The sequence below is a fragment of the Roseiconus lacunae genome, assembly GCF_008312935.1.
Taxonomy (GTDB): Bacteria; Planctomycetota; Planctomycetia; order Pirellulales; family Pirellulaceae; genus Stieleria; species Stieleria lacunae.
Window position 1 is genome coordinate 1 of sequence record NZ_VSZO01000003.1, and the last position, 57,671, is coordinate 57,671.

At 53.1% G+C, this 57,671-nt stretch carries 42 protein-coding genes and 1 pseudogene; 25 read left to right on the plus strand and 18 right to left on the minus strand.

What is annotated here, in order from left to right; translation table 11 throughout:
* Positions 1 to 83 precede the first annotated feature (83 nt).
* A complete protein-coding gene (locus FYC48_RS07800) occupies positions 84 to 587 on the plus strand; it encodes a hypothetical protein (RefSeq protein ID WP_149496150.1) in 504 nt (167 codons plus the stop codon).
* Positions 588 to 947: 360 nt separating this feature from the next.
* Here the strand turns inward: FYC48_RS07800 and FYC48_RS07805 are convergent.
* Together FYC48_RS07805 and FYC48_RS27630 are read right to left on the minus strand one after the other, a co-directional pair.
* Positions 948 to 1,796, minus strand: a pseudogene (locus tag FYC48_RS07805) (IS91 family transposase); the annotation flags it as partial.
* Entirely contained in the window at positions 1,786 to 2,046 is a 261-nt protein-coding gene (locus FYC48_RS27630) for a hypothetical protein (protein WP_160149384.1), read from the minus strand. The pseudogene FYC48_RS07805 and the gene FYC48_RS27630, both read right to left, overlap by 11 nt.
* Before the next feature lie 254 nt (positions 2,047 to 2,300).
* Here FYC48_RS27630 and FYC48_RS07810 point away from each other — a divergent pair, with 254 nt between their 5' ends.
* Positions 2,301 to 2,834: a hypothetical protein gene (locus FYC48_RS07810; protein WP_149496152.1), complete on the plus strand. Its 534-nt coding sequence runs from the start codon at positions 2,301 to 2,303 to the stop codon at positions 2,832 to 2,834.
* A gap of 1,089 nt (positions 2,835 to 3,923) precedes the next feature.
* Here the strand turns inward: FYC48_RS07810 and FYC48_RS07815 are convergent.
* A complete protein-coding gene (locus FYC48_RS07815; RefSeq protein WP_149496153.1) occupies positions 3,924 to 4,232 on the minus strand; it encodes an IS110 family transposase in 309 nt (102 codons plus the stop codon).
* Positions 4,233 to 4,399: 167 nt separating this feature from the next.
* On the opposite strand from FYC48_RS07815, the gene FYC48_RS07820 reads away from it, so the two are divergent.
* Positions 4,400 to 4,990 carry a hypothetical protein gene (locus FYC48_RS07820; protein ID WP_149496154.1) on the plus strand — a complete coding sequence of 197 codons (591 nt, stop codon included), beginning with the start codon at positions 4,400 to 4,402 and terminating at the stop codon, positions 4,988 to 4,990.
* Positions 4,991 to 5,232: 242 nt separating this feature from the next.
* Here the strand turns inward: FYC48_RS07820 and FYC48_RS07825 are convergent, their stop codons facing one another.
* Positions 5,233 to 5,682 (minus strand): phage integrase N-terminal SAM-like domain-containing protein, encoded by a 450-nt coding sequence (locus tag FYC48_RS07825; protein ID WP_149496155.1) that lies wholly within the window; start codon positions 5,680 to 5,682, stop codon positions 5,233 to 5,235.
* A 369-nt stretch (positions 5,683 to 6,051) separates the two neighbouring features.
* Here FYC48_RS07825 and FYC48_RS07830 point away from each other — a divergent pair, with 369 nt between their 5' ends.
* From FYC48_RS07830 to FYC48_RS07910, 18 genes are all read left to right on the plus strand, one after another.
* A complete protein-coding gene (locus tag FYC48_RS07830; protein WP_149496156.1) occupies positions 6,052 to 6,396 on the plus strand; it encodes a hypothetical protein in 345 nt (114 codons plus the stop codon).
* 121 nt (positions 6,397 to 6,517) lie between these two features.
* A complete protein-coding gene (locus FYC48_RS27635) occupies positions 6,518 to 7,060 on the plus strand; it encodes a hypothetical protein (protein WP_160149385.1) in 543 nt (180 codons plus the stop codon).
* Positions 7,061 to 7,760: 700 nt separating this feature from the next.
* A complete protein-coding gene (locus tag FYC48_RS07835) occupies positions 7,761 to 8,345 on the plus strand; it encodes a hypothetical protein (RefSeq protein ID WP_149496157.1) in 585 nt (194 codons plus the stop codon).
* A 546-nt stretch (positions 8,346 to 8,891) separates the two neighbouring features.
* Positions 8,892 to 9,299, plus strand: a complete 408-nt coding sequence (locus FYC48_RS07840; protein ID WP_149496158.1) for a hypothetical protein — start codon at positions 8,892 to 8,894, stop codon at positions 9,297 to 9,299.
* A gap of 824 nt (positions 9,300 to 10,123) precedes the next feature.
* Complete coding sequence (locus tag FYC48_RS07845) at positions 10,124 to 10,615, plus strand: hypothetical protein (protein ID WP_149496159.1); 492 nt, start codon at positions 10,124 to 10,126, stop codon at positions 10,613 to 10,615.
* 83 nt (positions 10,616 to 10,698) lie between these two features.
* A complete protein-coding gene (locus tag FYC48_RS07850; RefSeq protein WP_149496160.1) occupies positions 10,699 to 11,208 on the plus strand; it encodes a GNAT family N-acetyltransferase in 510 nt (169 codons plus the stop codon).
* 441 nt (positions 11,209 to 11,649) lie between these two features.
* Positions 11,650 to 12,036: a hypothetical protein gene (locus FYC48_RS07855; RefSeq protein WP_149496161.1), complete on the plus strand. Its 387-nt coding sequence runs from the start codon at positions 11,650 to 11,652 to the stop codon at positions 12,034 to 12,036.
* Between the two features lie 393 nt (positions 12,037 to 12,429).
* Positions 12,430 to 12,780 (plus strand): hypothetical protein, encoded by a 351-nt coding sequence (locus FYC48_RS27640; RefSeq protein ID WP_160149386.1) that lies wholly within the window; start codon positions 12,430 to 12,432, stop codon positions 12,778 to 12,780.
* Positions 12,781 to 13,914: 1,134 nt separating this feature from the next.
* On the plus strand, positions 13,915 to 14,367 hold the full coding sequence (locus FYC48_RS07865) for a hypothetical protein (RefSeq protein WP_149496163.1): 453 nt from the start codon (positions 13,915 to 13,917) through the stop codon (positions 14,365 to 14,367).
* A gap of 426 nt (positions 14,368 to 14,793) precedes the next feature.
* Positions 14,794 to 15,327: a hypothetical protein gene (locus FYC48_RS07870; RefSeq protein ID WP_149496164.1), complete on the plus strand. Its 534-nt coding sequence runs from the start codon at positions 14,794 to 14,796 to the stop codon at positions 15,325 to 15,327.
* A gap of 369 nt (positions 15,328 to 15,696) precedes the next feature.
* On the plus strand, positions 15,697 to 16,173 hold the full coding sequence (locus FYC48_RS07875; protein WP_149496165.1) for a hypothetical protein: 477 nt from the start codon (positions 15,697 to 15,699) through the stop codon (positions 16,171 to 16,173).
* A gap of 554 nt (positions 16,174 to 16,727) precedes the next feature.
* Entirely contained in the window at positions 16,728 to 20,543 is a 3,816-nt protein-coding gene (locus tag FYC48_RS07880) for an AsmA-like C-terminal region-containing protein (RefSeq protein WP_149496166.1), read from the plus strand.
* A 14-nt stretch (positions 20,544 to 20,557) separates the two neighbouring features.
* Positions 20,558 to 21,445, plus strand: coding sequence for a polysaccharide biosynthesis/export family protein (locus FYC48_RS07885; RefSeq protein ID WP_149496167.1), 888 nt, complete (start codon positions 20,558 to 20,560; stop codon positions 21,443 to 21,445).
* 571 nt (positions 21,446 to 22,016) lie between these two features.
* Positions 22,017 to 23,381 carry an outer membrane protein assembly factor BamB family protein gene (locus FYC48_RS07890; RefSeq protein WP_149496168.1) on the plus strand — a complete coding sequence of 455 codons (1,365 nt, stop codon included), beginning with the start codon at positions 22,017 to 22,019 and terminating at the stop codon, positions 23,379 to 23,381.
* Between the two features lie 392 nt (positions 23,382 to 23,773).
* Entirely contained in the window at positions 23,774 to 24,586 is an 813-nt protein-coding gene (locus FYC48_RS07895; RefSeq protein WP_160149387.1) for a tetratricopeptide repeat protein, read from the plus strand.
* 221 nt (positions 24,587 to 24,807) lie between these two features.
* Positions 24,808 to 24,999 (plus strand): hemin uptake protein HemP, encoded by a 192-nt coding sequence (hemP, locus tag FYC48_RS27645; protein WP_160149388.1) that lies wholly within the window; start codon positions 24,808 to 24,810, stop codon positions 24,997 to 24,999.
* An 8-nt stretch (positions 25,000 to 25,007) separates the two neighbouring features.
* On the plus strand, positions 25,008 to 25,745 hold the full coding sequence (locus FYC48_RS07905; protein ID WP_149496171.1) for a tetratricopeptide repeat protein: 738 nt from the start codon (positions 25,008 to 25,010) through the stop codon (positions 25,743 to 25,745).
* Between the two features lie 268 nt (positions 25,746 to 26,013).
* Positions 26,014 to 27,525 (plus strand): mechanosensitive ion channel family protein, encoded by a 1,512-nt coding sequence (locus FYC48_RS07910; protein WP_149496172.1) that lies wholly within the window; start codon positions 26,014 to 26,016, stop codon positions 27,523 to 27,525.
* A gap of 216 nt (positions 27,526 to 27,741) precedes the next feature.
* Here the strand turns inward: FYC48_RS07910 and FYC48_RS07915 are convergent, their stop codons facing one another.
* The 8 genes from FYC48_RS07915 to FYC48_RS07950 all read right to left on the minus strand — a co-directional run bounded on the left by FYC48_RS07915 (position 27,742) and on the right by FYC48_RS07950 (position 42,274).
* On the minus strand, positions 27,742 to 31,200 hold the full coding sequence (locus FYC48_RS07915) for an efflux RND transporter permease subunit (protein WP_149496173.1): 3,459 nt from the start codon (positions 31,198 to 31,200) through the stop codon (positions 27,742 to 27,744).
* A complete protein-coding gene (locus FYC48_RS07920; protein ID WP_149496174.1) occupies positions 31,197 to 33,266 on the minus strand; it encodes an efflux RND transporter periplasmic adaptor subunit in 2,070 nt (689 codons plus the stop codon). Before FYC48_RS07920 ends, FYC48_RS07915 begins: the two co-directional genes overlap by 4 nt.
* A gap of 163 nt (positions 33,267 to 33,429) precedes the next feature.
* Complete coding sequence (locus FYC48_RS07925) at positions 33,430 to 33,756, minus strand: hypothetical protein (protein WP_149496175.1); 327 nt, start codon at positions 33,754 to 33,756, stop codon at positions 33,430 to 33,432.
* Positions 33,757 to 34,596: 840 nt separating this feature from the next.
* Entirely contained in the window at positions 34,597 to 35,691 is a 1,095-nt protein-coding gene (locus tag FYC48_RS07930; RefSeq protein ID WP_149496176.1) for a sensor histidine kinase, read from the minus strand.
* Positions 35,692 to 36,085: 394 nt separating this feature from the next.
* Complete coding sequence (locus FYC48_RS07935; RefSeq protein WP_149496177.1) at positions 36,086 to 37,657, minus strand: TolC family protein; 1,572 nt, start codon at positions 37,655 to 37,657, stop codon at positions 36,086 to 36,088.
* A gap of 410 nt (positions 37,658 to 38,067) precedes the next feature.
* On the minus strand, positions 38,068 to 39,516 hold the full coding sequence (locus FYC48_RS07940) for a tetratricopeptide repeat protein (protein ID WP_160149389.1): 1,449 nt from the start codon (positions 39,514 to 39,516) through the stop codon (positions 38,068 to 38,070).
* Positions 39,517 to 39,580: 64 nt separating this feature from the next.
* Entirely contained in the window at positions 39,581 to 40,768 is a 1,188-nt protein-coding gene (locus tag FYC48_RS07945; protein ID WP_160149390.1) for a cytochrome c3 family protein, read from the minus strand.
* A gap of 222 nt (positions 40,769 to 40,990) precedes the next feature.
* Positions 40,991 to 42,274 (minus strand): DUF1559 domain-containing protein, encoded by a 1,284-nt coding sequence (locus FYC48_RS07950; protein WP_149496180.1) that lies wholly within the window; start codon positions 42,272 to 42,274, stop codon positions 40,991 to 40,993.
* A gap of 351 nt (positions 42,275 to 42,625) precedes the next feature.
* Between FYC48_RS07950 and FYC48_RS07955 the strand changes: the two genes are divergently transcribed.
* From FYC48_RS07955 to FYC48_RS07970, 4 genes are all read left to right on the plus strand, one after another.
* Positions 42,626 to 45,472: an FG-GAP-like repeat-containing protein gene (locus tag FYC48_RS07955; RefSeq protein ID WP_149496181.1), complete on the plus strand. Its 2,847-nt coding sequence runs from the start codon at positions 42,626 to 42,628 to the stop codon at positions 45,470 to 45,472.
* Positions 45,473 to 45,501: 29 nt separating this feature from the next.
* Positions 45,502 to 45,951, plus strand: coding sequence for a hypothetical protein (locus FYC48_RS07960; RefSeq protein ID WP_149496182.1), 450 nt, complete (start codon positions 45,502 to 45,504; stop codon positions 45,949 to 45,951).
* 194 nt (positions 45,952 to 46,145) lie between these two features.
* Positions 46,146 to 46,886: a DUF2071 domain-containing protein gene (locus FYC48_RS07965; protein ID WP_149496183.1), complete on the plus strand. Its 741-nt coding sequence runs from the start codon at positions 46,146 to 46,148 to the stop codon at positions 46,884 to 46,886.
* 644 nt (positions 46,887 to 47,530) lie between these two features.
* On the plus strand, positions 47,531 to 48,439 hold the full coding sequence (locus tag FYC48_RS07970) for a tyrosine-type recombinase/integrase (RefSeq protein ID WP_149496184.1): 909 nt from the start codon (positions 47,531 to 47,533) through the stop codon (positions 48,437 to 48,439).
* A 236-nt stretch (positions 48,440 to 48,675) separates the two neighbouring features.
* On the opposite strand, the gene FYC48_RS07975 is transcribed toward FYC48_RS07970, so the two are convergent.
* The 6 genes from FYC48_RS07975 to FYC48_RS08000 form a co-directional block, all read right to left on the minus strand.
* Positions 48,676 to 51,606 (minus strand): pentapeptide repeat-containing protein, encoded by a 2,931-nt coding sequence (locus FYC48_RS07975; protein WP_149496185.1) that lies wholly within the window; start codon positions 51,604 to 51,606, stop codon positions 48,676 to 48,678.
* Between the two features lie 84 nt (positions 51,607 to 51,690).
* Positions 51,691 to 52,863: a hypothetical protein gene (locus FYC48_RS07980; protein ID WP_149496186.1), complete on the minus strand. Its 1,173-nt coding sequence runs from the start codon at positions 52,861 to 52,863 to the stop codon at positions 51,691 to 51,693.
* Positions 52,863 to 53,591 carry a hypothetical protein gene (locus tag FYC48_RS07985; RefSeq protein WP_149496187.1) on the minus strand — a complete coding sequence of 243 codons (729 nt, stop codon included), beginning with the start codon at positions 53,589 to 53,591 and terminating at the stop codon, positions 52,863 to 52,865. Before FYC48_RS07985 ends, FYC48_RS07980 begins: the two co-directional genes overlap by 1 nt.
* Positions 53,592 to 53,594: 3 nt before the next feature.
* Positions 53,595 to 54,476 carry a hypothetical protein gene (locus tag FYC48_RS07990; protein ID WP_149496188.1) on the minus strand — a complete coding sequence of 294 codons (882 nt, stop codon included), beginning with the start codon at positions 54,474 to 54,476 and terminating at the stop codon, positions 53,595 to 53,597.
* Between the two features lie 55 nt (positions 54,477 to 54,531).
* Positions 54,532 to 57,090, minus strand: coding sequence for a hypothetical protein (locus tag FYC48_RS07995; RefSeq protein WP_149496189.1), 2,559 nt, complete (start codon positions 57,088 to 57,090; stop codon positions 54,532 to 54,534).
* Between the two features lie 32 nt (positions 57,091 to 57,122).
* On the minus strand, positions 57,123 to 57,569 hold the full coding sequence (locus FYC48_RS08000) for a hypothetical protein (RefSeq protein WP_149496190.1): 447 nt from the start codon (positions 57,567 to 57,569) through the stop codon (positions 57,123 to 57,125).
* Between the last annotated feature and the right edge of the window lie 102 nt (positions 57,570 to 57,671).

Below are 57,671 nucleotides of genomic sequence, written 5' to 3' on the forward strand. Positions count from 1 at the left end.
GGCAGTTCCAAGCTGCCTGCATCACGGGTCCGAGTCGCCAGTTTAACGACGAATGACTCCCACCCATCAAACCTCGGACTTACATGGATTCTTTACCCGATGGACACATGGAAATGCTCATGACATTTCGTTTAAGTTTACTACTTTTTGCGGTGACCGCGACCTTCGTCGCACGGGCAGAAGAGATTGAGGTGACGCCGAAATGGATAGACGACAATCCTGGCGTTTTCTCGATCGTATATGGATCGGGGTTTGGCCACCACGACACATTTACTGTTACGTTTCAGCCATCAAAGAAGGATGTATACGAAATTCGAACCGAGCTGAGATTAGACCCAGGCAAGGAAAAGTCCAACGATTGGCCATATACAGCCCCATTCGTTCTACACCGTTTCCGTTCAGATTCGGGCACGCGCAGAATTGAGTTCCAAACCACATACCAGCACAGCCATGCACCTGATGTGCGTACGAAACTTCGGGTGTTGCAGGCGCTACCATATCAGTATAAGGGCGAAGATAAATTGACATGGGGCTTTGAACCGCTCTACATAATCGATCTCGAAAAGTTTTGGCATCTCGCCCGCTAAGTTCCGGACCTGCCGAACGGCTCACGTTCCAGCTGCCGATCTAAATCGCGGGTAACCAGTAAGGATTTGACTTCGCGAGCATGCGAGCCGAAGCTCAAGTCCTCTGTTCAAGAAGCCCGTTGATCTTCTTTGGGCCGTCGCTTCATGCTTGAGATTCGCTTTTATTGGTTACTTCCTGCGGATCCCTTTTTGCCGTCTCGATTAGCGTGCTGTGCTGCGAGAATTGGAAGCGTCTCATCGCTGGTCGCTTTAGGGCGGCGATCAACTTATCTGACCAACTTGATTCTTGGCGGTTCCGGTGCGTATGACTCGTGTGTGCGCGAACCGATCCTGTTCGCCTCCCCGATGACGTTTGCTTTTTCACAGTCGTAGGCATTCTGTCGATCGACCGTTGCCCTTTTTGAAGTCGATTTGCGGTGGTCCGCGCGGCAGCAGCATCGGGTCGAAGGTGACTGCGACCACGCGCAGTCGGCTTCCACAGTGCTTGCAGTGCGGATGACTCGTCAACGGTTCAGGCTGCTTCGCATGACCGCTCGCCAACCAGTACACCCAGCCCAACTGCATCCAGATCAACAACTGGATCTCGTCGAGACGGATCGACGAATTGGCACTCATCCAGCCATAGTGCCGAACCTTTTGGAAGCGGCTCGGCAAGATGTGCTGGGCGAATCCCGCAACGAACTTCACCCCCGCAACACTACGCACCTCCGTCTGCTTCGTTTTCGTTGGGGTGACTTTGTAGGAGACCGATTTGTCGTTGACCGACACGATCCGTTTGTCACTGATCGCGACACGATGGATGTAGGGAGCGAGGTAACGAAGTGAACTCCAGCCATTGCCCACCGTTTCGATGTGCACGACGAAGTCTTTCTTCCACGCATCACTTGGCACCGCATGATAAAGCCCACAACCGCGAAGCTCGTCAGCAAGCTTCGCTTTGTAAACTCGGATCAGTGTCTTGTGATGGAACAAGAAGCCCGCCGGTGTGTTTTGCCACGCGATCGCATTGCCTTGCTCATCAACTTTCACTCCACCACCGGGGATGATGTAGTGCACGTGCGGATGATAGACCATCGGATCGCGTCCCCAAGTATGCAAGACACCGAAGTACCCGAGCTTGCATCCTTTAAGCGACTTGGTTGACGCGCCAACATCGCGTATGGACTGTGATGACGCGTCGAATAGGCAGCGATAGCCTTCACGCTGGTGTAGCCACGCGGACTCGCTGGTGCCCATCATCGGCCGCTTGCTGAGCGATGGCGTTCAAGGCCTCGCGGATCTCGCTGCTGGAGTTGGTACACTGACCGGTAGCCATTCGGGAGGAAAGCTCCATGGCCCAGTCAAGCGAGTTGCTGCTGACGTCGAAGGCGATGTTGACGATTGACGAAGCAGTAGAGGCTGCCTGAGTTGAGGCAACCGATTTTGTTGCTTTCAGGTCGTTGGGTTGGTTAGAATTCATGTGACTTCTCTCGCATGTATTGTCGCATGGTGATCTCCGGATCTCCCATGACGACCCAAAACAGCGGTGAGCAAATCGTCATGATTTCGCTCGTGTTCTACATCGGGAGAAGTCATTTTCCACTCTTTTTGATTCACTTGCACCTAAGAGTATGTGCACTCGAGTCGGCGAATCGGGCGGACTGACAATGGAGAATCGTTCACGGCGACCGCGTGATCCGTGCCGTTATCCGAATCGAGTAAAGGAATACACAAATGGCCGAAGTAATATTTGTGGCTGGCGTCGGTTTACTGGCGTTCGCCATTGCGATGCCTTGCTACGCGGTTGATCCGCAGATTGCTGTCGAGCGGATGAAGAAGGAAGTTCGCGGTGAGTGGTCCATCGTCTCAATCTCAAGCGGTGAAACCATGTTGGATTCAGAGCATGTCACGGGGGCCAAATGGGTCATTGGGAATGGAACGCTAGAGACGTTTCCAGGTTCAAAGCCGACTGAGAATATTATTGGTGGCACGCGTATGAAATTTGGTTTTCATCTCCGTGATCGTACCGACCCTTTCAAGGATACGCCGAATTGGCGGTACGCATGGAAATGGTCAGATGATGATCCATTTTCCGTAGAACTTACGTTTAAGTTGAACGGATCAGCCGGTCGGGTATTTTGCAACTTGGCACTCACGAACGACACACTGGTGCTGAGCCAGGGATCATCTCGTCACTGGACAAGCAGCACCACGAAATCGACAGACATTGTTTACACGCTCGAACGGATTAACACGGTCAGTGATTGACCAGGCCACCGGGATTTCGACGGCGGATAACAATCGCGTGAACCGGAGCACGCGAGCCAGCGTTTTTGGAATTGAGAATCTTTCGCGCGCGCCCGGTTACGCGTAGCGTTCTGCCATTGCGAGTTTTAAGCCAGTCCTTGCATGCCAAATCCTTACTCGTCACCGGTCACCGTCCCGAATGACGCGCTATCGGAGCGCGAACGTAAGGCGATGGAATTGCTTGCACGCCCCGCCGCCGCGCTGCTAGTGTTGTCGCTCGTCAACGCAGCATTTGCGCCTGCGCTACTCGCGTGGTCCTTTGTTCTCGGAAGGTCGTTAGCATTGTCGCCGCTAGAAATACTGATTGTCACAATTCAGTTCCCATGTCTCATCGCGATCGTGCTTGGTGCAAGGTCAATGCGTTCGCTGCGCGGCCGTCGGCTAGCGTACACTGGGGCTTTGCTCGCTTGCATACCGGTCTTGAGCCCTTTCGTCATACTTGGGATTCCTTTTGGTGTGTGGTCCGCGAGTGTGCTCAGCATGCCTGGCGTGCGTGTCGCATTCGACGCGAAAACCTTATGACGGGGGATTTCACAATCGACAGGAAAGGCAGAACCATGTGATGCAACAGAGGACGGGAGCCGTGGTTTCTCGTCTGCTTGCAAGTCGACTATGAAGTCCGAGTTGTGCAAGTGGCGGGGCCGCCGTTTTGTTGGTTTTGTTATTGCATGATCGATTGTTAGTTTGCGGTGTCTTCGTGAGTGAGCTTGTTCGGTAAGTGCTTAACGTTGCTCTGTCGTGACAGTGCGACAAGGATGATGGTTAAGCGACTATTCGAGGTGTCAACGCATTTGAACTTCGTTGAGATCCACGCGCGGCGGACTGCGTTTCCTCAGTGGTCCTTGCACGGTTCAACGATCCAAGTTGGGTCATCTTGCCGTGTTGGATAGTGCTTGCCTGGAGGCTTCTTTGACGATGGACGTCAGTGAGCAGCAAGCTGACTTCCGGCGGTGTGGTGCATTCTTTAGGGCGACGTGTCCGAACCAGCTTGCCGTCAGGTGTGACTGACGGTTCCTTGATCGATGGTTCGGTGTCAACTTGTTTCGGCACTCACACACTCGGGTTGAGGGCGTCATCCTTGTCAGTTTTTCGTTTAACGTTCGCCCATCGCCAAGCCTCTTCGTTGGTCGAGCAGACCAGGGTGCTGAGTCCCAGTGAGACGGCGAGATCATTGATCCAGCCTGATGGCCCGCAGGATTCCATGACGACGAGTTCGGTGAGCTTGCCTTCGTTTTCGAAGATGCTCTGTAGCTGCTCGCGTTTGGTGGGGGTGGTGAGAAATTTGGTGTTTCGAGTATTTGAGTCGTAAAGACAACAAACGGAGTTGAATTTTCCGAGGTCAAGGGCGAGAATTTTCATTGTCAAAGAGTCCTTGGTTTTGGTGGGTGGAGCGAATGTGACAGGCAGTTCCAAGCTGCCTGCATCACGGGTCCGAGTCGCCAGTTTAACGACGAATGACTCCCACCCATCAAACCTCGGACTTACATGGATTCTTTATCGGACTAACCTTGAGCGCACGGGAAATTATGCACGAATTTGACAGAGAGAAAGCAACGAACTCAATCGAAAAACTGATGGGGAGTGCATTCCTGCAGTCCATGGGTAAGCCCGTTTGGACTGACGAGGTTGTGCAAGCCAAGACCGCGAAACAAGTTGTCAAGCGCAGCGACGCCCCGATGTATGGGCAAGTGTGCCTGGCGGCGAGCAATTTTCAAGCAAACTTAATGCGAGAGAAGCTTGGCAAAGATTGGTTTAATCGACGATGGAATGCGAACGTTCGAGCAGCCGACGCCATTGTTTCCAAGTTTAGACCCGCGAAGAAGATTCGTCAGCAGCTTGATGCATTCGACATCCCTGTTAAGTTTGAAATCGGCACCGACCTAGTGTTTCGACTCACTAAGGACTTGATGATGATCGCTCTGTCTCGTGGGTACGGTATTCCGCCGCGGAACTCGTTTGCAATCTCCAGATTTGAACGCTGCTTCAAGAAGGGGCATATTCCGTGCGGTTGGACAGGGAGGCTGCCGAGTCTCCCGAAGACGCCGCCTGGAGTGTCTTCCTACAGCGGGCTTTCCCTCGACGACGTGATTGGGGAAGGTAAACTGATCGTCTTTTAGCGATATTCCTCCAGCGTCTGGAAACGGATAACCAGTAAGGATTTGACTTCGCGAGCATGCGAGCCGAAGCTTAAGTCCTCTGTTCAAGAAGCCCGTTGATCTTCTTTGGGCCGTCGCTTCACGCTTGAGATTCGCTTTTATTGGTTGCTTCTTGCGGATCCCATTTTGTCATCTCGATTAGCTTGCTGTGCTGCGAGAATTGGAAGCGTCTCATCGCTGGTCGCTTTAGGGCGGCGATCAACTTATCTGACCAACTTGATTCTTGGCGGTTCCGGTGCGTATGACTCGTGTGTGCGCGAACCGATCCTGTTCGCCTCCCCGATGACGTTAGCTTTTTCACGGTCGTGGGCATTTTGTCGATCATCCATTGCCCTTTTTGAAGTCGACTTGCAGTGGTCCGCGTGGCAGCAGCATCGGATCGAAGGTGACAGCGACCACGCGTAGGCAAAGCCACGGTCATTCTTGAGGTGTAAGAAGAACTGTCGAAGTTGATGTTCAGTGATCTTGTCGGGGGACTTCTTAGCCAAGTCAGAGAGCTGCCGGATGGCGCGGATGTAGCCATGATGCGTCCGCTGGGACATTCCGGAAAGCTGGAGGTCTTCGCTGAGTTTCTGGCGTAGTTTTTCAGGAAAGTAGGCACCACGCTGAGGATCATTTTGCGAATGAGATCTGCGATTGTTAGACTTGGACATCGTAAGGTCCTGATCGAAGGAGTGTGCAGAGCGGTTCAACGTGAACCACTCCTTCCAACAGGATTGCTTACCAAAATCAACCGCCGCGTAGCGGCTTACTTGAATCAGCGGTTGCGCACTGAGTTGCCGAGTCGTGGTTTTTGAAGTGGAGGATTTCTCGCGGCGACCGCATGTTCGCCACCGTTCGTCCTAGTGAAAGCTGACTGAAGAGGATCGTCGAAATTGGATGCATTTGGACAGATTTGGGAGTCGTCAAGGAATAATTCATATTCTTGGATGTATCCATGTGCAATCTGGTGTGCGATCGGGTCTCTAATCGCTCTCACAGTTGTTCAGAATCCTTGGATTCGCAGGTCCTGCAAGGCCCTGGTGATTCTCGGCTTTACCCCGCTGACAATTCAGTTTTCATTTTTCGAGATACAAGAGAAATGGCGGATTCGGCGAGTGTGGGCAGATGCGAACCCTACCAAAATGACAAAAAATGGATTGCATGCTCTGACCGTTGACGGTGCAAATTTGACGCTCGGTCCATTGCTTTATGGATTGGGCGCGTTCCTCTTATTCGTTGTGATTGCAATTGCTCTTTTTATTTTTCGTATACTCGTACTAAGGCAGGCAAACCGTTCTAACGTTTCAGCATCTTTGCAAGATACGCCTGAAGCCAATCAACTGCATTTAGAAAATCCTTATCAGCCTCCGGGGGCGACTGGGTGAATGTAGGAAGAACCCTGCGTAGCACATCGAGTGGCATCGGGCAGTACTTTGCCAGCTACCCGGCACGATTGCCCGATAGCACCGGGAGAACGCCATCGTTCTGCCAATGGAGGAGTCGTGCATGGTAAATCTGTCCAAGCGTTTTCGTCTAGTTCTTGCTGCGTCATTATTCGTACTGTGGGTGGCTTGGGCATATTGGGCCAATATCCCGCATTACTACGATGCCCAGGCTATGGAACAAGAAACCGCGGAGTTATTTCCAGCGGGACCTATGCCGAAGATAGGGCCGGTCGTTGGGGGATTTCCGGTGAATCACATGCGCTACGATTTTTCTAGAGATGAGAAATTGACCTTTCACGATTACTCAAAAGACAAGCTTGGCCTGAATGTCCTGCTGTGTGCGTTGGCGACGATTGCGGTCACTTCTCTTGCACTGTGGACGGCGAATGTATCGCGTTCTAATTTGGTCATCTCGGCCTTCTTGCTTATGCCTGCGTGCCTCGCCTACGCCTTGTTCCGGCTCCATCCACTGGTGATTGCCTATGTCTACTTTCTGCCATTGATTATCTTAATCGTATGGTCCTTCGGAGGCTTGTTCAGAAACGAAGAACGGCAGACCCACACACGGATCCGAAGTCGCGGAGATACCGTTCTTGACAATTGAGAATCGATCGCCGCGACTCGGTTATCGCAAACGTTCAGCCATCTGATCATGGAGACTCCGAATCACGATGATTGCCGAATGAAAGATAGTCTCAATGCAGATGAGGAGTTCTCGCGAATCCTTCACCGATGGCACGACTGTCCGCATGGATCGTTCGATGAAGCCACGGGCAACCACGAGGCCTTACGCAGGGCGACGGAATTTCTGATCGGCGGGTTTTGAGACGCAGGCCGAACACTTCACATCATGAGTATTGGTGCGACGGCACTGATTTTGTTCAATCGCATTGCGGCGACCATCGATATTACTTTGGTGACGCGCGCGTTTTATTCCGATCAGCGTGCAAACGCCATGTGGCTTGCCCCTTTCGAACTGTCGCTCGCGTATTCACCAACCGACTTTGGAATACCCACTTCGGCGACGCTACGACTGGGACACGTCTGTCGTAAACACACGATTTCCCGTTGGTTTCCTGTTGGGCGAACGTACCGTCTTTACGCCATCGCCCACTCGTTTTTTGCCAATCGGCCATCTAGCGATGATGGGTGGGCAGCGAATGTTACACTCTGTCCGTACAATGAGGCGGAACAATGTCATGTACGGCGGAACGGCTGGCGGCGTTCTTCGCAATGGTTAGATCACTTTCCGTGCCCCGTGATGTTCGACGTTCTACCAATAACAAATATATAGTGAGATCCAAATGAACCGTCCTAGTTTCGTTTGTCATTTGGTCTTCAGTATGATTGTTGCGATCACTTCTGAGTTGCCCGCGCAGGACGCCATGCCGGACCCGACCGCGCGGCGACAGTTCAACCAAGTGTTCGTCAAGGTCGTCGTGCCTGTTACCTCTCGCACTCCTAAGCAGGGCGGTCCTGTCGTTGAATCCTGGGTTGTGGAACAGCTCAAACAACTCGGTGAGTCCGAGTACTTTGCCGTCACGGACTGGGTGCCTGTTCGTGATGGGCTGCTTGAGGACGATACAGTTGACAATCACGTATGGGATGGTCGTCTTAAAGGAGAGCACGGCTTTTGCCCTGTCGGAGGAGACATTCCGCATCGGAAAAACGGTCGCTTGCTGGTTCGTGTCGCTGGCTGGACGCCAGTCGGTGGCGAGGCGAATATCACGCTGTCGGATGAGCCTGGCAATCGGGCTGTTGGACCGGTGCGGTTGCTTGTTGGCAAAGAAACACGGGGTAAGATCGAAGAGGGGCTCCCGTACGTAGCAGTCCTCATTGCGCCTCCACCTCCGGAAGAGAATATCAGGTCACGCAGCGATGCCGAGTAGATAGGACATTCGCGTGCACCTTAGGACGCGACGTTGGGTGATGAGGATTTGTGGTAACGGAGCTGGCGGGTGCCCTCCTTCCTTCAAGCACCACCAACAAAGGAAGCTAATGCCATTCGTCTCTGCCAGCCATCATCCGCTCCATTTGAGGGTGGGAGCGACCGATAGACGGCTCCGACGAAGGCAGCAAGAGAACCGTGTTTCAAGTGTTTTCCTGAGCCCTCTTCGCCTCGCCGTCGCATTGGTCCAGCGTGCGCGTCCATTGGGCTGATGCGACAAAGGGGCGAAAGGGGCGGCCCCGCTTTGCTGAGCCCATGCTGCGATCTGGCTCTCCCGCTCACGGAAACCTCGGATGGGCCACAAGTTCGACGTCGCTCACACACCAAGGCGAGCTGGATCCCAAGATTTGCTGATAGAGTTCGTTGTCTTGCACGGTGGTTTGTCTTCGCAGAGAATTCTACCGAATCCACGAACTTCCCGGATGGACCATTAATTCCCCTTGGTGTGCAATTTTTGCAACCGACCACCTAGTATTTAGGACATCCCGTGTGGCCATTTTCGATCAATAAGAAAGCAAAGCCCGTTCCCGCAGTCCGTTGTGGAGACATCGATGTCACTTGGAATAGTGAGTTTCTGTGGTGGGAGTTTTCTAGTGGCGATATCGACTATTCCCTTACCGACAACCCCGTCTTTGACACTTCTCTATTGCCAGAACTGCCCAAGGTCGCGAAATGGCTTGTGGACTTAAGGTCTGAAATCGATGACGAGATCGAGAAGCATCTCGAAGGTTGGTGTGATTGGAACGGGAAAAAGGATCTGATGGGAATCGATGTTTCTTGGCTGGTTTCCAAGGGCGAAGTTGATGTATCATATGCTCACGAAGACTGGGCCGACCTCGGCGTTAATATTGTCATCACGGATGGAAAAATCACTCATTCCTATGCAGCGGATTAAGTTGAGTTCAATGCTCATCAAAAATTACTATACCGCAAAGGCGTGAGCCGGATCATTTGCCGCAACTGGAATCGAAGTTAGTCGCTCGTACCTGGTTTCGGCAGGATCACCAGGAAGCCACGCAGTTACGATCCATGCTTGAAATCGATAATCCTACCGAGTTGCGATGGAAGCGGAGGCTGGATGCCAGTGCGAGCCTACGTCGCAAATTCAAGGCCATCGCGAAATGGACGGTCGGGCTCGTGATTGTTGCTGTCGGTTCATTCACCGCCGCTTTTGTCGTTCGTATTGGTCTCGCGATTCCGAATCCACTGTCTCCGCATGTCGCGTATGTTTCAATCGCCGGCGCGTTTATCGGTGGTGTTGGTGGCTTCACCGGATACTACTGCATTGTGAATTCAATGGGTAAAAGTTTCCCTAAATTGGCGAAGAGAGATTGGACTGAATCGCTTGCACCAAAAATTTTGGCATACGCATTGGGGAATCCTTGCGCGGTGCATTGTTCACATTTGAGTTGGAATTTGTTTCGATTGTCTTTGTCGCATCGCTCATTGGGTCAACGGCTGTCTTCGCTGTCTACTGGTACCTTGTTCGTCCCCTTGTTCCACCGCGAGTCCCCGTAATTCACAACGGTGGGTAGCGTGTCGCATACCGAGGGGCCACACGCCGATTTTGGCTCACTATCCGAATCGCTTTAGGCTTAGTGATAGGATGTGCTAAAGACATGCATGGAGCGAAGTTGCGGAGCCGAGCTTTTAGAGGCGATTCGCCCATCGTCGTTGTTCCGTTCTGCGTCGCATTGCAAAGTTAATGGGTGATTGATCATGAGTCGCTGTAATCCGTACTCTCCATCAGCATTGGCACCGATCGCCTCGGAGCGGATTCGATTTCGGGACCAGCATTTACTCCTGCAGGCTCTCCTATTCTCAATGTTTTATTTCGTGGGTTTTTGCTTGCTCGTTGCCGTTGTTTCGGGCCTCACCGAGGTGCCTCAAGTGTTTGCCGGTGTTTTGGAGGACTTCGCTGGTATATGGCTGCCGCAATTGATCTTTGCTCTTATTCCGTATGTTACGGTACGCGCCCTAACCATCGGCCGTTTTGTTCGCCCATCATGTTGGTCGTTCTGTTTAGCTGGCGTCGTGACATTTCCTTTTTTTCATTTCTACGCGACCGCGTTGATTAGGGACTGGGATACTCCTTTGATCTACAATGTCATCGCCCATCTACTAAGTGTCATTTCCGCAATCGTGATCGAATTTTTGGTGCTTGCCTATTTCGGTAGACTGGTTAAGCAATGCCAAAACGCAGGGGCATAGATTGCAACGGAGGCTGTGAGTTGCTGTCGTTAAACAGTCGCTCGCTTGGTCCCGCTGATTCGCATCATTTCCAGACTGAATCGATGGTCGTCACTGAATCGGAACGATTAACGCTTCGGCATGCTCTACCCGACGATGTTGTTGCAATGCGAGCGGTTTTCGGTGATGCCGAAGTTATGCGATATGGTGATGGCCCAAAATCGGATAGATGGGTTGTTTCGTGGATCACGCAGATGAATCACAGCTACCGCGAACACGGGTACGGGCTCTGGGTCGTCACATTCAAGCCATCAGGGTTGCCAATCGGATACTGCGGGCTGACTTGGTTTCCCAGCATCAATGGTCAACCGGAAGTAGAGGTTGGGTACCGTTTCGCACGGAAGCATTGGGGTTTCGGGTATGCAACAGAATCCGCGATTGCGGTTCGGGACTATTCTTACATTGATCTCGGATTGAATCGCTTAATTGCAATCATTGACCCCGAAAACCGACGATCGATTCGCGTCGCAGAAAAGGTGGGGATGCAATATGAAGGTGGTGTGATGCTTCCTGGCTATTCGCATGCAGACTCTGTCTATGCATGCCATCGGTAGCAATGGGAATGCTTTTAGGGCAACAATACCTGGGCCCAAGATGGAAGCAGCGGAGTCCGAGGTATCTGAGAGATTGGGGTATAATGGTTGGCCGATGATCGAAATTGTTGCTCGCCAGAGACCGCTCCCTCATGATCAATGCCCGGTCGTCTGCCCTGCGGGGAACGGAGGCTTGCGTAGTTTTCGAAGTAGAGCATCAATCGTGCCTCGATGGTGCCGACTGTCAGTCTGCCTTAGTGAACGCTTTTCGGTGGAAACGGAGGATCGGTACTACGCATCGGCTTTGCTCGTCACGACAACGTTTGAGGCTTTGCTGGTTGTAGCGCACCAGCTTCCTCGGTCACTTTCGGCTGCTGCATATTTCGTTGTTTGTCAGGGTTGTTTCATGTGCGGATTGTACTTTTTACCCAGGAGACGCCCTTCGTGAATTCTCGACGTGTCATGACAAAAACGCTCGTTATCTTCGCTGTCTTTTTCGGTGGTGTTGTCATTTCGGGGGGCGTGTTGTATCGAGCATGGGTAACGGCGAACGGACTTGAGGCCGCACAAAAATGGGCGAGAATGTCCGCGCTTCCAGAGACTGCGGCTTGTTTGCATGTTGAAACAAGGGGTGGACCTTTCACTCGTGAATTCACTATTCAATTCAATGCACCGTCTGACGACCTGAATTCGTGGCTCAACCGTTTACCGGGAACGTCTAAACTGAATCCGGTCATCAAAGGGAGGTTTCGGGTTTACAATGTTGAACCAGGGAATGGCGCGATGCACGCTGAGGTGACTGTCGACGATGGTGCAAATTTGGTCGTGATTCACACCTTCTGGAGCTAAGTTGTTGGGGAGTAATTTCATCAGGCTGACAGCGATTGTAGGGCTTGCCATTGGCGACCTACACGAATCTTGTATGTCGAAGATGTAGCTGCTAACCGATCAAAACGTTGCCAAGCTACAGGACAAAGTCAAGTAATTGGTTCTTTGTGTGTTCCGTTTCCCGTATGTTTCGACTGTTTCTACCGACCGCCGAATGTCGTGTAGAATGTAGAGCGAAAGGATGTGGGGCGGGTGTCCAAGTCCAGTGTTGGGATGTGGGGCGTCACTTGTCGCCCGATCCTCACCGACGATTTTCGGTCTCGTGACTCATGAACATTGCGGCGTGTTTTGGGGCACGGACGCCGTCCAGTCGTTTAGGCCTTAGTTAGGTCAATCCTCTATCGGAGTAACAGAATGGTTTATCTGCTTTCGTTTTTTTCGCTACTTGCTGTGATGAGCGTCTGTGCGATTTTTCTGATACGACTGATCGAACGTCGGTTTACTGCGTACACAAGCTTTCAGGTAGCCTTTGCAGGATGCTTTTCTGCGGCAATCGGCTGGGAACTTTTTTTCTTGATCGATTCGCTCATGTTCGGAGGGATGTACAATCCCGAGGTGCATTCTTACGGTTCTGGGATTGCTCCTGCGGCAACACTTTTCTGCGTCCGAGTCGTATTCCACACCGTGGTGTTTTTGGGGGTTGCCACTCTGTTGCGTCGTTTGAAACCATGGTTTTATCAGGGTACGCAATCGCCGATTACTTAAACTTGAGTGACGGATTGCCATATTGGGACGGAGCTGCCATTTTGGTTTGTGATTATAAGTTCTTGGCGCCTGGGGGCTGCGTCATTCGCAGCCAAAGAATGGCTTTGGTAGACAAAACACCGCCCACTGCGCATCACTCTACTTGATTCGTTAGCGAATTGAGATACTTTGCGCGGTTACACTGAACCATATTATTAACGGTGGGTAGTGCGATGCTAGGGCGTTTACGATTGTCGATCGTTCCGCTGGCTTTGTTGGCAGTTTGGCTGGTATACGTTGCCATTGGATACGCCCAGTCGCGATTGGAGCACGAGGAAATTGCATCTGACTTGCACATGGAGAACCGAACGTTTTATACGCTTCCAAATGCGATTAGCTCTCCTTGCCGTGTGGATGGGGAGGAACGCCGTCTTGTCGTGGGCGTATCTGACGAGAACTACCTGGTTTGTAGTATCGTTCGCAACTTGCTCGTTTCAGATGCGCGTGCAGATTGGAGGGTTGATGTCTGCTTCCGTCCGGACCTTGAGCCCAATTCACCGCGGCTCCCCATATGGAAACCGTTAAAAAATTTTCCTGCGGAGGCGGACCTGAAGATTTTTCAGACGGAGGCACTTGCGCAGCCGTGGGTATGCTGGGATCGTCTAAATGGCACGGATCCAATTATGGATGAGTGACCGTGCCGAGCAAGTGAGCCGCGGCATTAAGTCTATTGGGTTAACTAAGCCCTCGCCCCGACCGCGTGACCTTCACCGAATCGCAATGGAATTGAGCACCGCTGGGGCTCGGAACCCACGGAGGATACGAAAAGTACGAAGGATGGAATTGAAGACTCGCCCTACCGTGAAAGAGAGTTCTGTATGAAATTGACCGCGGGTTGGGGCCCAGGCTTGTCGAATCGGTGGATGAATTTAGACTCACTTACGAGCTTGCTCACAACGAAATTCGAATTTAATTTCAACGTGCCGAATCTGTCGGATAAGTCAGGCGATCTGTTCTCTATTTGCTTCGTGGGTTCAACTGTCTCCACCGACTGCCGCGTGCATTGTAGAGCCACCGGGGTTACGACGGACCGCCCAGTCAAGTTGTGTGAAGCGTACGAGTGATCGTCGTCATCTTTCGCCACCGGAATTGGGGATGTCCAAGCAGGGAGCAATCCGAACCGTACTACTGATTGTGATCGTACTCGGTATTTCTTTTGCCGTGTACACAGCCATTCATACGTACCGAAGTCTTCCGGAGGCATACGCGGCGTGGGATACCGGGACATTACTCGTTGCTTACATGCAAGTGAACGGTGATCAGTGGCCGACAGATTGGGATGATTTGGTCAGCGTTCGCGATTCAAGCCGGCCGATGATCTTTTCGGGCGGCTACACTTCACGCGGTGAGTTTAGCGATAATGGTGAGGTGAAACGTCAGCTTTCCAAGTACGTATCGGTGGACTGGAGCTACGAACCGTTTTCAGGAAGTTTAGCGAATCCCGTCACTCGATTGGATGGTTCAAAGTTTGACGTTGTGTGGGTAAGTGGTGAGCCGAACGAGATGATCCGGACATACGTTCAACATGTTGTTGGCACAAGGCGATAAGCAGCGTTGATACGTTGTCGAGCTGCGATGACTACATGCTAGAGATTCAGCGGCAGAAGATTGGGCCTTTGCTAGATTCGTGTGCGCGTGCAGCGTGTTGCTTCGGGACTCGCTCAATAGCATTGGGAATCGTAGTGCCGCAACCGTCACTGATGTGGTCCGGAGGTAGGTTATTTCTTTGTTCCGAATTGAAGTACGGCGCTAGCCCACTTATCGAAAAGCGAACGTTTTTGGTATGGATTCTGGAGCGATTGTCTGTCTCTCATGCATGTTCAACACCGTTGTAAGTCACGGACTTGGTATGATGTATCCATCGCATTGATGAACTGCGTTTGTTCATCTCACGGAAATCGAGTCATTGTTGTGTCATTGGAATTGGACTCTGGAATGCATGCACCATGAACTTTGCAATTTTGGGGCGTTGTTTTGGCTGAACTTACGCGTATCGACCACAAGTCTAACAATCCGTACGAGCCGACCTGCACGGAAAGTGCTCCGGTGGAATCAGGGATCCACTATCTTCTACAGATCGTATTGTTCATTTTTGGTGCGGTTGCCGGTCTCGGGGTGTTCATTTGTTACTACCATGGTATCGATTCGGTCGTTGCTGATACGAAAAATGAGCCGATGCGTTTACTGGGACCAGTGATACTGTTCGCCTTGATCGCGGTTCCGGTGTCATCGATTTCGCTTTGGCTAGTCAAGATTCAGGCTTCACGGGAAGTGGTCGCTTGTAGAGCCATTGCTTCTGGAGGTTTGTTCGGATTGTTCGTGCTTCCAGTAGATCAATTACTGCATCACGTCGGGTTCTCACTGGGGACACCGCTGCAGGGCGTCACCCGTACACTGAGCTTCTTTGCAGCGACCGTGATCTGTGGAGTACAGACTATGTTTGCGCAGCGGATCTTTGACCGGTGGTGGGAGAATGTCATAAAGCGGCGGAGGAATAAAACGCGATAGACGCCGGTTTTTGCGTCCCATTGGGTAGTCGGTTCGTGATGCGTTGTTTTAGCTATCTTTCATCGGCAATGGGTGATTAGTCCGCAGTGATGCTTGTTTTTCGATTCATTTCACTCAGCTTGGTTTGCAGATTTTCAAGCTTGGCGGTTGGATTTGTAGGAGCCAAGTCAACTAATTTATGAGCTAATGCTTTGTTCTGATGGGATCATTTTTGCTTAATCATCGTTCTCATCGAAAAAATATGTTGATCTTAGACTTGAGGGAGAATCATTGCGAGACAACCGGCTGATGTGGTGGTTTAATGATGGTGTCCAACTCGCATAGTAGCGTTTAGGATTTGATTCGATTGTCCTCTTAAAAGGGTCCCAAATGTCATCGCAGCAGTATCTCGAACGGCGCCTTTCTGATCTCGAAAGAGAGGCTCGGGTTTGGCGTCGAATCGGTTTGGGAGCCCTCGTCAGTGTGGTTCTCTTTTCGGCAGTCGCGGCAACTCATACCGCGGAGACGCCGGAGGTTGTTCGTGCGAAAGAATTCCAGTTGGTCGGGAATGATGGAAAGATAAGGGGGGCCTTTCGAACACTTGGAACCGACAACGTTCAGCTTCGGATGTACGGCGCGGGATCAGAAGTTGCCTTGGTTGCAAACGATCAACGCGCGATTCTCCATTTAATTAACGACCAAAAATCGAGTCAGGCGTTGATCGAAGCGTATGGCAAAGGAGGCGCGATCGCTTTGTCGCGAGCAAACGGACAAGATCGCGCGAGCGTTCAGATTAACGGCGGAAGTGCAGGTTCCTTTGTTTTGGTTGAACCGACGGATGGGCCCAAAGTTCAGCTGCCCGAGTGACAGGTCAGCAGCGGTCGCTTTGTTTCGCTAGGGCTTCGTCAACCTTTGAAATCAGGAATAGCCGCCCGGCGTAATCCCCGGTTTTTTGTGCAATAACCGGGGCCAGCACCGGTCGACTGATGAGCCGAACCCAAACATTTGGTCTAGACGGAGCATTATCGGTCCCCTATGGAAAACACGCGGAAAGCAAACTTCGCGATCGCCGTTGTGCCCGTTTCGGCTCCGTTATCGACAATACGACGGCATGGCGAGTCGTCAGTCGGGCGACCACTGGCAAAAAACGATGCGTGAAGAACTCTGCTCTTTCGATGATGCTCGTTAAATTGATAAACGCATGTCGGACGTTTTAACTTTCACCGACTTGTTCTGGATCACGCCATGTTGCATTCAAATGCAACGTCTCGCCGCATCGCCCACTCTCGATGCACAATAAATGAGTACCTGACGATCGTTGCTCGGTCGCCGAGGTAACTGTGTTGCACCGGTTGCGATCAAAATTTCGCATTTCATTTTTCCGCTGCCTTCGACGCTGCGCCGTTGGCTGCTGTTTGTTGATGCTACTGACGGTGGCGGCGAGAAACTCGATTGTGCGATTCGTCGCCGAGCATGGTGCGAGCTACGCCCTCGGCACGCGAGTAGAAATCGCATCGGTAGAAATCAATTGGCATCGATGGACGGTCACGGGACTTAGTATTGAGGAGCCCTCGGTAGCAGGGGAATACCAAGTCACTGTCGATCGCGTCAGCGTTGTTCCTTCGTTCGGGAGAGGGTTTCGTGAAGGTGTTTGGGTTGAATTAGTTGTCATTGACCAACCCAAAGGCCATCTGCGCTTCGATCGTGATGGGAAGCTATTGAGTGTTTTCCCGGAATCAGAAAGCTCGGAAAGTGCGGCAATCGGCACGATCCCGGTTCACAACGTCATTGTCAAAGAAGCTTCGCTCGCGATCCATCAGATTGGCAAACAGACTTTGGTCGTTGATCAAGTTGACCTTTTTGTCAGGTGTGCGGACCGCATTCAGGCCCGTTGTCGGATCGGAAGGCTTTTCGGTGGTGAGCTTGCAGCCGGAGGGGATTTTGACGCCAAGGATTTTTCAGGGCAAAGCTGGGTCGATTTGACCGGGATTCGGTTAGAGACACAAACGCTTGCCAAGCTTCCATTCGTGCCTGAGTCGATTAACGCCGAGCCATCATATGCTAACGTTGATCTTAAAGTTCACAGTCTCCATCCACCCCTCGAAGCGGACCTATTAGATCAGCAAGTTGAGTGTGTCCTTCGGATAACCGATGTCACAACCGAGCGTTTCGGCGTCCTCTGTGACGAAGCTTTGCTTGAGTCAAAGTTTGTCGATCGAATGGCGCGTGCGAAGCTAACGGCTAATCCATTCGGGAGTCGATTTTCGATCCGATCCGAGGCAGATTGGAAAGCCATAAACCCGAGGGTAACGGTCGATCTTCGAATGGAGCCCTTTGGCCTTGGCGATGCTGCAAACGAGATGGCACAAGTCTTGGCTACCGACTTTCCCGCATTGGCGAAAATTCCAAAGCTGGGTTCGGTTGTCGAGGCCGTCGCGCATGCATCGGTGGAAATGGTCGGAAGACAGCTCAAGTTTTCTGGGCAATCGACGGTCGAATCAAGCAATAACCAGATCGCGTCGATCAAGCTGCCCTCGATTTCATTCAACTCTGAAGTGCATGGGACAGCTCCGTTTGACGATTTTGCCGCCCTCGATGGTGCAATGAAAGGCGGTGTGAATATAGCCGCGTTCGAACTAAATGAGCTTGCCGTCGGCGTTGGTATGCCGGAGGTGTCCGGCGCTGTGTCTGGCGGTTTGGATTTTGAAATCCCGCTTCAGACCGTGACTCGAATAGAAACATTGGTAGCGAAGGCTGGGGTGCACCTCGCAAAGGTTTCCGCATTTGATTTTGCTTTGGACGAGACGTCGATTCGTTGTCATCTCGACCAAGGCATCGCGACGATCCATAGTGATCCGATTTCGATCCGAGATCCAGAAGCAGAGTTGGTCGCGCAACTTCGGCCGGCAGCTCAAGTTGCCCTCGTCGGTGAAGCGAAACTTGCAACGGAACTGTACTGTCTGGTGCAGCCTACTGAATCGGTGATTCGGCGATTCGGTCTAGAGTCTCTCGATCCTCGAGGTAGGTTGGAAACGCATGTTTTGGCACGTTGTCCGCTCGAGCATGTAGCGCGGGCATCAGATTGGAACGTCACGGCCGGCATCCAATCGACTGAGGTGAGGCTGGTCGGGGAAAAGCTTTCGGATATCGCATGGGAAATCGAGATTAGCCGTGGAGCGGTCACAGCGCCCCCGGTCAACCTTCGATGGCGAACTTCAAATGCGTCCTTATCGATCGATGGTGATATTGGAGACGATGTTCGAGTCGAGGGAACGTTTGCAGTTGATTCCATCTTATTGCAAGAAGTCAGTGCGATTGTTTCGAGGTTTTCTCAGACGCCATTGCCTTTGTCCGGCAGTGCAGCGATCGACGGGACCTTCGAATTGCATACCAGTCCGGGGAAAGGAACGTTCACAGCGATCGCAGCCGGTGAGGCGAAACTTGCAGATGCGACGTATGCGCGCAGTGACATCGGTGACGCGCGATTGAGTTGGAGCTTAACCCCGGAAGGTTTGTCGCTGGAGACAGGGTCAGATGATTTCCTGGGTGGGAATTTTCGGATCACCGCTGACATGAATCAACTCGATTGGACGACGACCCAAGTCCAAGGAAAGTTTTCAGAAATTGACGTCCCCGCGCTCGTCGCGATCTCTGGGCAAACGTTGGCATCGACGGGGGTTTTACAGGGTGGTTTTTCGGTGACGTCGCTGGCAAGTTTGGAGGAACTAACCGGGCAAGCTTGGGTGGAAACGAAACAAGTGTCGATCGAGCAAATTCCACTGCAGCTTGATCGAGCGACGGTCACGTTGAGTGAGCAAGCGGTGCTCGCGGAGGTTGACGGTAGCGTGTTGTACGGTCGATTTACGGGAAGCATGAGCACGAGGCTTGACCAACTAATCGAGTTTGCTTCGCAGCCGACGATGGTGATCGAACAAGCTCCTGTGGTTGGGAGAGTCAAGTTAGTCGGTTTGGCTTTGGATCAAGTTGCATCCACATTCAGACTCAGCCGGGAACTTCGCCGGGTTGGCGGCAGTGTATCGGGGGAGTGTGTGCGTGATGCAAGTTCGTTAGATGGGCGTCACCTTTGCCGAGTGTCAGGATCGCTTGAAAATTTACGCTATCAGGGTGTCGGGCTTTCGCAGATCTGTTCTTTGGATGCGGTCATTCACCGCGATCGGATCGAGCTGAATCGTCTCCAAGGGCGATTCGCGGATGGACGAATTAACGGAACGGGCATGCTCACAATCGGAGCTGTTCCGTCTGGCTATTTCGATTGTGTGGTGAGCCGTGTTAATCTGCGACGGGCGGCGTCGGCGGTTGGTGTCAATGATATTTCTGGTTCCGCAACATTGCGACTGCGAAGCCGCATTGGGCCGGTAATCACCGGACACGCAGACGTGCAATTAGATCACTTAGTGGCTGCGGGAGTCGGCGTTCGTCAAGCGACGTTTCCGATTGATTGGAGCTTTCGCCCCACCAGCACGACGGCACGTTGGCAGTGTCGGGCGGGACGTTTGTCGGTCGGCGGGGGTACTGTCCGTATCGCGACGGAGGGACGATACACTAGAAGTCTGGACATGGTCACGTCGGTGCAGGTCCAACGCGTCGATTTATCGAAGTTAATGCAACGCGGTTCGATCGGATCGGGCATCATCGACGGAGAGGTTTCGCTGCGGGCAAAGCATGCTCGATCGATCAACGACTTCGTCGGCACGTATGACTTTGAAATGTCGAACATCGAGGCGTTGCAGTTTCCGGTTCTCGATCAGCTACCGAGGATGGTTTCGCTGTCAGCACCGACACCGGGAAAGGGACAAGACGGTGCGATCGCCTACGGACGTATCGGTGGGGGCATCGTACATATCGAAGAAGTCGCGGTGTATCAAAGCAACGTCCAGGTCATGGTGACCGGAAAAGCGAACTTCAATCAGAAGTTGGACTTGGATGTCGTCGCGAGTACCAGTTCGGATAGTCCGACGGATCAACTCGTTTCGTTGCTTGATTCGCCGTTAATGCTCGCCGCCCCGGCACCGGTGGCGTTGATCGTCAAAGCAAACGAACTGCTGAAGGATCGAGTGGTGAATGTTCACGTCGGGGGAACGGCTAGCCGCCCTGTCTTGCGATTGCAAACGGGGAAGCAGCTTGGCCAAAACGCGGTCAAGTTCTTTTTGGCGAATAGTTTCGGATCGACCGTGACCGGTCTGGCCGAACTGAAAAGCAAACAACAACGACGATAGTAAGTAGATCAAAGATGGATCGAGAAATGATTACCAGTTGTAGCGTGCGTTCGTTCGCGATCGCCTTGTTATTGATCGTGATAGGTTTCAGTCAGGTGGGATGCCGAACAGCCGCATCACTCGGCCTGCCGGTTTCGGCCGGGGGCCATCCGCTTCTGACCGCGGCAAGTCAGCGTCGCCAGCTAGCTGGCCATCCAGGCACAATTCCGACGGAACTTGCCAAGCAGAGTTTGCCATCACATCGTGTCGAGGCCGGGGATGTGTTAGTGATTGAGCCGAACGATTTCAATTCACCGATCCGCTTGTCTTCCGATCAAACGGTTCAGCAAGACGGCACGATTGAGCTGGGCAGTTATGGTCGCTTGAAAGTTGCCGGGTTATCCGCCGAAGAAATTCAGTCGCAGGTTCAGAACGTTGTCACGCGAACAGAGCTGGCAAAACGACAACGTCAAATCGAACTTGCGTCCCATCGCGGCAACGCGTCGGGGATGCCAAATGAGTCGGCGGGGCAAGAGGACTATGGCGTCACAGTTCGGTTGGTGAATAATGAAAGTGCACTGTTCTATGTCATGGGCGAGGTCAATGCACCGGGATCCTATCCCTTGGTCGGTCATGAAACAGTCCTTGACGCGATCATTGCCGCTGGTGGTTTGACCGACCGTTGCAATGATCACAAAATCATATTAACTCGTCCGCAGGCTGACGGGCAAGAACGGGCGATCTATCCGGTGTGCTACCAGCAGATACTGCAGCTGGGAGATGTGACTACGAATTACCAGCTGATGCCCGGAGATCGGATCTATGTCCCCAGCATGTCGATTTGGGAAGACGTCAAGCAGAGCGTCGCGTGGGGCAAGGAAAAGAGTTGTCCCCACTGCCGCGACTATTCCGTGAAAGAATGATGTGCCCTCGAAAGTGTTGAACGGTGCGATCGATCGCTAACCCTGGTTTGATTGGTCAGGTCGTCGACGCCGTCTGGTCGAAGGCAGACGGCATACGTCCGTTCGCGGAGAAGCGCCGATGCCCATTGGCCCGAGATTGATGTGGGCATCCGGACCGAATGGATGACTGACGCTGTGGCAATGCGAACGAGCCTTGCTACAATCCTGGGCAGTAACCGGCGATTTTCGGAAACCTTGACTTACCTCGTCAGCAACGCGGTGTGTCGTTGGGCGGGAGGATATCCGAGCCGGTTGAGCCAGCAATGACCTGAAAGCGACGTCTCCTTGGTGCTTCGCGTTTGCCTTGGTCAGTAGCCAGCCGATTTCAATTTCAATCGTGAGCGCTGGTCTTTCTTCTTGATTGGGACGCGCCGAATCGTATTTTGGGCATGTGATGCCCAGACCTGTCTCTTAGACTTAGTGAGCTAAACTTTGTCATTGTAGAAATTTGCCGGATCGTCCTCCGGAGCCCTGTCATTGGAGAGGCCGGAAAGCGCCGGCAACGTTGACGAAGATAAAATTTGAAACAATCATGAACCACGTGAAATATCCGAATACCGTACAGAAGCTAATTCGAAGTCACCGTCTACGCTCCAACTGCCTGAGCCTGGTCTTTGGGGCGGCATCGATCGTTGGATCGGCGATTTGGGATGCTGATTTGAAGTCGGTTGTTGCCGGCGAACCGACCTGGGGCAGGTTCTTGAACGCCGCCCAGCAAACTGAGGTTAAGCTGCCACGGGAGTGGGCTCCCGATAAAAACATCGCATGGACGTCAGAAATCGAAGGGTATGGTCAATCCACGCCGATCGTCGCGGACGACCAAGTCGTTGTGACTTCGACCAGTGGCGAAAACAAGGACAACTATCACGTCACGTCATTTAATTTGGCGGACGGAAAGAAACGCTGGCAAGTCGATTTGACGAACCCGTCTCCTTTTAAGAATTCTCCAATGGTCAGCCGTGCCGCTCCTTCGGCGATTGCGACGTCGAACGGGTTTGTGGCGTTTTTCGAAGGCGGAGTGATAGCCGCGATCTCGGCGGATGGGAAAACGACTTGGGAAAAGAACCTTGTCGAGCAGTACGGTCCCATCGAAGCCCGGCATGGATTGGCGGCATCGTTGGAAGCGAATGACAAGCATGTGTTTGTCTGGGTCGAACGCAGCGACGATCCATATGTTCTGGCGATCGACCCCAAGACCGGTGACGAAGTTTGGAAGGCCGCCGGAGTTGGAGCGACATCTTGGGCTTCACCACGGTTGATCAGCGTAGGTGATTCGCAGCACTTAGTGTGCAGCGCGAGTGGCAAAATTATTGGAATCAACCCGGCCAATGGCGAACGACTTTGGTCCTTCGATGGCGTTTCAAACAACACGTCATGCACGCCGATGCCGGCTGGGAATGGACGTTTCTTGATCGGAGCCTCTGATGGACGCGGTGAGACGACTGCCGGAGTTGCCGCCGCGTCGAATGGTTTGATCGAGATCGCTCCAAAAGACGACGGAAGTTTCGTTGTCGGTTACAAGTGGCAAGCAAAGAAGGCGACGTCCAGTTTCGGCAGTCCCGTGGTGGCGGGAGATACCGCGGCGATCGTTAACCGAGCCGGCGTTCTGTATCGCCTTGATTTAGAAACGGGCGAACGTGTCTCGGTCGATCGCACGAGTGCGGGAGGAATCTGGGCCACACCTTTGGTCGCCGGTGATTTAATCTACTTGTTCGGATACAAGGGAACGACGTCGGTGATCTCACTTACCGATGGCGAAGAGGTGGCTGAAAATCGCTGCTGGAAAGCCGATGCGGAGGAGTCGCGTTTTGGTAGCGGCAAGGTCCTTTACGCTGCTGCACCCGCATCGCCGTATCTGCTGATCCGTCGAGGCGACCGGCTTTACGCGATCAAGTAGACCGAATGCCCCCGCGTCGTTTTGCTCAATCTACTCTTGCGATCCAGCAAAGCATCGCCGTGACGCATGGATTACCCGATGCCCGTAACAATGCTCGGGCGGGGAGCTTTTTGGGGGGCCTTCTCGAAAAAGAACGCCAAGCGAGTTGACAAAGGCATTAAATCCCGTATCTTGATGAGAGTGATTCTCATTACCAGTTACTTCCGACGCAGCCAGCCAATGACCGGTATCCGCGGGTGACGCCCCAGTCGCACTCGTTCTGGTCGAGTAGCACGCCACGCAGAAGCCCCACTCCGATCGGTTGTCAATTCAACATTCATGAATGTTGAACTGCCGGTGACGGCGACATTCCGGTGCAACATGCGAGGTTGACGATGGCTTTAATACACTTGATGGCTCACGCCCCAAACAAATCTGGGGTCGAAGCGACGTTGGGAACGGCCGCATCTCATTGGCAGGTGCGCGACTACGAGGGAGTCGTTCGGCTTCTCGAACCGTTTCAGAATGAGGTCCATGCGGTGCGGACCGAAGTTACGGTCGAGGCATTGCAGTTGCTCGCTGATGCTTATCGTTTGCAGGGTGATCAACGATCGGCACTCTTGGCGATCGAAAGGGCGGTTCAAGTCCAACCGCGTTCGACGGAATTGAAGATGATGCTCGCATCAGCATACGCCGATCAAGGTCAGCGGGATGCGGCGCGCGATGTGTATCTTCGCTTGGCCGCGCCACGCGATCTTCCCGCAAACATGATGTTGCGGATCGCTCGCGGGATGAACCGGATCGGCGAAATTGAGTTGGCGTCGCAGGTATGCAACTGGGCCCTGGCGAAGAGTCCTAATGATGCCGCGGTGGTGTTTGCGATGGGGATTTATTTGCTGCGGCTTGGCGAACCGGTTTATCGCACCGAAGCATTGATGATCAAGGCACTCAAGATTTGCCCCGGCGAGCCGCACTACAGTGCAGCTCTGGCGGCACTGATGTTTCGCATGGACCGAGCAGGCGAAGCGATTCAGATTCTTCAGACACTGGACCTCGAAGGGTTTCGTCGAATCCAATGCAAACGATGTCTCCAATTTCTCGCGGCATCGCTATTTAAGATTGGCGAAACTCAACTTGCCAGCCTCTGTACAGCAGCGTCCGCCCAGCAGAAGAACCAATCACTGCAGACTCAAACGCCGGTCTGCTTTGAATGGTCAATGGACTGACCTTTGGAAGGTTGCTTCCACCGAGTTGTTGGCTTGTTTTGCATACGTTGGTTCTACAGCTTACGTCAACACTCGGTGGGGGCGACCACAGTGTCTTCTGGCTTTTGTTTGCCCCATGTTTAATCGCCGACCTTGTCTCATGCGGAGGCAAACTACCGCGCAGAGACGATTGGAACGGCGATTTCCGATGGTACGAATCAATTCGCTGTTACGGCTTAAAAATGAATACTTCAGAAAAACGTCTGCGTGTGCAATCACGTCATGAAGAAACGGACGATTCAATCAGTCCGTCCTTAATCGATCATCAGTTCGATCAGCTTTCCGGCGGAAAGTCAGAAGTCAAAATCTGGCACGAAGGCCAGTGTTACTCATTAAAGCGAACGAAGGCCGGACGTCTCGTATTGCACAAATAGAAAAAGCTATGACTACCGAGATGCTATACGCCGAACTTTCGCAATCGATCGAAGATGGTTGTGTGGAAGACGCGATCGAAGGACTTGATGCGATCTGCCGCTTGAACCCCGAGGATGGCGGTGCGTTTGAGCTCCGCGGCTTGCTTGCCGCGCAAACCCAACGCCCCAATCTTGCGGTACTTTATTTAGAACGTGCCGATCAACTGACCGTGTTGGAACCGCTTTCGTATCGGATTCTTGCGTTTTCCTACATCGCCGTTGGTCGTGAAAAGCAAGGCGTTGAGTTGTTGTGCCGGATTGCAGTTAACTTTGCAGATCAGCCGTGGTTCAATCGGCTTGTCGCACGTGATTTGCTGTGTCGGGGCTATCCGGATTTCGCCAGTGATGCCCTGATACAAGGGATCGGAGCTGTCCCATCGGAATCAGAAACGTGGCACGAGCTTGCGGCCGTCCAATCGGTTCAAGGTGAATCGCCGGAGAAGTGCTTGGATTCGGTATCGCGTGCGATTGACCTGGCGCCTGCGTGCGTCAAATACCGTGTGACCGCCAGCAATCTTTTGATTCGTTTGGACGCTCTCGATCTCGCATACCAGACGGTTTGCCAAGTCGTGACTGCGGACAATTGTGAGATTGATTGTGAGTGTTGCCTGTGGCGACTCATTTTTCTTTTTGATTGCTTCGATGATCACGAACGTATGGCCGCTTGCTATCGCCGATTGCGGCGCAGTTATCCCTCGCATTCGTAAATCGATGGCTCGGAGGCGACCGTAGATTGGGACAGCCAAGTGGCGTTAGTCACGTTCCCGCACCATGTTCGTGGCTAGCGCCCGGCGGCTGTTACCAAGTTCATTGATCGTTTCGGATCATGCTTATCAGTCTCACTGTCGAAACCGGGGGCTATCGCGTACCAGAAACGACATTGACGTGCAAACGGAACAAGGTTTGCAAACTAGACAAACAATGTCCCCTCATTCGTAGGGCTTCGCTTGTTTGTTCGTTCTCTCGAAATGGACCATGGATCGCTGTTTCCCTATCTTGAGTCGCTTTGCGTTTGTGTTTTGGATTGTGAGTCGTCGCTGTTGGATCCCGGTTGGTTGTCTATCGATCTTTGCGGTCTCCATTGCACCATTATCGGCCCAAGATGTGGTCGCCGATCCATCGGGTGAGCGTGAACCGGCGTCTGTCACAGACGAGGGAGACTCAGAGTCAAGTGAAGAAGTCGATGTTCAGGTTGCAGACGAAGTGAACGTCGAACCGGTCAATAGCGACGAGCGAATCGAATCTCGTTTACAGGAGATTTTTGAAGCGACCGGTTGGTTCGTAAATCCGCAGGTCAATGTGGACCGAGGCGTGGCGTTTCTAGAAGGTGTCGCCGACAACAAAACGCATCTCGGTTGGGCCGAAGCAACCGCGATGAAGACGTCGGATGTTGTCGCGGTTGTCAATCAGATCAAAGTTGCCCAACCACCGTTGTGGAATTTTACACCGGCAGTTCGATCATTGCGTCAATTGGGGCAAGAAAGTATCGAGGCGTTGCCCTTGGTTTTGATCGCGATCTTTATCGGTGTAATTTCCTATTACTCGGCTCGTGGCAGTGCCCGAGCGGCGCGCTACCTGGCCCGCAATCGAATCGACAGCACTCTCCTCCGCCAGGTGTTCGGCAATGTCATCGGTGTGCTCTTGTTTATTGTCGGCGTATATGTCGCGTTACGAGTTTCCGGACTGACGCGTCTCGCGGTGACGCTACTCGGCGGTACGGGGCTTGTTGGATTGGCATTGGGTTTCGCTTTTCGCGACATTGCCGAGAACTACCTCGCCAGCATCCTCATTTCGCTCAATCATCCGTTTCGCGTCGGTGATTTGATTGAAGTCGAAGGGGCGAAAGGGTTTGTTCGAAAGGTGACGACTCGTGGTACGATTCTCAATACGCTCGATGGAAATCAGATTCAGATGCCGAACAGCACTGTCTACAAAGGGAAAATCACAAACTTCACGGCGACGCCACTCAGTCGACGTGATTTCCTCGTCGGCATTGGTTTTGATGACCCGATAGCCGAGGCGCAAGAAATCGTGATGGATGTGCTAGCCAATCATGTTGCCGTGGTGGACGATCCCGCACCGATCGTGATTGTCGAATCGCTCGGCTCGGCGACTATTAATCTGCGCGTTTACTATTGGTTCAACCAGGCAGAACGTTCACCGCTGAAAGTCAGCAGTAGCGTGATCCGATTGGTGAAACAACGTTTGACGGATGCGAAAATCACCATGCCCGATGAAGCCCGTGAACTCGTCTTCCCACAAGGTGTTCCAGTTCAAATGCTAGACCATAAATCAAATGCTGCTTTGACCGAACGCACGTTGGATCGGAGCAGTCCCACTCCTAAGTCAAAAGGTTCACCTTCCGGCGCCACTACAGAGCCTAGCCAAAGCGCGGGGGAAGGTGATCTTCGTAACGAGCAGGAAGAAGTGATGCGGGCGGCTGAGGATGACGTCATTGTTGCCGACGAAGCAAACTTGATCGGATAATCGAACGGTGGCCGGCGATCTTCATTGGCGATCAGCACTAGCGGCAAGGGAATTCGGGCTAGATGGCCGGTGGGGCAGATGGACCAGGTATTCGGGTTCGACTTATCGGTCAGCTCTCGCTAGCACGAGGTTTTGCATAGCGAATGTTCCTGTAACGACTACCGTGAACAACGCCAATCGGCTAGCTCCAGTTCCAAGTGTCGACTGAAATTTGGTTTACGTTGGCTCGTTTGCCTCCCAGTGTCGATCATCGATTCCGAGATTCATCTGGAATTCTTTAAAGGCTGCGAACAACACTGGGACAACAAAGAGCGTCAGTAGCTCGACCGCCATCCCGCCGATCACCGGCCATGCCATCGCCTTGGCGACATCACTGCCTCGTCCGCTCGAATATACCACCGGCATCAAGGCAATGATGGTGGTGAACGTCGTCATAAGGCATGGCCGGATCCGCTTCGATCCCGCCTCGATGGTCGCTTGGCGAATGGCCTCGATGGACGTGATTCGTTTACGAGTGAAAGTTTGATCGAGGTAGGTTGCCATCACCACGCCATCATCGACGGCAATCCCAAACAGTGCGATGAACCCGATCCACACTGCCGTATTGATCTCAATGGCGTTGACCGCCAGGAGAATCATGCCTCCGGAGAATGCGACGGGGATCCCGGCAAACACGACCATGGAGATCGGTAGATGGCGAAACTGCAGATAGATGATGAATAAGTTGATCAAGATGACGAGTGGAATCACCCAAAGCAGGCGTTGGTTCGCTTCGATTTGATTTTGAAACGAACCGACGGTTTTGAGCGCGTACCCGGTAGGCAAATCAATTAAGGATTCATTCTGAGCTCGGTGAAGTGACTTTTCGACAGCCTGCACGGTTTCAAGATCACCATTGACGCCCGACGGGGAGAATGAAACGTGCGCGACCAATCGAGCGTCTTCGCTATTGATCACACCGGGACCCCATGTGGTACTCATGTTCGCAAGCATCGACAGCGGAATGACTTCGCCTGATTGCGTCACGATGGGAAGTTCTTCAAGTTCGTCCATTCGCTCGCGGAGGTGGCGTTGATACCGAATTTGTACGGAATACCGCTCGCGCCCCTCGACCGTTTGGGTGACATTCGATCCGCCAACCGCAGTTTCGATCACTTCATTGATCATTGTGGCGGACATTCCATACCGGGCAGCTGTGTCTCGATCGATTTCGAATTCGACATATGGCTTGCCGAGGACGATGTCGGGATTCACCGTCGCAGCATTGACTTGTGGGATGGTTTTAAGGTGCTCGGCGACGGTTAATGACGCGTCGGCTAGTTCATCCAAGCTATCACCATAAATTCGGACTGCCATGGCCGCTTTGATGCCGCTTTGCAACATTACGACTCGACCTTCGATCGGTTGTAGCGGAGACGCAGGTGTCACACCTGGGAGGGTGGCGACCGCATTGATCTGATTCCAAATTTCGATTCCAGTGATTCCATCTCGCCACTGGCGTTTGGGTTTTAGCATGACATAGGTTTCGATCATGGCTGTCGGGGCGGGATCGAGAGCGGACTCAACACGACCGATTTTTCCGAGCACGTTTTCGACTTCAGGGATTTGTTTGATCGCCGCGTCTTGAGTTTGTAGTACCTCCATCGCTTGTGAAAAACTGGCTGCCGGAAAAAGAGTTGGCATGTAAAACCAACTTCCTTCGTCGAGTGCAATCCAATCGTCTGTTTCAAGTCCGGTTAGCAAATGTTTGAAGTCGACATAGCCAGGCACTCCATTCAAATCTGCACCCAGTATCGATGCCGATCGTTCCAGTGGCCGCAGTACACTTGGTAGACCAAACCAAGCTCCCAATCCAAGGATCACGATCAAAATTGGGAAGATTGAGAACACCGCTTTTCGACGCAAGAAGTAACGCAACGCCGGAACGTAAACACCAAGGATTACCTGACTCACCGGATTGCGAGCGATCGGCCGAAGTTTCTCGCCCATCGTCCAGTAGGCCGCCAGTCCGGCAAAGAGGCCGATGGCAGCGATGGAGGTGGGAGTTGAAAGCCGACTCGATAATTCGACGCCGATGGTGGAAACCAACAGTCCCGTGGAGATCGCAAACGCCATCGATACAAATAGTCGTAGACGCCAAGAAACACGATTGGTACGCAAAAGCCAACGACTCAGCAGTGGCACGAGTGTCACTGCGACAATCAAAGCCCCAAGCAACGAAAAAGTTTTGGTCCAAGCCAGGGGGGCGAATAACTTATAGTCACGTCCGGTGAGCAAGAAGACCGGTAGGAAGCTAACCACGGTGGTCAGTACCGCTGTGACCACTGCCGGGGCGACTTCGCCTGCCGACTGGTTGATGATTTCGAGTCGTCGCGATGGACCACCGGGGCGGTCTTCATCCTCCCATTGGGCAAGCCGATCGTAGATTGTTTCCGAAACGATAATCCCCATGTCGACCATTGTTCCGATCGCGATTGCGATCCCGGCAAGCGACATCAAGTTGGCATCGATACCGAACAGATGCATTGCTACGAAGGCCAATAGTACGGCAATCGGTAGTGTCAACGCGACAACTAAACTGGCGCGGATGTGTAACAAGAACAGTAAGATCACACCTGCGGTGATAAAAATTTCATGTAGTAGTGCGTCCGTCAATGTCGCAACCGTCTCATTGATTAATCCGGTGCGGTCATAAACGATGTTGATTTTGACGCCGTTTAAACTAGGTTCGATCTGAGCGATCTTAGTCTTGACGCGTTCGATCACTTGACGAGGGTTTTCGCCAAATCGCATGACGACAACGCCGCCGACCGCTTCGACACCGTTTAAGTCAATCGCACCACGTCGAAATTCGGGGCCGACCTGCACACGGGAGATATCACGAATGCGCAATGGAATACCATCTTTCGTACGGATGACCGTCTGTTCGATATCGGTGACGATCTGATCCACATCGCCTTGTGATCCTAAGAAACCTCGTCCCCGAATGATGAATTCCATGCCGCCGGACTCGATGGTTTTGGCACCGACATCCAAATTGGATCGCTTGACAGACTCGATGACTTTGTCGAGTGGTAGGTTATGGAAACGGAGCTTATCCGGGTCGATCTCGATTTGATATTGGCGAACATGGCCACCGACACTGGCGACTTCACTGACCCCGGTAACAGACTGCAGTTCGTACTTGACGACGTAATCTTGCATACTGCGTAAGTCGGCAAGGTTGGTCGAGTCGGTCGGTGTAAGCGTGTAGTACAGGATCTGGCCCAGTCCGGTCGCGTCTGGGCCTAGCGTTGGTACGACGCCGTCAGGGAGCTTCGATCCGATCGTTGCTAACTGTTCGGCGACCCGAGATCTTGCCCAGTAAAAATCAGTGTCATCGCTGAAAGTGATCTGGACAAAGCTATAGCCGAATAAGCTTTTGCCGCGGACGGATTCCGCCTCGGGTACCGCCATTAGGGCGACCGATAGCGGGTAGGTCACTTGATCTTCGACGTCTTTCGGAGAGCGTCCAGGCCAAGGTGTGAAGACGATCACTTGGTTCTCGCCGATGTTTGGAATCGCATCGATCGGCACTTTCCGGGCGGAGTAGATTCCTAGCCCGATCCCGATGCAGATCAGGATGGACATGATCAACGGTTCACGGACGCAGAACGAGATGACCGAGCGGATCATTGATCGTCTCCCGCTTGGTGTTCTTGAGCATCTTCCGGATCGATGCCTTGGCCAGACGTCTTTAGGATGTTTGGCACTGAAATGGTTCGAACGAGTTCGCCGCAGCGCAGCATTTGACTGCCCCAATAGGGATTGCTTAGCAAGTCATTGTCTTGCAACCAATCGCCAGCACCCTGTTTGACCATGGGGCAGAAAAAATGATAGAGCGGTTGGTCAGCTTGACTACCGCGAACCACGGTGGAAAGCCGAACGATCGCATGGCTCACCGGCTTGAACTGCTGACGGGATTCGTCGAGCGATAGATGGTGCAGATGTGCGGCATTGTCGCGAATGCTCTCTAATTGATCGCGAGTTTCGTCAGTCCAGCGATTCTCGCGAAGTAAGGTTTCGGTCGTTTCGATAAACGAACGCACTGCGGTCTCGCTCGGTGTCGAATCTGTCGCGTAGGTTTGTTGGATTCTGAAGTAGGCTTGATATAGCTGTTCGATCCGGAGTCCCACTTCGCCTTTGACCAACTCGATTTGAATGTTCTCGAATTGCAATGGCTCATTGCGAATGGATTGTTTCTCGATCGCCCGAGACGGGTCGATCAAGCTCGGGTTTCCTGCCAGTTGCATTTGTGAATCAATCAGAAAGTTGCCGTTCGTTGCGACCTTCTCGCCTTCCTTTAGCCCATCGAGGACCACCACTTTGTCTCGGATAATCGGGCCGAGCGTGACACTGCGAATTTCAAAGCGTCCCGGTTCCGTTTCGACATAGACGATGCTTGATTCGCCTGACGTTAGCAACGCAGATCGTGGAATCGTAAGCGACTGCTTTTGTTCTACCCGGTCGTTGCTATAGCCATATCGTGTCGTTGGGACAAGATTCATGCCACAAATGGGACAGAGGCCAGGCTCATTACGGATCACTTGTGGATGCATTGGGCTGATCCATTTGTTTGCCAATTCGGCGTCATAGACTTCACCTTGGGGGCCGATCGGAACGGTGAGCGTTGCTTCGGCATAGTCTCCCGGCCGCAGTTCGCCTCGGTCGTTATTGAGTTCCACTCGAACACCGACGGTTCGATTGTCTTGGTCGACCTTGGGGTCGATAAATGCAACCCGCCCTTGAATTGTTCGTCCAGGTAGCGAGCGAAGCTTCGCCTGAACCTGTTGACCAAATCGAATCTGGGACGCATCTTCGGGATAGAGTTCCAACATCAGCCAGACGGTGGACAAATTGGCGACCCGATAGATCGGTTGCCCTGCGGTGGTATACCGCCCTTCTTCGGCGAGTTTGTCGATGACTGTACCACCGATCGGAGCGTAGATTGTCACACGTGATTGTGCTTGCTGAGTTTTCTCAAGATCAACAACCTGCTGCTCGGTCATGCCAAGTTCGATGAGCCGTCGCCGCGAATTGAGAACCAGTTTTTGCTGGGTTTGACGAATTGAATCGATCGCCGAATCTGCAAGTCTGTCCCTCGTCGCTTTCGCCTCCAGGAACTCGACCTGGGCGGCATACAATTCAGGGCTATAGATCACGGCTAAGTGATCATTCCGGTCAACGACGACACCGGTGTAATCGGCGAACATTCGTTCGATCCGTCCATCGACATAGGAAGCGATCGTCGCTTGGCGACTTTCGTCAATTTGAATCGAACCGATTGTTCGCACGCTTGAGTGGATCGCTTGCTTCGTTGCGATTGCCGTTTGAATGTTGGCGAGCCGACGTTGGGAGGGCTGGATATTGACGGCAAAGTCATCGGTGGCTCCGGAACCGACCACGGCGGGTTCAAGTGCCATCCCGCAAATCGGGCAGCGCCCTATCCCAGGTTGTCGAATTTGTGGGTGCATCGGGCAGGTATGGATCTGATCGGATGCTGACGCTTCTTCACTTCCCGATTGAAGGCCAGCGGATTTAATCCACCCCAACCTTTGAGCAAACCCGAGCAGAACGATAATCACGATCCCAGTGAGCAGCAGCAGCCCCGCGCTCCCCGCCTTTCGAAACCACCAGGCAATCGAGCGACGGGTGGGGCGAAACCTTGGATTGTCAGCAGAGTTTTGATTCGTAATCGACATCGTTCGTACGCGATTGGCTGTAGAAGCGGCGGACCGAAATGGTTGGCATTGGACCGTGCCTAGATTCACTCCGGTCCACCGCAAGGGAATCGCCTGCACGCTGTCTTGCCATCTAGGAGTGCAAAAAATGGCGGCATGCAGGTCGTATCAATCCGAAAGTCGGTCAGTGAGAATCGGTAGGTGTGTTTTCCGACTCACCTGCCGATTCTGTTTCGGCCTCATCGAGCTTTTGTTGTTTTTCTTGGTCGGTAAGGACCTCCCACTTTTCGTCGCAGCCATCGCAACAGAAGCCGATGGTTTTGCCGTTCCACTGGACGGTTCCGCCATCGGTACTAACCTTTCCACCCATGATCGGGCAATTTGTGTTCGCCGTTGAAACGGTCGTTATTGCAGGAGATTCGCTCGTATCTCCGGTTGGTGGCGTCGCAGAATCACAGCCGGCGACGAGCGTGCCGATCGATAGGCAAAAAAACAGATTTAAAGCGCGCATGGGTATCCCTAGGTTTGAAGTGAATTCAAAGTAAAACGAAGTCGCAAGCATCCATCAAAACGGATTGAAGGACGCGCGAGAACAAGATCCAGGCGTTCGCGATCATCGCGTCGCCGATGTTGAGATTCCGAGTAAGAGGCGTCGATCGTGACGCACATTCGGACAAGACGAGTGGCTACCTAGGTCCGCCAGACGCCAAGAGCGACTTGTTTGTGGTGGCGAATCAATTGCTCACACGACAAAGCCGGTGGGGGATCTGGGGACGGCGGATCCAATTTACGTTGAACTATTCCGATCGTAGCTGACTCGATTAAATCGAGCCAAATTTCAACTGGAGCATCCGTCATCGCCGGTGCCACAGGTTGCGGAACCTTTGATTTTAGATCACCACAGCGACACATGAATCTCGAATGAAATCCGTCGCCCGTTAATGTTTGTTCGAGTCCATCGCAATTCAAATCTTGATTGCTGTCGGAAACACGCAGCATCGAGCGACAGCATCCCCCACAGGAGCCAGGCTGTTTTGGAGTGGTTTGACCGCAACAGCACGTCGGCGTTTGGGAATCAATATCCGCGGATAGCTTCCACGTGCTCGTGCATCCGCAGCCTGCCGCGACGACGGGAGACAACATTTGCGCTAACAGCACCATGGCTGCCATCGAGAATGTCGTCAGTCGAAGAAGGGGAAGCACGTCGAATAATCCTTGCGAACGATCTTTGCCGGGGTGGACGTAGGAATTCTATCCCGCGAGGAAGCGTTCGGCCACAGGATTTCGCGGGGTACAGAGTGTTTCCCAAAGTATCGGAAAATCGAAACACGACAACAGGCTAGCTTGTCGGCTAATAAAGAGGGAGTTCGAGCATGAATATAGTTCCACGCACCGAATTCGGCTCGCACCAAATCCGTCCGCCATGTGCGTCTACGATTCGCTGGCAAGTTGCCAGACCAAGTCCCGGGCCACCGAAACGGTTGCCGTGCAGCCTGCAGAATGGACGAAAAATTCTGGCGCGGTCAGCTTCTTCAATACCGATTCCGTCATCGGCAACGCTGAGCACGACCGAGTTTTCACGAACACTGCCGGTGATTTGAATCGAAACACCCGCCTCCGAACGAAACTTGACGCTGTTCTCGATCAAGTTCTGAAAGAGCTGGGTCAATAGGGGGGCAGATCCAAACACTTCCGGGAGTGTTGCAACCTGGATATCACCACCAGCTACCAGGATCATCGGATTTAGATTCGAGATTGCACTGTCAACAGCATCGGTAAGATTGACCTTTGTTTTCGAAACGATACCACCGATCCCTGAGTTGTATCCATGCAATGCTCGAATGAGGTCGTTCAAGTAGGCCCCCGCCTGCTGAATCTGTCCCACGATTTGCTTGTTCTGGGGATCATTTTGGATTGCAGCGTCATCAAGCAGTGATTGCGCTAGCGTTGTGATTTGATCAACGGGGGCGCTGATGTCACGAGTCAAGATGTGTGAAAACTCACTTAAGTAGCGATGCTGATCTTCGATCGTCTTTTGCAATTGTCGTTTTTGTATCGCGCTGTCGATCGTCTGCTTAAATGTATTGCCTTCCAGGTCATCTTTCCTGACATAATCATTCAATCCTTGAAGGAGCGCTTGACGGGCAACTTTTTCGTCGCCTTGGCCGGTCACCATGATTGCCGGCAAGTACGGAAGAATTTTGTGTAGCGAGCGAACGACCGTGATACCGTCTTGTCCACCGATGTTGTAATCGACGATGGCACAGTCAAACGGAGTCTTCTTCGCTGCCTCAAGTGCCGGTTCAATTTTGTCAAATTCGACAACGCGGTATTTGTCCGACGGATGCTTCAGTAACCGACGAATCAGCCGTCGATCGACCATGTCATCATCAAGCAAAAGAACCGTGACCGTCTCATGAAATAAACTCTGCGTTGGTCGTTTCATCTGCGACGAAGGATTTGCAAATGCGAGACTATCGGGAGGGGCGGGGCGATGGTTGCAACAGCGACAACATCAGAAGCACTTGAGTCAGAAATTGACTCACAGGTGGTGACCGGCAACCGTCAGCCTAGTGTAGTCCACCTTCCTTGCTTCAAACCATCCCTGAGAAGACAAACTCATGTCGGAGAACGGTGTCGGATGTCTACAGGCTTGTGAGTTGACGGTGCTTTCCTTCTGCTCCGGTTTCACGATCTAAGCTCGATACCAACCTGTTGGGGTGATATTTTTTTAAACCAATACTCACCAGTGTGTCGGGAAGTCGACAAGACAAGCGAACGGGCTCGTTCGAGGTACGTTAAAGTTTAGATCGGAGCGATGGTCCGACGACGATCCCGTTTTATAAATTGACACCGCCGGCGGCCTGGTGAATTTTCGCATTCACGATGAATAGATCACCGATTGCTTGATGCAGGCCGAGTTCGAGAGTCAGTAACGTTTGGTAGTCCCTTAACACTTGATCGTAGTCGACGGTTCCGTTTGCAAACGCCTCTTGGTTTGTCGTCAACGTTTGTCGCGCTTGAGGTATGATCGTTGATTTGTACAGCGAAGCGGTTTCGTAGGCACGCGTGGCATCGGCATACAACTCTACGATCAGCGCATCATACTGATCGATAAGTGCTTCGACTTGTTGGTGGGCGGCCTGATGCTGCCAGCTTGCTTCCCGCCGAATAGCGTTGTACTTCTGGCGAGAGACGGGCAATGTCATTTGCAACCCGATCGCCCACGGATCTTCACCGACGTTGACGACTGGCGTCCGCGGGCGATTGTCGTCGGTGGCAAAGTAGCTAGCCGATAGCGTGAACTCGGGACGATGACTTAGGCGAGCTACTTCGATTCCCCATCGTGTCGCCTGGGATCGTAGGCGAGCCGCATGGATTTCCGGTTGGTTCGAGATCGCGCGTCGAAACATCTGTTCGGCATCCACCTGGACGTTTTCCAGCGGCAATGTTTGCGGTATCAAAACGGCGGTGTTTGCCGGTCGCCCAGCCCAGCGATTTAACTGTGCCAGGTTGGTACGCTTGCGTTGCTCGAGTTGCAGAAGACGCTCTTCGAGCTTTGATTGTTCGATCGTCCCCAACAGGACATCTCCTTGGTTGCCGGTTCCGATCGCGAACCGTGCGTTGGCAACATCGATCATCGACTGAAGCAATTGTCGATTAGCTTCGGTCGTTTCTCGCTGCCTTTCAATCACGTACAGCGAAGCCCAGGCAGTCCGTAGCCGCGCATCGATTTCCAGCCGTAGCCGCTGATGCTCGGCGGCGATCGCCATGGCTTCTAGGCAGACTTGCTTTTGCTGTGCGCTTAGCTTCTCAAGCCAAGGAATCGTTTGGCTAAGTCCGATGTTTGCTCGTTGTGACCCTGCGGCCGTTTCGATCGGGTTCCCGAACGCATTCACCGAAAATTTTGGATCTGGCAGTTTGTCAACGTAGTGAGATCGTGCTGCCCTGGCATGGTACTCGCTCTCAAGTTTCGTCAGCAAAGGGTTTTGCCGCAGAGCCATGTCGATCAGCTCAGTCAGCTCTTGGGTACCGGTGTTTGTCGACGCGTTGGTTTGCAGTGATGCGGCAGAATCGACCGACATTCGTTCGGCGGCTTCTGTTGCCGAAGCCTGTCCCGTTTGGATGACGTCGGAATCGCTCTCAATCAGTTCCGCAATGGAGTCGAAGTTAACGCGTTTGACGCCGTTGTTTAATTTATGGTGGCAAGATGCTTGATGGTTCTCATCAATGAAATCTGCCTGATCGGTCACGTTGTTCACCGTATTGAAATCCGGTGAGGAGTTAACCGTCGGGCTGAGCGCAGTCATCGACGTATTGATCGAAGTCGATGCACATCCGGTTAACCAACTCACGACGAGAAGATTTCCGGCAAGTGTTGCGTAGAGAAGATAGTGCTGAAGTGCCCGCATTCATTCGCCTTGGGTTCACTCATTCATTTTTGCGCACAAGCTATGTAGATCGCTTATACGAAAGATTCGAATTGCGGCACGGTCCGTTGGATCCATCGGCACGCCAGGCTTAGACGACTCGTCTGTCGTCTCGACTGATCATGATTGTCGAACTTAAAGGCCGGTTGTATCGAATAGAGAACCGAGATGGCATGTGGGACACCTTGCCGATGCGGCAGGTACGGGAAAGCAGTCGTCCGGTGGCGGCTGATAGGGCGATGTGCCGATACCATCGCCGCAAAGCTGCGTGCGGTAAAACTCCATCCTGTGCTTGGGCAGCCGAAGGGTTTGGGAGGCAAGCTCAATAGCGGTTGCTTCGAGCAAACGACAAAGCAAGTCGTTTTTCCCTGGCAAGAGAGTATGTTGCTCGTTTAGGGGGGGGCAAGTTTAGACGGTTGCAGACCGCAGCGTCGAAATTCCGCACTTGCGATGATGGTTTTAGACCGCAGTGCTTCAACGCGTCTCTCGTTGATTTCGTTGAGCTGTTGAATCGCATCTTCGTCCCCTATCTCTCCACGCGATTGTGCGTAAACGGTGCGGATTGCGTTCCATGCGAATGCTTCCAACGGCCGCCGAAGTTTTTCAAGGTGCGTCACTATTTCGGAAAGCTCACGATCGGACGGGAGAGTTCCGGTGTTCATCGATTGTCCGATTTGCTGCGTTTGTTGGACCCGCTTACTACGCCGGGCCAGGCGATCGGCGTCATCGTCAAGACCGAGCTGCCGGAGTACCTCCGAAAGCTTGCGGTAGCTAATCGCATCGGTCGGATTGGTCTCGACGGCACGGCAAAATGATTCAATCGCATCTCGATGCTTCGACTCGTGGACTTGTAACATCCCAATCGCATGCCAAGCGTCAGCGGTAAAGTCGGAGGTGTGTTCATGATTGAGTGAGTTGTACCAACGCGTCAGTGCCGTGTAGTCTTTCTGGTGGGCGTATATTCGTCCTAGCAATCCTTGTTCTTGTGATGTGGTTGTCGGCGAAGATTCCAGCGTTTTTCTCGCAGCGTTCCACTTGCCATTGCTAATCTCTTGTCGCGCGTGGCCGAGCCGAGCGATGGGGGCTTCGTAGGTTTCACTCGCCTCTGGCTGTGGAGCGTTCATTGCCAGTGGATGTAGCAAGTTTAACATCGCTCGTAATTCAACCTCTTCGACGTTGCCAAGTTCACAGAGCTTGAGCAAGTGATTTGCTGCTTCGATTCTTCTTCCTTGTCGAAGGTACAATTGGGCAAGCTTGCGATGAACGATCGGACCGTCGTCGATTTCTTTCAGTAATGTAAGGAAGCGAGTCTCGGCGTCGTCCCATCGCCCCGCTTCGACGAGCCATTCCGCCGTTTGCCCAAGAATCGGCAGGCGTGCTTCCGGCGTCGATTCGGCGAGGTTGTCCAGCATGAGGATTGCCTCATGGAATCGATTCCGTTCTGCCAGCACACGGGCGGTCAGGTAAACCGTCTGCGAGTCCTCCGGGGCCAGACGCTTTGCTTGGCGAGCCAGCCGAAACGCTAGGTCGTTCTCGCCGGTTTCCAATGCTTCGATGATGGCTTGATGAACTGCTTCAATGTCAATAGGCGTGGACTTGATCGCATCTGCGGCCTCTACGGACCCAGCCGGAGACGAAGAGCCTTCCGGGGCACGCGGCGAACGCGGCGTAGGAATCTGCTCAGCCGACAAAGTACCTGTGGGCGAAGACTGTGCTTCGTAATGACTACTGGCCGCTGAATTGATTGACGAATTATCTTTGGTCAGTTCGGGGCTCGGTAGCGGTGGATCCTGCGGTGGGGACGATTCGCGTTTCGTGCAACCTGCAAGGCAGAGGGACACGACAATCGCAAGAATGTGTGTCGATGATCGAACAACTGGTGTGAATCGATTCTTGGAGGTTGATTTACTGATCATCGCGAACTCGAATCCAATGATCGTGAAATCCGATGTGCAGTCCCGGCAGTTCCTTTTCCGGCATGTGGCACCTGATGCAATCGGTTTGCGGTGAGACAGGGCAGGCGACATGGTCACTCTCTGACTCTTGATGGCATTCGATGCACGTCGCTTCGTACTGCGTTTTGGAAACGTCCTTAAAGGATTCATGCGGATTGTGGCACGTCGAGCAGGTGAAGTCCCCGTCTGATTTCAAATAGCAAGCACTGCGCAGCAAACCGACTGGTTGAAAGCGTACAAGTTCATCGGGGTAGTCTCGAAGTTTTTTTCGTGAGATTGTCAGCGGCAAGCGATGGCAGTCACCGCATAGTTGAATTTCCGCTTCGACGTCCCAATCTGATTTGCCCACCGAGAATTTAGGTGGATTTGGCGACAGGCGTGCTTGTCTAACGTGCTCACTTGCCGGCCCATGACATTTCTCGCAGTTCACGTTGCCGACTAAATTCGTAATCGATTGATCTTCGATGGTGCCTTGGGTTGTGTGACAGTAAACGCATTTCTCCATCACGATCCCTTCGTGCTTGAGTCCGAAGAATTCGGCGGGGATGCGTGGCGAACCGGGATCTTCTTGAGGCGTTGGGCCGAGGGCTCCGGTGGCTTTAAACCAGGACGCGCGATGCTCGATGGCAATGGTACCACCCTTCGTATCGGGAATCAGCGAGATCAGCGTGACCGCACCTTTGGGTGAACCGAGTGCATAGTCCAATCGAAACGGACGGTCACCGAATTTCTTTGGGATGGTGACGTACAGTCCCGATTCGTCGCGGTGGTAATGATAGGTGCCGTATGGTTCGCCGGCGTCGTAGGTTTGCCCGTCGAAGAGTTCTGCGATTGCCGGATCGTTTGCCAGCGAGAATGTCGAGTGATGTCCATGCCGGGCATGTAATTGATAGTTTGTCGCATGGCATTCACGACAGGCATCGCGGCCCACGTAAGTTGGCTCGCCGTAGTTCGCGGCGGCAGCGTTCGCGGCGGCAGCGAGCTTGGGTTGGTCGTTTGTCACCGGTAACGACTGGTCCGCTTGACTGCTTTTATCTGAAACGCTGATGCCGGTTAGTAGTCCACCCGCGACCACGATCATGGTCAACAGGAATGCGATTGGCAGCAATGCAGTCGCGAGGTTTGCAAGCTGTTTCAATGAAATGATCGGGAAGCACGAGGACGAGAGCCGAAGGGCACGATCATCGATAATTTTATTCGACGTCGCCAAGATCCTCTTTATCTTAACGAAAAGGTCGATGTACGCGGACCGAATGTCACTTGAATCGCTGTTTGTGTGAGAGCAATGGACCACAAAAAAACCTCGCTCACGAATCATGAGCGAGGTTTACTAGAGGATCATAACAGAGCGGGAAGAAACTTACTGGTTCAGTTGTTCTTCGATCACTTCTTTCGCACCACGGCTACCGAGCGCTCCCCACAAGCCGTAGGGGCTCTTCTTGCCGGGACGGTTGGGGACGTCGGTCGGTGCAACATAGCGCGCACCGATTGTTGGGGCACGTTGGTCACCGGCTTCGATCGAATCGGTGATGAATGTGACCGCACCGTCACCCATCAGGATGTGGACCCCACCTTGGTGGCGACTACTCGGCGGGCAAGTCCCGACGTTGTCGTACCAGTGTGCTTCACACATTTCGGCATTTGGCGGACGAATGGTGTGCATCCCGGTCATGGTCATTGCTGCCCACGCCCAGTTCATACCGCGTCCGTTAGCACCGTCCATGAAACGGGTCGGTTCGGTACATCCGGTCGAACCGGTGTCGCACCAGAACGACGGCGATTCGGGATCGATCCAGTTGTTGTCGACGCACAGCATCGGCTGTTGCTCGATTTCCCAGCTAGTCGTGACGGCGGCAAGCGCGCTTCGTTTGTCGCGATCGCCCAGGTCGGTGATGATTTCGCCACCGGCGACGGTGTTAGAAAGACCGTCCAAAATGTCACGGAACTTCGTCGATTTCTTACGCGAGAAGAAACCTCGGTCGGTTGCTTGGAACCAGACGGCGCGCCAATTGTCACCGGGGGTCAAGTTACCGTTCTTGGGACCGTGATCCCAGACTTGCGTCCACGAATCACCCAGGCAAACGGCGTAATTGGTACGTCCACCAGCAGGGGCGCCCGTGCCAGGGTCGCTGGGGCAACGAAGCGTTGGGATTTCCGTCGACCATGGGATGAAGCGACGCGACTCGCCGCCTTCCCGGTCAAGACGGGGGTTAGGGCCCATCGAAGTCCAACTGCCAAGCGTGCCGGCGGCACGCGGAAGCGGTTGATCGTTCAGTGTCTTTGTCCCCGGCGAAACGATCGAATCCCAAAGGCCTTGTTGCTCCAAAAACGGCATCATCCCAACGAACGCACTGAGCTCTTCGTTGTTGGTGGTCGTCGAACCTTCCCACCAGTTGGTGTTGCCGTCCAAAATCCCAAGCCCCGTTCCGCCGTTCTGACGAGGGAGCTCTTTGTACGCAGAGTGGTAGTTGTGCATTGCCAAACCAATCTGCTTGAAGTTGTTACTACAACTCATTCGACGTGCAGCTTCGCGAGCTGCTTGAACCGCCGGCAGGAGAAGTCCTACCAGGATCCCAATAATTGCGATGACGACAAGTAATTCCACCAAGGTGAAACCACTAGCCAATTTCCTTCCTCGATGCATCTACAATCTCCCGGAAATTAAGTAAAGAAATGAAACCATCACGCGAGACAGCGTGGTTCCGAAACCGTAAGATAGCGCACAAGCCATTAATATAGGCATACGGGGGTTGGATCATGCGTAAACCACTTGCAAATTCACGAAAAAGGTGAGTTTTTTGTGAAAAAGACAAGAACAAGTTCTGTGGAGGGGTGTTGGCTTGGTTCTTCTTGGCGGTTGGTTGCGTGCGTGTGTTGGGCGATCGTCATCCCACTCGGATTTTGCCGGTGTGATCGAACGACGAATAATTTCTCTTCGCCCGCTGAGCAGACACAACATCAAGTCGTTGAGGCCGATAAATCGGCCGCCGATCGAATGCGTGAAGCGGTCGCTCGCCGTGATTGGGAAGATGCCGAACTGGCGTCTCGGCAAGCATTAATTGAGGAACCTGGCGACCCGGATTTGATCACCCTCGCTGCCGGCATCGCGGCTTTTCAAGATCGAAAACGCGAAGCGGCGAAAATGTTGGTCGAGGCCGCCGAGGTCGCCGAGTACCAGCCGTTAGAGCGAATTGATTCGGCGGTACGCGGCCTGATGGATGTGGGAGAAATCTATGCCGCGATCGAGCTGTTGGAAACCTCGCTAAAGCAATTTCCCGAACGCGATGCCCAACGCCAAGTCTTGGTCGGGTTTTACAACGAGGTGCAACGTGGTGAGATGGTGCCACCGCATTTGTGGCAGTTGATCAAGCGTCGGCATTTCAGTTTGCCGCTCTTGCTCACCACAACGGAACGGTCCTCACGTCGACTTTCTGATTCATCATCGCAGCGCCTGCTGGAGCGGAACCCCCACGATCATCGTGTTCGATTGTCCGAAGCGTTTCTTTCGCTCTATCGTCGGGACTTTGTTTCAGCCGCGGGGACGTTGCAACAAATTTTGGAACATCATCCAGACTTTGCCCCGGCGTACGCGATGTATGGACAGGCGTTGTCGGGGATGTTGCGATTCGACGAATTCGATCAATGGGTCAGCAACGCCCCTGTCGGCGTGAGAAACTATGCGGACTACTGGTTGACTATCGGTGACTTTCTCGCCAATCAGAGACAACTTGATCAAGCAACGCGGGCGTATTGGGAAGCCTGTCAGCGCGATCCGGCTCGAGGTCTGGCCTGGGACCGCCTTCGGTTGTCAGCGATGCAACTGAAGGAATCAGAATCCGAAAACGCCGATTTAGTTACAGACACCGCTCTCGCCGCCATCGAAGCTCATGCGAAAGGATTGATCGTCGTCCGTGATGCGTTCAATGACTTCTGCGGAAATTCTAAGGACAGTCAACGTGCGGCGACGAAGGTAGCGCGGGGCTTGTTAGACGTCGGGCGGACCTGGGAGGCTGAGGCTTGGTCGGCGCTGGCACTGAATTTCAAGAACGAACCATCCCCAGACCTTTCTGGTTTGCGTGAACAGATCATTGCCACATTGCGGCGAGATGCGAGTTGGGTTTCGAAGTCGACTCCCGGACTCCAGGTCGACTTTTCGTTCTTGCCCGAGCCGGAGCTTGGGCAGCTTCGGTTTGCATCTTCTGACATGCTGGTCCCTGAACTGCTCAGCCATGACCACATTCGTTTGCGATCATCTGGAAACGACTGGGGACTACAATCGATCGGGGTCGGTAATGACCCAAGCGATCCCAAACTCGCACCGCTGATACGATCGACCGGGGCCGGAGGTGGGATGCTGGACTATGACCTCGACGGTTTCGCCGACCTGATCGTCGTCAACGCCGGTGGGACAATGTTGCAAGCGGACTCGATGCCCAACCAATTGCTCCGCAACGACGGTCGCCAGTTCTATGATGTCAGTGATCAAGCGGCGGTCGCCGACCGGCGTTTTGGCCAGGGCGTTTCGGTCGGTGATTTTAACGAGGACGGGTTTCCTGATCTGTTCATCGCGAATCTTGGGGTGAATCAATTGCTGCGCAACAATGGCGATGGTTCGTTCACCGACTGTAGTTCGCTGATCGCCGATTCGGTCGCCGCCCAATGGTCGACTTCGGCCGCCTTTGCGGACTTAAACCGAGATGGTCTCGCCGACCTTTTCGTGGCACAGTATTGCCAGGCAGTCGATAGTTTAAAGGATGCTTGCCCTAACAAGGCGGGAGAACCGGGGCCATGCCACCCCATGGTTTTTGCCGGCGATGTTGACCAAGTTTACGAGAGTCTCGGATCGGGCGAGTTTGAAAATGTCTCTCAGCGATGGTTCGCCGATCAGGTCCCGGGACGTGGTCTGGGAGTTTTGGCAGGTCGGTTGGACAAACGTCAAATGGGCGTGTTTGTTGCCAATGATATGACGCGCAATGCCTATTACATCGCCCCGGCGGCTTCAGAAACCAAGCTTGAAGACCGGGCAACGGCAAGCGGGATCGCTGTCGACGGTCAATCTCTGGCGCAAGCGTCGATGGGGATCGCCGCGAGTGATTTCGATCATGACGGAGATCTCGATCTTTATGTCACGGGATTCGGCCGCGAGTACAACATCTTTTACGAACAGGTCGTGCCGGGCGTTTGGGAAGACGCGACCGCCAAGCTGGGCTTGGTCGAACCGACCTTGTCATGGGTTGGGTTCGGAACCCAGGCCATCGATCTGGACAACGACGGACTTGATGAACTGGTCGTAACCAACGGAAACATCGGACAATTCGCTGAACCTGGCGCTGACCGCTACGAACAACCCCTGCAGGTATTTCGCCGCGGAGAGCAGGGACGCTTCGAAGAACTTGAGGATGATTCTTGGGGCGAATACTTCAAGCGGGATCATGTCGGTCGCGCGTTGTGGACTTCCGACGTCAATCGTGACGGACGCAACGATCTCTTTGTCACCGAGACGCGATCCTCCATCGGTTTACTGATCAATGAAACCAAGACAGAGGGGCACGTGATTGCGTTTCAGGTGATCGGAACAAACTCCAGTCGCGACGCCGTCGGGACCGTGATCGAGTTCTACGTCAACGGGACGCCCCGAACGCTATGGCGTCTGGCGGGCGACGGATATTTATGCAGCAACGAGAAACAGCTGCTCTGCGGGCTCGGCTCGGCCGATCAGGTGACTGAGGTGAAGGTGACTTGGCCAGATGGTTCGATCGAAAGCTTGGGTCGCCTCGAAGCTGACCGGGCTTACCTGATCGTCGAGGGGCAACGCGAGGCATTCGAATCGTTTCAGTACTGAGGCTGTTAGCCGATAGAGGATCAGGACCGATGAATCTGTTGCAACTATTGGGACTCGCGCGTTTACCCGCCGAAGCGGATCAGTTGATCCCTCCACAAGATCGGAGCATTGTTTATGAGCATCTCTGGTGCTCGATCACGTTGGTCAACTTTAGCTCGCCCAATCGTGTTTGTCGTTGGAAACGCCAATGGTTCGCCGGTTCGTTTGCGATCTCTCAAGATCGGCTGATCGCGTTTCGTGGCTGGCGCCGGATGATCAATCTTTCTTTCGATGATCCGAGGTTTCGCGAGGTGATGTTTTCGCTTGATCGTCAGACACTCATCATCGAACACGACGCCAGTTTATTCCGCGACGACTGGTCAGGTTCGATCGAATACCGGTTTCGAATTCCCGATGTGTTACCGGTTGTTGAGCAGCTTGAGCGAGTCACCGTTGTCGCGCAATCAACGATGGGAGTTGATTTCTCCGAGGGCTCGTAGCGTCTTCTCGTCGAACCGACTTTATCCGATCTTGCATCATGTTCGGTCAGCTATCTCGACTGGGTACGTTGGAATCAGCTGAGGTTATCTTCCGCAACGATATACCGCCAAGACGCGACGTAGAAAGTCCAGAAGAAGGTGGCCGAGCGTGCCGCTTGACCGGATGATTCCCAACGTTGTCCCCGAGAGTTCCTATGCGTTTACCAGTCATTCGCGGCATTATCGATCGTCGCATTCTCGCAAACTATCGTGTTGATCCCGACTGTATGGCAAGTGCGTTGCCGCCACCTTTCCGCCCGCAATTGTTCGGCGGCCACGCTATTGGCGGCATCTGCCTTATCAGATTGAAGCGGATACGGCCGAAACTGTTGCCGTTCCCCTGGGGCATTGGATCCGAGAACGCGGCGCACAGAATTGCGGTGGAGTGGGAGTCGAACGGGCAGACGATGAGCGGTGTCTACATTCCTCGGAGGGATACCGATTCAATGCTCAACGCGATCGCCGGTGGTAAGATCTTTCCCGGGGTGCATCACCATGCAACGTTCAACGTGTTGGAAAATGGTGAGCATTACTCTGTCACGATGACAGCTGACGATGGCAATGCGGCGGTCCATGTTTCCGGCACGGTCGCTCCCACTATCTCTGATTCATCAGTTTTCAACTCGATCAAATCCGCTTCTGATTTTTTTGAACGAGGATCACTCGGGTATTCGGATACAAACACCTATGGAAGGTTCGATGGTCTGGAGTTGAAATGCGAAAATTGGCACGTCGAATCTTTGAACGTCGACAAGATTCATTCCAGCTATTTTGAGGACGAATCACGTTTCCCCCACGGTTCGGTCAAATTCGACTGTGCCTTATTAATGCGAAACGTTGCTCATCAATGGCATGGCCGTCCCGATCTATGTTGTGGACGAGCAGTGGGGGCATAGAAACCATTCCACCCGAATCGAAAGATTGGGCGTTTTGCAAACGGTCAATCTGTGGACGTTGCCGTGCCGTTGATCGAACGCGAGGATTTGAACTCTGGACGATCAAACAGACGCCGATGACAAGACCGGCGACGCCTAGGAGGTAGCCGACAAATTGATTTCGACGGCGATGATCGATGATGGTGTTTGATGACATGGGATTGCCAAGGTACCGGATCCAAAGCGCCGGAAGCAAGCTTCGCTAACGAAACGAATTCCAAACGACGTCTAGCAAAACGACCACCAAACCGCACGGCCGCCGAGCTGCAAGATCTTAAAGTAGAAATCAAAGTGGCCGCGTCAAAATTCGCGCGGCCACCGCTTGGATACGAAAAAACGCCAACGGGACTTGGTCCCATTGGCGTGTCGTTTAGCATTTTCGTCCCGTAAATAACGGGCTCTTGGTTAGTGCGGCCGAGAGGACTCGAACCTCCACGGGATTAACTCCCACTAGGCCCTCAACCTAGCGCGACAACATGGCACGCAACGGTGCAGATCATGGCGATGTAGCTCTAAAAAGGCGTGCAGCGGCGGATAAGCCCTCACACGCATTCATTACGTGACCTAAAACTCAAGGAGGGTAATCAAACCGCGAGGGGGACTAGATGACACTGGCCGAATTGATCGAAGACTATGATCTGCAGCACGAGGTTTCTGCGGATTACATCTACCAGCTCACTTATGCGGCTCGACGGTTTGGCACATACCTTGGGCATGATGCGACGATCGACGATCTCGAAACGCGATCAGTGAATAGCTGGCTGAAAAGCGAACGCGACCAAGCATCAATCTCTGATCGGTCCCGCCAAAACGTCCGCACCTCGATCCTCACGCTTTGGAAGTTTTCACGGAGACCACTGAATCGCGACCAAATTCGATCAGTTGTGGTCACGCCCAGGAACCCAGAAGCTTGGCACTTTGACGAACTCAGTTCGGTAGCATCTGCAGCGGAAAAGTTGCCCGGAAGTCTTAGCAATGGCATCGAACGGTCGCTCTACATGACCACTTGTTTGTGGTTTGCGTTCGAAACCGGATTGAGAAGGCGGGACATTTGGGATTTCGATATCTCGCGATTGGATGCAGAGGGAAACGCAGTGTTCACTCAGCACAAAACCAATCGAGTTCACATTGTTCGCGTCACCACGGAGACATTTGATTCGATGAAGAAGATTTCTCGGCAGCTGCAGGCATCGAGAGAACAGGACGCGTCAAAACCATTAAAATGGCCGCAATGCGTTTCGCAGTTCTACTATTGGATGCGTGAATGCAGAGAAAAAGCTGGCGTCGACGCAGCTACTCGCAATCGTTCTTTGCAGCACATACGGCGAACGGGGGCGACGGCCGTAGAATCTGCAGGTGACCAAGGGTACAAGTACCTTGGGCATTCGAGAGACGGCCTGGCGCAACGCAGCTATGTCGATGTGAGAAAGACAGCGCAAGCAGTGTCGCCGAGAGTCACACGACCAACCAAAAGCGAAACTCGAAATGATCAGTCAAGCGGATCAAACGGATGATGCAGACGCGAGAAAGCAAGAGCAAGAACGCTGCATCAAGGTTATTGAAGACGAGATGGAGGGCTCACCAATCGACGTTCGCCGAGTTCTTGCCAGGATAGTCAACCGCATCAGAAAAGACGGGCCGGATATTTGAGAGCCAGGCGTATTGCGGGTCCTTCTCTGCGGAAAAAAAATTGCTCCCCCTGCGGGAACAAGAGGGGCGAGAGACAGACTTTCTTTCGCGATTGGTGGAGTTAGCCGAGCTTGATCTTACCAGGGTTGAGCCCCTCAAATTCAACCGAATTCCTTTGGCTCTTGAGCATTTGGACAGAACCAATCTTGCAGTCTGCGAAGCTCAGCTGATTTAATTCTGTTCGAGAAAGATCGATGTCTGAAAATTCACAGTTATCGAAGGAAACATTATTTAATTCTGAGAAATCGAGTTTGTCATTTTTAAAACGGCATGCCGTAAGATTCGAGTTGGTCAATTTGGCACGTGTAAAGATGCTATCCTCAAAATCGCAAGCTGAAAAATTGCACCATTCGAGATTGGTGCCATCCATTCTGGTGCCGTAAAAGTTGCAGTCTGAGAATCTGATGCCATGCAGGGTTGACCTTGCGAAAACTGAGCTTGCGAAATTGCATTCGGAAAAGCCCCCTTCTTTTAAGAACGCATGGCCTAGGTGAGTTCCGTATATGTGGCATAAGAACATGCTGAACTTGTTCCAGCGAGAATATGCAAAGAATACGTCATCGAAATACACGCCGAAAAAATGAACATCTCTAAAATCTGTTCTGTATCCTTGAGTATCACTAAGTGTCGCCTGTCTTAGTTCGAGGTCGTTTAGGACGAGTCCGCTCAAATTGTAGAAGTCTACCGACCATCCCGATCGGGTTATTCGTTGGGCTGCAAGGTGTCGATTTAGAGACAATGGGTGTAGGTTTAGTACGTTTTGGGAGGCATTTTTGTTCCATGCCTTCTGTGATCGAGCTAGGCCGGTAGCAGCTAGCAGGGATTGATCCCAATGATTGACCATCAATCGGAGACGTTCGAAGGCCTGTTCATCTAAATGTCCATCTGGAACTCCTACATCTTTTCGTTGCCAATCAATTCGCGGAGGGACATTCGACTCCCGTGTTGCTTGCCTGAAAACAGCCCCAACGCTTGAGCTATCTTTTAAGCCGAATGTGTTCTGGATGCTCTTAACTGTAGTTTCGTCGTCAGACGTCAATAGTACAGGTGCTTGCTCATAGAGTTCGTCAATGAACTCGCGTTCTATTTCGCGGACAGGAATCTGTGCAAGCGCGTTTCTCGCGTCATCTCGAGTTCGGCCTAGCGGATAATTTGGTGGGTCGTCAATGCATATTGCTGCTTCACATTGTGTGCGAACGCACCATTCAGCCAAAAGATAGTGTCGGAAACTTTCAGGGTGGAATTCGAATTCTTCCGAATTCTCAGCAGGCTCAAAAAATTGAAGTACGAACGCAGTTCGGGCGTCTTCGATTCCTAGGTCTTCTTTTAAGTTGTTGTTCCTATTGTTTTCGATTGTATTGCGAAGTTCACGCAGAGGACACCTTCCACCAAATTTGGGCCACGAGCAAATCCATGCGATTTCCTGTAGCAAGTGTCGATAGTGCTGTGTCTTCACGTCGATTCCAGCACGCTCGCCGCTTAGGCTTGCCTTCCCCGCGATTGTTTCGTCCACAAAAATTCGAAATATCTCAGCCCTGGAAAGGCGGCCTTCATTTCGATGTATCTCAGCCAGTACGAATTTCGCGAGCATAAATAGAAGGAGCGGGTTGTTCGAAACGTCCTTAAGGCCGCTGCATACGTGGCGAATCAATTCGCCTGTTACTTCCGGCGACTTCTGGATCGTGTTCCACTTTTCAGCCCACTGATCTGTGTCCTGGTCTGTGAACTGCGAAACTTTCATCACATGCACTCGGTTGTCTTTCCAGTTGCGTTTAAGTGATTCTGAGCCAACAGTCGACCTCATCGCAACGATCAACGGGGATTCATGCGACTTCGAAAGATTGACGAGGGAATTGAAATAACTTTCGACTACATGTTCTGCATGGCTTCGCATTTCGTCGAATCCGTCGACGATAAGAACAAGATTTCGGGAGTCTTTCAGATCCTGGAGTTCGATCCCGAATTCTGAAGCAACGCTGTTCGCTATGCCATCAATTAGGTTATTTGAATTGTAAATGCTCCTCCATTTTGCAAAAACAACTGCCTGTGTTTGATCCTCCAAAAACTGCTTCGCGAGCGCCGACGCAAGATTTCTTAACAAACAACTTTTGCCAGCACCCATTTCACCTTCGACAACGAAGATTTGGGATCTGCCTGCGCTTTCAGTCACCTTTTTGAGCAGAAGGCTATCTCCATTGGCACTGGGTTTGATGTTGTTCCAATCTTCTTCTAACTCGGATCGAGAGTAGTCTTTCACGCGGACGCGAGGAGATATGTATATGTCGGATTGTCTCACTTCGTCGAACAAAAGTGACTCATTCAGGGTAGAGTACACTTCATTGAGAAGAATTAGTTTGCTGCGTTCAGCGATCGCCGTATTGAGTCGAAATGCCTCCATCATTGCTGGGGTAGTCATGAGCTCCTCGATGGCATCGCACAGTGAACTAAATACAGATCCTCTCACCTGGTTGCTGAATTGTATTGCCTCGCGTGAGATCGTCGCGTTTTCGTATGCAATGGCGTCAACTACGATTCGTCTCGCAAAGTTCGCATATTCACAAATAATAGGCCAGTTTCTACTCGACAGTCTTCCATGTTTCCCAATTACTGTCAGCCAGGTAAACTGCGAAGACAACACTGCCATCGCGGTGTTGTTGAGTTCTTTGGCTTGGTACTTTTGCCAAGTTTCTTTGGTGATAAAACGATATGGCTCGTCTTCGGACTGGTTCGCCAACTCGAAATTTAGGGTGCTGATAAGAGCTTCGCTGAGTTTTGCAGCGATCTTGGTTTCTGGGTCGGCTTCAGGGGCGAGGTTCAATGCCATTCCGCCGAGTTTGAACACGGAACCGGCGACTTCAGCTCTCTCGCAAATTTCTAGGTAGGTATCGCTTAGAAAACCTTCTGGTAGGGAGAAACCAATTGCATCGCCTGAGGCTCCGGCAAAAGTGGTTACCCAGTCAGCGATCGTGACCAAACCTTGCGACAGACTCATTTCAAAGCTCTCATGTGTATCCAGTGAGTGTGGTTTGGCATGGTAGCATAGGGGCCCCTCCGTAGGGACGGGGCGACAGGGCTTTTAGCGAGGGGCTGCTTGGGCGTTGGCGATAACTTTTGCGAGAAGTTGGTGGCAATCTTGCATCGTCAGTTTGGCGATGTGATCGGGGCGGCCGGGGAGTTGGGTCGCTTTGAAAAGGAGTTTGGTGAGCGTGTCGATTTTCTTCGCGGCTCGTTCGATGCTGTAGTTTGACAATAACCCGAGGACGTCTTGGCAGGCGCAGCCGCCTCGGGTGAAGGCTTCGGGGATCGCCTTTTGAAGATCCTGCGCCATCGTTGTTCGCTGTCGCTGGCGTGGTTTTCGGCGACGCTTCAGCTTTCGCGATCCCATCGATTCGGGATCCTCGCACGGTGGCGGGAATTCTTCTTCACAATCAAGCCCGTGCGCGTAGAGGGTGTTGGTTCGATCTGGATCGACGCGATAACCGCCTTCGCAAGGTCCGCTGGGATTATGTGGCGTGGTAAGCTCTTGGTATGGGGAGGATCCTTGGTTCGGACTGAGCTTTTGTTCGAGAAAAAATGTGCCGGTGTCGTAGTTGTAGTAAGCGACAATGAGCCAAGTCGTGCTCGGGTCGGGCGGGTCGGGGATGATCGGCGGATTGCCGTATTGGTCGGTGTAGGCGATCCTGACAAACCATCGGCACGGATTGCCAGGGACGTAGTCAGTCGGTGCGACTTGCGAGTAAACGCGGTAGCCCGGTGGGTTGCGGCCGTCGTTGACTACGATCTCGACATCGTAGATTGATCTGTTGCTGAACCGGCACGGGTATGGTGTGGAACCAATGCCAACCTGTTGATCATGGCAGCAAGAGGGGCACCTTTCACCCTGGAAGTTGAGCGTCACACTGAACTTGCCGGAGTACTCGTTGAAGGTGCCGCTGATGGCGCAGGTGCTGTTGACTTCGATAAAGGCTTCGCCCGTGATGCCTGGCCCACTGATGATCCACTTTGTGATGAACCCACTGTCATCGTATTGGATCCGATAAATCCCATTGGTGGTCGGGATGTCGAATGTGCTGGCGTCGGCCGTTCGCATCGTTGTCCCGTTCTTAGTTGCTTCAACGGTTTGCGTTCCGGATGTGATGACGAATGATGTGACGAAGTCGGCGCAGTAGTCGCCCGGTGGCCAAAAACCGCAACCGCCAGAACAAGCGGGGTCATAAATCACGTCGCCGCAACAACAGCGTCTTGCCATTAGCAAGGTCCGGAAGCAATGAGGAATTCGTTGCCCGCGTTCTTGCAATAGCCTTCGAAGTCGATGCTGTCTTCGTCGCCCACACCGAGCGGGTCCGATAGGATGATCGTTGTAGAGCTGAATTCGACGCCGTCGGTGGTGTAGAGTTTCGCTTCGGTGGATCCGGACACCTGGGCGTCTTCGGTCAGCTTGTACCGCCACCGCGATTGAGATTTGCCAAGATCGACGATCGCGAATTCGTTGACGGCATCGTAGCCAAGGATCCGGTAGAGTCCGGAGCTGCAGCGGATAGCGTATTTAGGGTCGGAGGGGTCTGGCATGACGTAACGCAATGCGGATCCCTTGGATCCACTGCATTTGACAATGCCGAATGGATGCGGTTGATAAGGGAAGTACTCGCCATCGATCACGGGACTGTCGGCGATCACGATGTTGTCGATCGCTGAATGCCAGGTGGGAGTTGTGGCGGACATGATGGGCGTGTAGTTGGTGGTGATGCCCAACGTGCTGTCGGCTGGTTGTGTCATGCTTTCGAGTTGCAAGAATTCACCGGCCCCAACATCACGACCGGCGTTGTTCTTGATCATGATCGAACCGCGTGACGATCGGCGATTCGATGCTTCCCAACCCTTTCGTTTCCACCAAGCGAGCATTGCCTTGATGTCACGCCACAGCGATGCGGCCAAAATTCCCGATGCGTCGCCGCCCGGGGATGGTTGCGTGTCCATTGATCAGATTCCGAAGACGCTGGCGAAGCTGATCGAATCGAAGACGTCTAGCACAGCAGCCCGCTTGATCACCGAACATGGGAATCCGCCGACAGTTTCGGGGGCATAAAGGATGTCGAGAACCTGGTGCCCGAGTTTAGAAGGAATGACAACCCCGCTTCCTAAGTTGATGTTGGTTAGATTGCGAGAGAAGTTGAACAGCATATCGACATCCCAATCAGGATCGTCGCCGGCACGCTGACGGGACTGTATCGATTCGATTTGCAGCGTGCCGGCCGCGAATCCATTCCACGGGACAAGGTTTGTCACATGGATGTCGGCATATTCGGCCGCTGCGACGACGCGTCCTCCGGTCACTGCATTGGCATGGCTCCACACCGTTTGGACGGCCACTTGGGTCGAGCCGATCGGCACGTCGATACCGTCGATTTCGTATTTTCCATCGCGGTATGTCAGGCCCAGAGCGAGTTCGGCCTTGGTCCCGGAAAGTGTCGGGCGAGAGGCACCGGTCGGGTGATGTTCGGAGACGAGGGCTTTGGCAAATGTGCGGCGCGCCGTTTGCCCTGATCCACCAATCACAGACCATCTCGATTGACCGGCTGCCAACTTGACGACGGCGAGCCCAGACGCCTTGCTGGCGTAGCTCGCAGTTGCAGACCAGTAGTCCTCGGTGTCTTCGTGGCGTCCGAAGCCAACGCGAGTTTTTTGGAGTCCTAGGTACTCGTAGGGAATGTTGGCATCGTTCTGGATGAAGGTGACAATGTCCTGTTCGTCTTCATCATTGTCTGCATGAAGCAGGTAGGAGACGTCAAGATTGTCCTCGGCGTCAGAGACACCATCCACCGCATTGATGTCATTCCATTTGCGTTCAATGGTGATGGTCATGGGAAAGGCGATTCGCGAGTTGCAGGAGGCGAAGGGCGATCAAGATGGGAGTCCGTTAGGTGAAGACGAACGGCTTCTGACGAATGCGTTGAAGTTCCTCGGCGGTCTTTTTGCTGAGTTCGAGCTGCTTCTTCCGGAAGGCACGTTCGTCGGATTTGTCGTCGCGAGCTGTAGGGGCGAAGGACCCGACGTTGCTCGCGATCGCGGCGTTGCGTGTTGCGAATTGCTGGAGATCGGGAGTGCCTGGGGCATCGCCGAGGAAGTTCTCGCGTAGCTGTTTCGCGTAGGCCGCAGCTTCGTCGCGACCGAGCTTTCCGTCGTTTACAAGTTGAGCTGCTTTGGCGATTTGCTCGGCAACTTTCTGCGCATCGGATTTCAGAGATTCGCGTATCTGCTGAGCGGCCTTTGCCGCGGGATCGTCTTTCGGTTTGGGTTTGGAAGCTTCAAATTCTTTGCGAGCAGCCGCCAACGCACGCTTAAAGTACTCGGGTTGATCTTCGAACAATTTTCGAGCACGTTCGACTGCCTCGCGAAAGCGTTCGGCCGGCGTCATCAGCTGAGCCTTGAACTGTTCGGCCGGGTCGGTTGCCTTGAATTGATTCCGGGCTTGTTCGATCGCTCGCGACCTTGATTCAGGATCGTCCCTGAAAAGTTGGTTTGCTTTACGGATTTCGGCTTGGAGAGTTTCGGCAGGCGTTCGCAACTGCAGCTTGGCCTGTGCTGCTGGATCCGTTGCACGAAACTTTTCCGCTGCGTCTACCAACGCTCGATTCAGATTCTTCGAGTCGTTTTGGAACAGCTCCCTGGCTTCGGCGACGGATGCTTTGAAAATCTCAAGCGGCGTTCTTAACTGCTCGATCGCTTGGAACCGCGGGTCAGCACTTCGGTAGTCCTTCGTCGCTTGCGTTTTGAACGCGTCGAACTGATCCTGGCTGATTTCGCCGCGTTCGAGTAGCGTTTTCGCGTCAGAGATGCGTTCCTTGAAAGCTTCGAGCGGCGACTTCAATCCTCGGATTTCGTTTGCAAGGTTCAGCTGGGTTTGCGTGAGCTCAACAAGCGGCTTGGGGTCGATTCGGACTGCCTTGCTCACGTCCAGAGTTTTGAACAAATCGGTTGGTACCTCTTTGCCCATTTCACGATAGGTTTTGGCGAGTGCCTTGACTCGTTCGACTTCGAGTCCCTTCGCACCTGAATTAAGTCGCTTTTCGAAGTCGAGCCGATCCTTGTAATACTGCTTTGCGACAGCAGCAGCACTGGCAACCACTGCGATGGCTGCTCCGGCCGGAGTTACGAGACTTTTCGCAAGTTGACCTCCGACACTGCCAAGTAAACGGCTGAGGCCGCCAAAGATTCCTGCGATCGCACCACGCATATTCTTGAAGACGGTGACGGTCCCTTTCGCAGCGAATTTCGACCCAGAGACCAGCCCCTTGAACGCTTCGGTAACGCTAATCGTCCTTAAGGTTTTCAACAGCAAACCCAGCTTCGCGGTTAGTGTTGCTGCTGAAACCGTCGCTTTCCCTAGTGCGGCGCTGAGTGAAAATGAAGCTGTTGACAGTTTCAATGTTGCCAGGAGGGCTTTTAGCGTGAACTCCAGCCCCTTGAGTTTCAGGGATGCGGCAACGGCAATGATTCCCGCACCGGCTATCAGTTTCCCAAACGCCGCGATCGCCACACCAACAACGCCGGCTGCCGCGCCGATCGCTCCCATCGCGAACGCGACCGAGGCCAGTCCTTTGACCAGGATAGGAAAGCGTTCGAGGATCGAGCTGAACTGTTTGACGATCGACGCTGCCCCTTGCGCGAAAGCAGCTGCAATTCCCAGCAATGGCTTGCCAATGGCGGTTTTCAAATCGGAGAATGCAGACTTCAACTGTTTTATTGAGTTGTTGAAGCTGCCGGCCGTGCGGGTCGCATCTCCCTGAGCTTTTGTCGTTCCGTCCAGGGTGATTTCTATGATCGCCATCGCCTTTTGGTAGGCGGTGAGGTTCGTCGGGTCGAATCCGAGCTGCAGGGCCTTCGCTTTAATCTCCGCCTCTTGGGCGACCACACCGAACTTGCGCAGCGTTTCCGTGTTGCCGACAACCGCGCTCATCAACCGTTCGAAGGCTTCGGTGTCAGACATGTCATTGAATGAAGCCAGGTCGACCGCGAGCGTTGAGAGTGTCTTGGAGAGCTCGGTCGCTTGACGTTCATCAAAGCCCAATGGGACTAAAGTGTCTTGGGATTGGGCAAGGAAGCTGAGGAGCTGTTTTTCGCTTCTGCCTACTTCATCCGCGTACGCTTTTCCCCACTTTCTCACCTCAGTTACCTGGCTCGAAAATACAGTTTCAAACTTAGAAACTGTCTCGGCAAAATCACCTGCGGCGAATGTCGCGTTCACCAAACCGCCGATGATCCCAGCGCCCGCAAGGCCCACTCCGGCCCCCAAATTGCGAATGCTTTTCCCAACATCTTGGATCGATTGGCCTACCGCCTTGATCTCTTTGTCGATTTGTGCGGTGACACTTTTTATTCCCGATACTGCTTCACTAAGCGCCGCTTGGAGTTCGCGGGAGAGGTCGTCTTGGAGGGAGAGCGTGTAGACTGCTCCGCCGGCGTCGATATTGGTCATTCGATTTGCAAGTGGAGAGTGTCTAGTTGCTATTAACGCTTGATGCCTCGGCGGGCATGGGCGTGTAACTTTCTGATCGCTCTTTCCGCGGCGGGCCCCATGTAGGGCCGGGCGGCGATGTGCCGGGTTTGGGTGATGACGCGTCCGGTCTGGCGTGAACGCCGGCGAACGGTGGCGACGCCACCTCGTTCGAGCAGCCCAGGCAGAGCAGGAGTGATGCTGCTACCGGGGAAACCTACGGGGCCGGCTTTGACAGTGTCGCCTTCGATGATTGAGTCAAAGGTTTCGAGGTTGGGCTCGGACGAATGGATGTTGGGAGGTTGTCCCGGAGATGAGGCGAAATCCGATTCGGTGAGAATCGCTTTGGCTTCGCTTTCGAGGTCCTGTGCGAATTGCGCAAGGATGTCGTGTTTGAACTTTTCGACGCTACGCATTACCGACGCGGTGTTGTCACGCGTGCTGGATCGGACGCGAAACATTGGTCACCGTCCCCGCATTGCGAGTTTTCGCAGTATGCCAATGCTGTCTCGGCGCAGTGGCATTCCGGACGGCCGTCCGGATTCACCGTAAGGCGTGCAGGC

Excerpts from the sequence above, each read along its gene's own strand:
- FYC48_RS07800 (WP_149496150.1), top strand. The coding sequence starts at position 84 with ATGGATTCTTTACCCGATGGACACATGGAAATGCTCATGACATTTCGT.
- FYC48_RS27630 (WP_160149384.1), bottom strand. The coding sequence starts at position 2,046 with ATGAATTCTAACCAACCCAACGACCTGAAAGCAACAAAATCGGTTGCC.
- FYC48_RS07810 (WP_149496152.1), top strand. The coding sequence starts at position 2,301 with ATGGCCGAAGTAATATTTGTGGCTGGCGTCGGTTTACTGGCGTTCGCC.
- FYC48_RS07815 (WP_149496153.1), bottom strand. The coding sequence starts at position 4,232 with ATGAAAATTCTCGCCCTTGACCTCGGAAAATTCAACTCCGTTTGTTGT.
- FYC48_RS07820 (WP_149496154.1), top strand. The coding sequence starts at position 4,400 with ATGCACGAATTTGACAGAGAGAAAGCAACGAACTCAATCGAAAAACTG.
- FYC48_RS07825 (WP_149496155.1), bottom strand. The coding sequence starts at position 5,682 with ATGTCCAAGTCTAACAATCGCAGATCTCATTCGCAAAATGATCCTCAG.
- FYC48_RS27635 (WP_160149385.1), top strand. The coding sequence starts at position 6,518 with ATGGTAAATCTGTCCAAGCGTTTTCGTCTAGTTCTTGCTGCGTCATTA.
- FYC48_RS07835 (WP_149496157.1), top strand. The coding sequence starts at position 7,761 with ATGAACCGTCCTAGTTTCGTTTGTCATTTGGTCTTCAGTATGATTGTT.
- FYC48_RS07845 (WP_149496159.1), top strand. The coding sequence starts at position 10,124 with ATGAGTCGCTGTAATCCGTACTCTCCATCAGCATTGGCACCGATCGCC.
- FYC48_RS07850 (WP_149496160.1), top strand. The coding sequence starts at position 10,699 with ATGGTCGTCACTGAATCGGAACGATTAACGCTTCGGCATGCTCTACCC.
- FYC48_RS07855 (WP_149496161.1), top strand. The coding sequence starts at position 11,650 with ATGACAAAAACGCTCGTTATCTTCGCTGTCTTTTTCGGTGGTGTTGTC.
- FYC48_RS27640 (WP_160149386.1), top strand. The coding sequence starts at position 12,430 with ATGGTTTATCTGCTTTCGTTTTTTTCGCTACTTGCTGTGATGAGCGTC.
- FYC48_RS07865 (WP_149496163.1), top strand. The coding sequence starts at position 13,915 with ATGTCCAAGCAGGGAGCAATCCGAACCGTACTACTGATTGTGATCGTA.
- FYC48_RS07875 (WP_149496165.1), top strand. The coding sequence starts at position 15,697 with ATGTCATCGCAGCAGTATCTCGAACGGCGCCTTTCTGATCTCGAAAGA.
- FYC48_RS07880 (WP_149496166.1), top strand. The coding sequence starts at position 16,728 with ATGCTACTGACGGTGGCGGCGAGAAACTCGATTGTGCGATTCGTCGCC.
- FYC48_RS07885 (WP_149496167.1), top strand. The coding sequence starts at position 20,558 with ATGGATCGAGAAATGATTACCAGTTGTAGCGTGCGTTCGTTCGCGATC.
- FYC48_RS07890 (WP_149496168.1), top strand. The coding sequence starts at position 22,017 with ATGAACCACGTGAAATATCCGAATACCGTACAGAAGCTAATTCGAAGT.
- FYC48_RS07895 (WP_160149387.1), top strand. The coding sequence starts at position 23,774 with ATGGCTCACGCCCCAAACAAATCTGGGGTCGAAGCGACGTTGGGAACG.
- hemP (WP_160149388.1), top strand. The coding sequence starts at position 24,808 with ATGAATACTTCAGAAAAACGTCTGCGTGTGCAATCACGTCATGAAGAA.
- FYC48_RS07905 (WP_149496171.1), top strand. The coding sequence starts at position 25,008 with ATGACTACCGAGATGCTATACGCCGAACTTTCGCAATCGATCGAAGAT.
- FYC48_RS07910 (WP_149496172.1), top strand. The coding sequence starts at position 26,014 with ATGGATCGCTGTTTCCCTATCTTGAGTCGCTTTGCGTTTGTGTTTTGG.
- FYC48_RS07915 (WP_149496173.1), bottom strand. The coding sequence starts at position 31,200 with ATGATCCGCTCGGTCATCTCGTTCTGCGTCCGTGAACCGTTGATCATG.
- FYC48_RS07920 (WP_149496174.1), bottom strand. The coding sequence starts at position 33,266 with ATGTCGATTACGAATCAAAACTCTGCTGACAATCCAAGGTTTCGCCCC.
- FYC48_RS07925 (WP_149496175.1), bottom strand. The coding sequence starts at position 33,756 with ATGCGCGCTTTAAATCTGTTTTTTTGCCTATCGATCGGCACGCTCGTC.
- FYC48_RS07930 (WP_149496176.1), bottom strand. The coding sequence starts at position 35,691 with ATGAAACGACCAACGCAGAGTTTATTTCATGAGACGGTCACGGTTCTT.
- FYC48_RS07935 (WP_149496177.1), bottom strand. The coding sequence starts at position 37,657 with ATGCGGGCACTTCAGCACTATCTTCTCTACGCAACACTTGCCGGAAAT.
- FYC48_RS07950 (WP_149496180.1), bottom strand. The coding sequence starts at position 42,274 with ATGCATCGAGGAAGGAAATTGGCTAGTGGTTTCACCTTGGTGGAATTA.
- FYC48_RS07955 (WP_149496181.1), top strand. The coding sequence starts at position 42,626 with ATGCGTGAAGCGGTCGCTCGCCGTGATTGGGAAGATGCCGAACTGGCG.
- FYC48_RS07960 (WP_149496182.1), top strand. The coding sequence starts at position 45,502 with ATGAATCTGTTGCAACTATTGGGACTCGCGCGTTTACCCGCCGAAGCG.
- FYC48_RS07965 (WP_149496183.1), top strand. The coding sequence starts at position 46,146 with ATGCGTTTACCAGTCATTCGCGGCATTATCGATCGTCGCATTCTCGCA.
- FYC48_RS07970 (WP_149496184.1), top strand. The coding sequence starts at position 47,531 with ATGACACTGGCCGAATTGATCGAAGACTATGATCTGCAGCACGAGGTT.
- FYC48_RS07975 (WP_149496185.1), bottom strand. The coding sequence starts at position 51,606 with ATGAGTCTGTCGCAAGGTTTGGTCACGATCGCTGACTGGGTAACCACT.
- FYC48_RS07980 (WP_149496186.1), bottom strand. The coding sequence starts at position 52,863 with ATGGCAAGACGCTGTTGTTGCGGCGACGTGATTTATGACCCCGCTTGT.
- FYC48_RS07985 (WP_149496187.1), bottom strand. The coding sequence starts at position 53,591 with ATGGACACGCAACCATCCCCGGGCGGCGACGCATCGGGAATTTTGGCC.
- FYC48_RS07990 (WP_149496188.1), bottom strand. The coding sequence starts at position 54,476 with ATGACCATCACCATTGAACGCAAATGGAATGACATCAATGCGGTGGAT.
- FYC48_RS07995 (WP_149496189.1), bottom strand. The coding sequence starts at position 57,090 with ATGACCAATATCGACGCCGGCGGAGCAGTCTACACGCTCTCCCTCCAA.
- FYC48_RS08000 (WP_149496190.1), bottom strand. The coding sequence starts at position 57,569 with ATGTTTCGCGTCCGATCCAGCACGCGTGACAACACCGCGTCGGTAATG.